This window comes from Marinobacter orientalis, from assembly GCF_004792665.1.
GTDB classification, from domain to species: domain Bacteria; phylum Pseudomonadota; class Gammaproteobacteria; order Pseudomonadales; family Oleiphilaceae; genus Marinobacter; species Marinobacter orientalis.
Window position 1 is genome coordinate 1,433,323 of sequence record NZ_SRZX01000001.1, and the last position, 57,671, is coordinate 1,490,993.

Consider the following 57,671-nt stretch of genomic DNA (forward strand, 5'->3'; position numbering starts at 1 on the left):
AGGTGTAATTTCCGGTGTCGGCTCCTGGATTACCCGGCCCTTGTAGTTCAGGAAGTGGAAGTTGAACTTGATGGTCCGCTCCACCTTGCCTGAATCCATATCCCGGTATTTCCAGTAAAACGGGTAGATGGCCGCGCTGTCGCCCCAGTTATAGCCGTACTTGTAGTTCCAGGCGAGTTTTTCGCCCGCTCTGGGGTCGTTGGCGTCCGGCTCTTGCGGGAATGGGCGACCGGCCTGCCAGCCATTGATTTCACCCACCTGGTCACCAAGCGCCACGTCGCCAAGTGCGACCCGAGTCGCCTCAACATAGTTGGGGTGAAGGTCGAACGTGGTGGTTTCGCCCACGGTAATGCTGGTCCAGCCCTTCTCGATAAAGCCATAAAATGCCGGGTCAATGATCTCCTTGAACTGTGCCACGTTGTTTTGATTGATCACCATGCCGGGCTCAAGGCCCTTGAAGCCGGGTGTTTCGGTCTTGTAAGGGTAGAACGAATTGGTGATCACCGCTTCGTTTGCCAGCGGCGCTGTAGAGACCAGGCCGGCGATGCAGCCTGCAATCAGGAGGCGTAAAACGGATTTTGTCTTTGTCGTAGTCATTTTGTTTCCTCGTTATCAGAAGCTGTAACGTGCGGTCAGCTGGATTTCGTCTTCTTTCTGGGCCATGCCGATCGGTCCTGACTGGAACCGGCCGAGAGGCTCATAGCCGGAAAGACCGGCAGATTCCCCCGATTGGTGTCCGGCAACGCCCGGCGTTTGTGTGAATGGATGCCAGGGATTGCAGGAGCGGCAGTCATCGAATTCGCGAGCACCATCACCTACCTTGAAATTGGCACCCAGAGTCAGTCTGAAGTTGTTGTTAACCAGCCAGTCTACGGATGGTGCTATGGCGGTGGCCTGGGCGCGGAAGTCGTGGGCAGTGATGATCTGCGGGCTGAGACGGCCATTCATGTAAAAACCCTTGATCAGGAGAGTAGCGGTCCAGTTATGCTCCCAGTCCGGAATACCGGCCTCGCCATAGGTTCTCTGCTCACGCTCGTGGTCAAGAATGTGTTGGCCAAAGAGCTGACCGGAGAAAAGGAAGGACTGAGTTTCATTGAGGAGCGGGATAGATATATTCTTGTCCGCCCCGATGACGTACCGAAGCACGTCAGATTCCGAGTAGAGCCTTTCCCGCAGAGTGTTGGCAAACTCCTCGCCGGAGGTATAAGCCGTTTCGACCCGGAATACGGTATCGATAGGTTGTGAGTAGTAGTCCACAGAGCCGCCCACCAGGTTGACGCGCGGGAAGTGGATATCGAAAGCAATCAGGCCTGGCCATACGTCTGTCTGGCCGGTAAAGGCATTTTCTGCCGGAATACCTCCACGCAATGATGGCAACTGGGAGCGATAGGTCAGGGCGTTCAGGGAGAAGCCCACGTCGCCATAAACCCCTTCCATCTTAAGGCCCAGCTGGGTGTTGGAAAGGCTCCAGTCCGGCATATGAGCCTTGCGGATACCAATCTGGCCGGGTCCGAAATCAGTGGCCAGGCCGCCATCCGGAGTTGCACCGGCGAAATTGGCCACAGTGCCGCCATTTTCCCAGAGGTTATTCATTCCGCGGAAAAAACACCCCGCGTCGAGAATGACGTTTGGCTGACCACACTGACCGATATCGTGGGGCCGGAACTGGTCAAAGTTCCAGACGACCTGAAAGTTCAGGTCATCAAAGATCAGGCCTTCAGAAACCCTGGTCGGGCCCATCCGGTAGTCCGTTTTAAGGATCCACATGGGAATCCGGATATCTTCCAGTTCGTCGTAGATATTGTTCCGGGAAAAATCGACCGGGTTGATAACGTCCAGTACCCGGAACAGGTCGGTCCTGCCCCAGATGACCTGTTGCTTGCCCAGGCGAGTACTGAGAATGTTGCCGCTGTCAAAGTTCAGATCGAAATCGACATAGAGCTCGCGGATGAAATCGGCACGATCATTGAACTCCTGGAACCGGAGTTCATTCATGTCCTTGTCCAGGTAATCATCGATGCAGCCCCGGCTATCGACGTCACATGGCTGAACAGGTACACCGAATGCGACACCATTAGCCTGGTCGTGCAGGCGTTCGCCCAGAACGATCATTCCTTCGTTCGGGTTTTGTGTTGTATCAAATCCGAAGGTATTTCCCGGCGGAAGAGGTATTGCACTGGCCGGGCTGCCGACACCATTGCCATGGGCAACGTAGCCACTGGCAATGTCCTGAAGCAGAATCGGGCCGCCGGCGTCACGGCCGTACTCATCTTCGTTGAGATCGTAAACTCCATCGTAAGTGCCGCGCAGCGTTGCGTTGACGCTTACATTATTGAACATGCCGACATTTCCGGCCTTTTTCTCAAGCTCCATTTGCAGGGTGTTCCGGAACTTGGAAAGCCCTACGCCTTCACGTCCGTAGGTCGCATTCTCGTAGAAGCCGTTTACCCGGGTATCGTCTTGGGCCACGGCAGAGATGGCTGGTAACAGCGTCAGGCTAGCACTACCCGCAAGGGTACAGCACCAGAACCTCAGGCCTCTTATTGTTGTTTGCATGGCAGATCCTCTTACAGGTTTATTGGAGTTGGGTACCGGGTTCAGGCCCGATACGGCTCTCCGGGCACGAACCCATCCTCCTGTTCCCGCGACGGGTCAGATGATGGAGATGGTTCTTGTCTGGGACGATCGGCATAGAGAATGCCGTCTTCGTCGGCGTAGACATCAGTGACAAAACGGGGCTTGAAAGCCAGCACCCACGAAGGGACCAGCAGCATGGCGGCCATGCCGTTAATCACGATCATCACGCACAGCAGCAGGGCTGCATCGGACTGGAAACGAAGATTAGAGAAAATGACCCACATGATGATGCCTGCCATCAACGTCAGTGCCGTGAAGCTGATAGCCATGCCGGTAGTGGAGATTGCCCTACGCACAGCTTCCCGCAGGTTCTGGCATTTCGCCATCTCTTCTCTTATCCGATCCATCATGTAGATGGAGTAATCAATACCCACACCGATCCCGACAGCGATCACGGGCACCGTATTGATATCAATGTTCAATCCTTTCAGCCCCATGTAGGCATAGGTGAGCACTGTGGCAAAAAGCATGGTCAGCAGCATCATCAGGCCGGCATGCCAAGAGGTGTAGAAGAGCATCACGAAGATGAAAATCAGCAGGAATACCAGTGGCAGAACAATCACGTTGGTTTCAAAAGCGGATTCATTCATCGCTGCGGCTACACCGAGGGTGCCTCCGGCCAGATGGATGGTCAGACCGTCAACGCTGTCGCCATTCTCCGCGATCCATTGCTTTGCCATATAAATGGCCCGACGGATAGTTTCGCCCTGACGATCCTTGTAATAGAACACCAGGTTGGCGATGCGATCGTCTGTATCGTTGAACTCGTCGAGGGCTCCCGGAATTGGGCTGGAGGCCATATAGGTAAACATGAGGCCGCCAACGTAACCGGCATCGTGCGGTATCTGATACCAGCGGGGGTCATTGTTATGCATCAGGCGGTTAACCTGTTTGACCAGATCCGGCAAGCCCTTGCTGCCGCCCACTTCCGGGTCCTGGAGCATATGAGATTGCAGATCTGACAGCGCTGCCAGAACTTCGGGCCGTTTCAGACCGCCTTTCTCATCGGTTTCCGCAACAATGTAGAGTTCCTCGGAGCCAGGGAAGCGGTCATTCACTACCCGGGACGAGATGTTATAGTCGTGGTCTGGATATAAGATCGGTGACCCCGGCTCCGAGTCGCCGATCTGCACGTTTGACGACGCCAGTAGACCTGCCATCATCGCCAGAGCTGCCAGGCTCAGGGCAACTTTGGCGGCGCCGGGCCGGGTAACAGTGCGGGAACAGCTGTTGCCAATGTGGCGCAGGAAAGTCTCGCGGATTTCGGGGTTTTTCGGTGTTGGCAGAATGGACAGTAGCAGTGGCACGCCGATCAGCACGGTGAATACCACTGTGATGGCCCAAAGCGAAGCGTAGATGCCCAGATGCGTATTCAGTGGAATGGAGCCGATGGCAATCAGTGACAGGCCAATGGCATCGGAAACCACACCGAGGGAGCCGGGTCGGAAGAGGCTGTCAAACGTAGCCTTGGCCGCTTCCGGCCCACTGCCGCGCTCCACGGTTTCCGCGTAGTAACGCTCAACAAGTTGCACGCCGTGGCTCATCGCCCTGGCCGCAATCAGGAAGGGGATAACCAGCCCCAGCGGGTCCAGGTTGTAACCGAGTAAACTGATGATGCCAAGTCCCCAGATGGTGGAGATAAGCACGCCCCCCAGGGGAATCAGAACACCGTAGGCCTTACGGAAGTGGAAAATCAGCAGGGCCAGCATGGTCACGACGGTGAAAATGAAAATCTGGAGAATCTGTTCCATGTAGGTGTAAGCCCAGCCCACGAGTACCGGCTGGCCAGTGGCATAGATGTTGACGCCGGCCTGCTCTTCTTCGGCACGCAGTTGCTGTAGCTGGGCAAAGGTTTTCTCGTAATCCAGCTGACCTTCAATGAGCTGCGCCTTGACCAGTGCCATTGTCATATCTGGCGACACCAGGGGACCATAAACCCTGGGGTTTGCTGACACATCGGATTTCATGGCCTGCAAGGCTTCGTCGGAGTACTCCCCGGATGTGGAATCGTAAAATGGCTCGGAATTGATGCTGCCGACTTCGGTAAGCCAGATCTTGCGGGAGTTGCGGTGGGTCACGCTGGACACCAGGTTATGGTTGACCCCCGGCAGGTTGTCCACCGCCTGGGTTATCCTGTCGATCTTGGCGAGGTTCTCATTGGTAAAGATGTCTCCTTCCTCGAACTCAACACCCACCACCAGAACATTGGCACCACCGAAGCTGTCCTTGATGCTGTTGTGCAGCTCGATGTAGGGGTGTTGCTGGGGCAGAAGATCGGCGAAATCGGTGTAGATTTTCAGTCCGGGAATACGCAGTGCGAAGGCCAGTGTGAGAATGGCAATAACGCTCAGCACCTTGCGCGGATTGTTGAAAATCCACAGCTCCAGCATATGCAGGAGATGGGTAAATCGATGCAAACCAGGCATGGCGGAGTTCCTCAGTCAGTGCTGGCCGAGCCGGCCACGGGAATTTCAGGATTCAGCAGGAGGCCACGACCACCGGCAGCGAGCAGCTCGTGGTTGGGAAGCAGAAGTCCGGTGCGCAGATACACGGGCTGGTCAGAAGTGGAAATCTTCTGCCAGGAGCCATCCTTGTGTTCCAGTACTGTGGCGTTATCCGCCAGGGCATAGAGCCCGGAAGAACCGGCCACAAACCCGAATATCGGGACCTTGGTTCCGGTAGGGGATTTCTCCCAGCTCTCGCCACCATCGGTGGTGTGATAGATAAATCCGTTAAGACCGCCAACCCAACCCTCATCCTCCGATTGGAAATAGCTGGTGTGGGCATAAAACTCATCCGGGAGATAGCCGGCATAATCCCAGTTTTCGCCACCGTCTTCGGTCCTGAGTACCAGGCCGTACTCACCGGTGATGAAGGCATTGTCGGAATCGATGAATTGCAGATTGTTGAGGATGGCGTCCTCGTTGAGTGAGGTTTCAGTCCAGGTCTCACCCCGGTCGGCACTGCCCTGGATGGTGGTAAAGCTGCCGGCGACCCACCAGCTACCATCGGGGGCGCAGGCGGCAGTCATCATCTGTTCCTGACTGGGCAGCGCATGGGCGGTCCAGTTCTCACCACTGGCATCGCCGTGCCAGAGTTCGTTGTCGAAGGTCAGAGCAATAAAGCTGTTGTCCGGGCAGACGTCCAAGGCAAGAAAGCTCTCGGACGTGGGGGTCTGTCGGAGCCAGGTTTCGCCATTGTCGGAACTCACCAGTACCACGCCGTTGTTGCCGGAAAGGACAATAACCTCATCGTTACGGGCCATCGCCTGGTAAAAGTCTGTTCGCTTGACAGCCTGTTGCGACTGTTCCCGGACAGCCTCCATATCCAGAGGCGCCTCGCAGCCTGTTAGCAGAAGTGCAGACAGTCCCGATAATGATATAGCCGTGCCGGCGGTGCGCCATTTGCGCAGGTGGGCATCTCGCATTTTATGTCACCGTCTTTGTTTTTGTGGATAAAGCGACTGAGGGTGAGATAGCAACGCTTATGCCATGCCCGGAATATTTTTATTAAGATATTGAAAAAAAAGATGAAAAAGGATTTAAAGAAATGTAGGGAGAGGAATTTGAGGGGGATCCGGCCGAATGATTTTTATCAAATGATCAAGTGGGAAAGGGTCTTGCTGATTTCGTGAAGCGGGAGGTGTGGAGGAACAGACATCCTTGTCAGTGCTTGGCTTGTCGGGTGTTAACTTTCCGCCAGAATTCCGGATTTTTTCAATCTGTAGGCGAGTGCGGGGCGGGTAAGTCCCAGTATACGGGCTGCCCCCGAAACATTCTGGTTAGCTTCCGCCATCGCGCGGCGCATCAATGTTTCTTCAACATCGTCCAGCCCGATGCCATTCTCCAGTATCTGGCTGGCCCAGTCGCTTGCAAGGGATTCAAGGCTTTCTGTTACGAGTTGGCCGTGGCTGTCGACAACACCCTGAGGATGGCTCAGTTCTGGCTCGGGTATGCCTGCAAAAAGTGATTCTCGGCTGATCGATTCGTTGTTATCGGTCAGGATCACCCCTCGCTCAATGACATTCTCCAGTTCCCGGATATTACCTGGCCAGTGGTAGTGCAGGCAGAGTTCAAGGGCCTTGTCGGACAGGCCCAGGGTGCGTTTGTTATATTCTGACTGGAATTTTTTCAGGAAGTGTTCGGCCAGCAGAGGCAGGTCTTCCAGCCTTTCCCGCAGCGGTGGGATTTTCACCGGAAACACGTTGAGCCGGTAAAACAGATCGGAACGGAAACGGCCTTCTTCCACTGCCTTTTCCAGGCTTTCGTTGGTGGCAGCAATCACCCTGACATCCACAGAACGAGTGCGGTTGTCGCCAACACGTTCCAGTTCTCCTTCCTGCAGCACGCGGAGTAGCGTGGCCTGGGCCCGCGGTGTCAGCTCAACGACCTCGTCAAGAAAAATGGTTCCGGTGTTTGCTCGTTCGAAGCGACCGGGTCGTGACTGGTTGGCGCCGGTATAGGCTCCCTTCTCGACACCGAACAGCTCGGCTTCGATGAGGTCTGGCGGTATGGCGGCGCAATTGACCGCCACGAAAGGTTGTTCAGCGCGATCGCTGCGGAGATGAACGCTACGCGCAATGACTTCCTTGCCCACACCGGTTTCACCTAGTAAAAGCACCGAGACCTTGCCCATGGCGGCCTTGTCAATCATCTTGCAGACCTTGTTGTAGGACGCGGACTGCCCGATGCCGTAGTACTGGCCCTGCTGTTTCTCGAGGCTGCTGCGCAACGAACTGACCTCGCTTTGAAGGTCATATAACTCCTCGATTATGGTATCGGCCTTGAAGTACTGGGTGAACTCGGCGGCGTCTTCCCATTCCTCGGCCGGTTTGCCCACAATCATGCACGTGTCATCACCGCAGCCGCGGCAACTGACCTCGCGGAAGATGATTTCCCTGCCCATGAACGAAGAGGTATAGGCGCAAGCGTACCCCAACAGGGACCAGCATGCGGGCTCATCCATCTGCCCCAGTTCCGTCTGACAGATATCGACTTCAAAGGAATCGATCCATTCCAGTTCACCATAAAAACCGCCGGTATCCTGGTCAATATCGATCTCGATGGGAACGACTTTGACCATCCCCTTGAGCGAGTGGAGCTGCGGGCCGGCAAGGAAAATGTCCAGTTCACTGCAATGGGGGCGAAGTTTTCGGGCCAGTTCGGCATCTTTCAGGCCAGACTGATAGCCCAGGCGCAAGAAAAAGCCCTTGGCACGCTCAATACCAATGGTGTTCACCATTTCTCGACGAAAAGCCGCCATGGCGCTGACCTGCATCAGCAGCATGCGCTGTTCGCCAAACCAGATTTTTCCTTCCGTGCTCTGAAACCGGATCTGCTCCGTAAGATCCTGAAAATCCACATACTGCAGCTGTGGTTTATAGGTAATAGTCATGCTCAGGAGCCCCGTTTTGTTGTTGTATGGGGTCGCATCCGGGTTGATGTTATCCAGTGCGAAGGCAGCGACTCGCTACGTCTTTATATATAACACCCTATCCCTGCCCAAGATCAATCAAATGATCAATTTGCGGACTAAAGTCCTTGGCAGCCGCTGAGCTGAGCATTTGCTCAGTTCAGGATTTCAGGTTGATCAAATGATAAAAATCACACCCTGACTTATCCCTGCTCCAACCCGGTCTTTTTTGCTCTCAATCCTTAATGAGGCTGTAAAAATCTATTTAAAACAATCATGTGAGCTTTGCTGTGCAAGGTTGTTTTACGGCTTGGCACAGCCGTTGCTCATGCTATGGCAACCGATAACAAACACAACGGTGTCAATCATGACTGACCAAGCGAAAAGCTTCGACGAATTGCCCCGGTACATCCGGGTGCGGAGTGGGCCGGAAGACAGGTTCGTGGAGTTCGACTTTGCCATCGGCCATCCCGAACTGTTTGTCGAGCTCGTGCTTCCCAAAGATGCCTTCGAGATCTTTTGCCGGCACAACAACGTGATCCACATGGACTCAGACATGATCCGTGAAATTGATGCCGACATGATCAAGTGGCGCTTTGGCGAAAAGGGCCGCCGCTAATTTTTATTCAACCGATTCTTCACTCACAACAACAAGACGGTAAGTTGATATGAGCATTGAGATCAAAACCAATTCAGCGGAACCCATCCGCCACACCTTCGGCCATATTGCTCGTCGCTTTGGTGACAAGCCGGCGTCCCGCTACCAGGAGGCCAGCTACGACCTTGAGGCCAAGACCAACTTTCACTACCGGCCGCTATGGGATTCGAAGCACACGCTGAATGACCCGACCCGCACGGCTGTCCAAATGGAAGACTGGTATGCGGTGACTGACCCCCGACAGTTCTATTACGGCGCCTATGTCGGTAACCGCGCCAAGATGCAGGAATCAGCGGACACCAGTTTCAGCTTCTGCGACAAGCGGAACCTGTTGACCCGATTGCCCGAATCCACCCAGAAGCAGTTGCTCAGGCTGCTGGTACCTCTGCGCCACGTAGAGCTCGGCGCCAACATGAACAACAGCAAGATCGCGGGCGATGTTAATGCCACCACAGTCTCGCAGATGCATATCTATCAGGCCATGGATCGCCTGGGCATGGGCCAGTATCTGTCCCGTATTGCCCTCATGCTTGATGGCAGTACCGGCACCGGTCTGGACGAATCCAAAGGTTACTGGATGGATGACGGGCTTTGGCAGCCCATGCGCAAACTGGTGGAAGACACCCTGGTAGTGGACGACTGGTTCGAATTGACGCTGGTTCAGAACATTCTGATCGATGGCCTGATGTACCCGCTGGTTTACGAAAAGATGGACCAATGGCTGGGGGAGAACGGCGCGGAAGATGTTTCCATGCTGACTGAATTCATGCGGGACTGGTACAAGGAATCTCTGCGCTGGACCAACGCCATGATGAAGGCGGTGGTCGGTGAAAGTGAAGCCAATGCGAAACTGATCCAGTCCTGGGTCGATCAGTGGGAGCCACAGGCATACAAGGCGCTCACACCGCTGGCCGAAACCACTGTCGGCACTGAAGCCCTTGATGAAATCCGGGCCCAGCTCACCACACGCCTCAACAAATTCGGACTGCAGCAGAGCCAGGGAGTAGCCGCATGAGTCAGCTCGTATTCATTGCCTTTCAGGACAACGACAACGCCCGTTACCTGGTGGAGGCCATTCAGGAAGACAACCCCAGAGCGGAAGTGCAACACCAGCCGGCGATGATCCGGATCCAGGCGGAAAAGCGTCTGGTGATCAATCGGGAAACGATGGAAGAGAAGCTTGGTCGCGAATGGGATGTTCAGGAAATGCTCGTTGACGTGATCAGTATCGGCGGCAACGTCGATGAAGACGACGACCACTTCATTCTTGAATGGAACTAATTGGGAGAAACACCATGGCTACAAAAAACAAAAAGCTTAATCTGAAAGACAGATACCAGTACCTGACGCGGGATATGGCCTGGGAACCAACCTACCAGGACAAGAAAGATATTTTTCCGGATGAAGACTTTGAAGGTATCAAGATTACTGACTGGTCCCAATGGGAAGACCCCTTCCGTCTCACCATGGATGCGTACTGGAAGTACCAGGCAGAAAAAGAGAAAAAGCTGTACGCCATCTTCGATGCCTTTGCCCAGAACAATGGCCACCAGAACATTTCAGACGCCCGTTATGTGAATGCGCTGAAGCTGTTCCTCAGTGGGGTATCGCCCCTCGAGCATGCGGCCTTCCAGGGTTACGCGAAAGTTGGCCGTCAGTTCAGCGGCGCGGGCGCCAGGGTTGCCTGCCAGATGCAGGCCATTGACGAACTGCGTCATTCCCAGACCCAGCAGCACGCCATGAGCCATTACAACAAGCACTTCAATGGCCTGCATGATGCCGCGCATATGCATGACCGGGTCTGGTTTCTGTCCGTGCCCAAGTCGTTTTTTGATGATGCCCGCTCCGCTGGCCCGTTCGAGTTCCTGACCGCCATCTCGTTCTCCTTCGAGTACGTGCTGACCAATCTGCTGTTTGTGCCCTTCATGTCCGGTGCCGCCTATAACGGCGACATGGCCACCGTCACCTTTGGCTTCTCGGCCCAGTCCGACGAAGCAAGGCATATGACCCTTGGTCTTGAAGTGATCAAGTTCATTCTCGAACAGCACGAAGACAACGTGCCCATTGTCCAGCGCTGGATAGATAAATGGTTCTGGCGCGGTTTCCGCCTGCTGAGCCTGGTGGGAATGATGATGGACTACATGCTGCCGAAAAAGGTGATGTCCTGGTCCGAGGCCTGGGAGATGTACTACGAGCAGAACGGTGGTGCTCTGTTCAAGGACCTTGAGCGCTATGGTATTCGCCCGCCCAAGTACCAGGACGTCGCCAACGATGCCAAGAACCATGTCAGTCACCAGGCCTGGAGCACCTTCTACCAGTACAGTCAGGCCACCAACTTCCACACCTGGATGCCAGAGAAGGAAGAGATGGACTGGTTGTCCCAGAAGTACCCGGACACCTTTGACAAGTACTACCGTCCGCGCTTCGAACACTGGGACAAAGAGCACGCCGAGGGCCGTCGTTTCTACAACAACACGCTCCCGCAATTGTGCCAGGTGTGTCAGATTCCGACCATTTTTACCGAGAAAGACGATCCGACCATGCTCAGCCACCGGCAGATTGTTCATGAGGGAGAACGTTTTCACTTCTGCTCCGACGGCTGCTGCGACATCTTCAAGCACGAGCCGGAGAAGTATGTCCAGGCCTGGTTGCCGGTGCATCAGATCTACCAGGGCAACTGTGAAGGTGAGGATGTGGAGACGGTGGTGTCGAAGTACTACCACATCAACATTGGTGAGGACAACTTCGAGTACATAGGGTCTCCGGATCACAAGCGCTGGCTGGCCATCAAGGGCGAGTCAGGTGGTAACAAGGCAGACAGTACCGACCAGGACGCTGCCTGATCCGGGGAGCGCCCGGCATCGGTCGGTGCCGGGCGCGTGATCCATAAAACAATAAGGTGATCATCATGAGTGTTAATGCCCGTTATGACTACAAGTTTGAATCCAGAGACAGAGTTGAAAACTTCCATGGCATGCAGGTGCTCTATATCTACTGGCCCCACCATTTGATGTTCTGCTCTCCGTTTGCCGTGATGGTGTCACCGGACATGACGTTTGGCGACTTCCTTGAGCAGATTTTAAAACCAGCGGTAGCGAGCCATCCCGACAGTGCCAAAGCGGATTTTATGGATGCCGAATGGAAGCTGAATGACGGTCCATTCACGCCGGATCTGTCCGCCACCATGATAGGTAGCGGGATTGATCATAAGAGCATGCTGACAGTCACCACCCCAGGCCTGGATGGCATCAGCGGTTCCGGATCCTGAGGTAACTATCATGAGCTACACCGTCACCATAGAGCCAATTGGCGAGCAGATAGAAGTGGAGGATGGCCAGACCATTCTTGCGGCGGCCCTTCGTCAGGGCGTCTGGCTTCCCTTTGCTTGCGGCCATGGCACCTGTGCCACCTGCAAAGTTCAGGTTGTTGAGGGCGATGTCGAAATCGGCGATGCCTCACCTTTTGCCCTGATGGATATCGAACGGGACGAAGGCAAGGTGCTGGCCTGCTGCGCCACCGTAGAAAGCGACGTCACCATCGAGGCAGATATTGATGTGGACGAGGACTTTGAGGGTTACCCGGTTGAAGACTATGCAGCGACGGTTACCGATATCGTCGAACTGTCCCCGACCATCAAGGGCGTGCATCTCAAACTAGACCGCCCGATGACCTTCCAGGCCGGCCAGTACATCAATGTCGAGCTGCCGGGCGTTGACGGCCCGAGAGCTTTCTCTCTGGCTAATCCACCCAGCAGGGCTGATGAAGTGGAACTTCATGTGCGGCTGGTCGAAGGCGGGGCCGCGACCAGCTACATCCACCAGGAGCTGAAGGTCGGTGAGAAGCTGCACCTGTCAGGTCCCTATGGCCAGTTTTTCGTGCGTAGCTCGCAGCCTGGCAACCTGATTTTCATCGCCGGTGGCTCGGGGCTATCAAGCCCGCAATCCATGATTCTCGACCTGCTGGAGCAGGGCGACGATCGCCAGATCACGCTCTTCCAGGGCGCCCGCAACCTGGCTGAGCTCTACAACCATGAGCTGTTTGAGGCCCTGGCCCGGGACAATGACAACTTTACCTACGTGCCGGCACTGAGCCAGGCGGAAGAAGACGGAGACTGGGCAGGGTTCCGGGGCTTTGTCCACGACGCGGCAAAGGAACACTTCGGTGGACGTTTTGCTGAGCACAAAGCCTATCTGTGCGGACCGCCACCGATGATCGATGCCGCCATCACGGCACTGATGCAGGGCCGGCTGTTCGAGCGCGACATTTTCATGGAGAAGTTCCTGACAGCTGCCGACGGCGCTGAAGAAACCCAGCGCTCGGCGCTGTTCAAGAAGATCTGACCCGGGGCGGCGCCATGAGTGATGCCTTCGAGATCACCGAACAGTGCAGCGGAAACCGCTTCCACTGTGAGCCGGGCCAGAGTGTTTTAAAGGCCATGGAACAGCAGGGCCTGAAGTGTGTTCCGGTGGGTTGCCGCGGCGGCGGCTGCGGATTCTGCAAGGTCACCGTGCTCAGCGGTGACTACGAGTGCGGAAAGATGAGCAGGGTGCATGTACCCCCGGAATCAAGGGCATGTGGCGAGGTATTGGCCTGCCGCATTTACCCCCTGAGCGACCTGACAATTGAATGCCGTCCCCGCGAAGTGGCAGAGACGGCCACGCAGCAAACAACAACAAAATCGATGAGGTAACGTCATGAAAAAAGGTGTAATGCGTCCCGGTCATGTCCAGATCCGTGTACTCGATATGGATGCGGCTGTTAAACACTACACAGATCTGTTGGGTCTGATCGAAACCGACCGTGATGATCAGGGTCGGGTGTACCTGAAGGCCTGGACAGAAGTGGACAAGTTCTCGGTGGTTCTGCGAGAAGCCGATGAGCCCGGTTGCGATTTCATGGCCTTCAAGGTGGTGGACGAGCCTTTCCTGCAGCAACTGGAGAAAGATCTGGTAGAGCACGGTGTCGACATCGAAAATATCCCCGAAGGTGAGCTGAAAGACTGTGGGCGCCGGGTCCGGTTCAAGGCTCCCTCGGGTCATACGTTCGAGCTTTATGCTGACAAACAGTACACCGGCAAGTGGGGCATCACCGAGGTGAATCCGGAAGCCTGGCCCCGCAATCTCGATGGGATGAAGGTTGTCCGCTTTGACCATTGCCTGATGTATGGCCCGGAACTGGCCGCTACCTATGATCTGTTCGTCAATGTTCTTGGCTTCTATCTGGCTGAACAGGTTCTGGATGGCGAAGGAACCCGGATTGCCCAGTTCCTCAGCCTCTCCACGAAGGCTCACGACATTGCTTTCATTCATCACGAAGAAATGGGCAAGTTTCACCATGCCTCCTTCTACCTGGAAACCTGGGAAGACGTGTTGAGGGCGGCGGATCTGATTTCCATGACCGATACCTCCATCGATATCGGGCCTACCCGTCATGGTCTGACCCACGGCAAGACCATTTACTTCTTTGACCCGTCCGGCAACCGCAACGAGGTCTTCTGTGGTGGTGACTACAACTACCCGGACCATAAGCCCGTTACCTGGCAGGCCGAGCAACTGGGCAAGGCCATCTTCTATCACGACCGGGTACTGAACGAACGGTTCCTGACGGTATTGACCTGACTTTTCAGCAGTTCAACAGGGCTATCTATAACAGGATTAGGCAGCAATGAAAGACATCAAGCACTACATCAACGGGCAGTATGTTGGCTCTGCAAGCGGCAAGCTGTTCGACAACGTCAACCCGGTAAACGGCAAGGTGATCAGCAAGGTTCACGAAGCCGGTCGGGAAGAGGTGGATGCCGCAGTCAGGGCAGCAAAGGCGGCCTTGCGCGGCACTTGGGGCAAGATGCCATTGGATGAGCGCACCAGCATCCTGCACAAGGTGGCCGATGGCATCAACGCCCGGTTTGACGAGTTCCTGGAAGCGGAATGCCTTGATACCGGCAAGCCAAAATCCATGGCAAGCCATATCGACATTCCGCGGGGCGCGGCCAACTTCAAGGTTTTTGCGGACATGATCAAGAACGTGCCCACAGAATCCTTTGAAATGCCGACTCCGGATGGCACCGGCGCGTTGAACTACGCGGTACGCCGGCCCAAAGGCGTGATTGGTGTGATCAGTCCCTGGAATCTGCCATTGCTGCTGATGACCTGGAAAGTGGGCCCGGCACTGGCCTGTGGCAACACGGTGGTGGTCAAGCCTTCAGAGGAAACTCCCACGACGACAGCGCTCCTGGGTGAGGTCATGCAAGACGCTGGCGTGCCTGACGGCGTGTTCAATGTGGTCCATGGCTTCGGTGGCGATTCCGCCGGTGCCTTTCTGACCGAGCACCCGCTGGTGGATGGTTTCACCTTTACTGGCGAAACCGGTACCGGTGAAGTGATCATGAAAGCCGCAGCCAGGGGGATACGGGATATTTCGCTGGAGCTGGGGGGCAAGAACGCCGGCCTGGTGTTCGCCGACTGCGACATGGACAAGGCCATCGAGGGCACCATGCGCTCGGCCTTCGCCAACTGTGGTCAGGTGTGCCTGGGCACCGAGCGGGTGTATGTCGAACGCTCCATATTTGACGAGTTTGTGGGCCGGCTGAAAGAGGCCGCGGAAGGTCTGAAAATCGGGCCGCCGGAAGACACTGAAGCCAATATGGGCCCGCTGGTCAGCCTTAAGCACCGCGAAAAAGTCCTTTCCTATTATCAGAAAGCCCTTGATGGCGGTGCCACCGTAGTTACCGGTGGTGGTGTTCCCGATATGCCGGAAGAACTGGCGGGTGGTGCCTGGATTCAGCCCACTATCTGGACCGGCTTGCCGGAGCATTCCGCGGTGATTACTGACGAAATCTTCGGCCCCTGTGTTCACCTTTGCCCGTTCGATACAGAAGAAGAGGCCATTGAACTGGCCAACAGCCTCCCTTACGGACTGGCCTCGGCCATCTGGAGCGAGAACATCACTCGTGCCCACCGTGTCGCGGGTCAGATCGAGGCGGGCATTATCTGGGTCAACAGCTGGTTCCTGCGGGATCTGCGTACCCCATTCGGTGGCAGCAAGCAGTCCGGTATTGGTCGCGAGGGCGGTGTGCACTCCCTGGAGTTCTACACCGAGATGAAAAACATCTGCGTGAAACTGTGAGCCGATCATGACTGCACCTGAAAACAGCCCTGAAATCGGGCGTGAGATCACGGCCGCCGGCTATCGCACCAACGTGCATGACCATGGTCGTGGTGGCGTCCCGGTGATGATGATACACGGCTCTGGCCCCGGAGTGACTGCCTGGGCCAACTGGCGTCTGGTGATTCCGGAGCTGGCGAAGAATCGCCGTGTGGTGGCGCCGGATATGCTTGGCTTCGGGTACACCAAACGCCCGGAGGACAATATCTACAACCGTGAACGCTGGGTTGCCCATGCCATTGGTGTTATGGATGCGCTGGAACTGCAACAGGTGGACCTTGTCGGCAACTCCTTCGGTGGCGGGCTGGCTCTGGCACTGGCTATCGAGTACCCGGAGCGGGTTCGACGTCTGGTCCTGATGGGCTCGGTTGGCGTCAGTTTTCCGATCACCAGGGGGCTCGACGAAGTCTGGGGTTATCGGCCCTCACTTGAAAATATGCGCCGCCTGATGGACGTGTTCGCCTTTAATAAGGGTCTGCTCACGGACGAACTGGCGGAGATGCGCTATCAGGCCAGCATCCGCCCCGGATTCCAGGAATCCTTTGCAGCCATGTTTCCGGCTCCGCGCCAGCGCTGGGTAGATGACCTGGCCAGCAGGGAAGAAGACATCCGTGCGCTGCCACACGAAACTTTGGTTATCCACGGGCGGGAAGACGAAGTTATCCCCCTGCAGACATCGTTAACCCTGGCGGACTGGATTAACCGGGCACAGCTTCACATGTATGGCCGTTGCGGTCACTGGACGCAGATTGAACATGCCAGCCGGTTCGCCCGGCTGGTGAACGATTTCCTGACCGAAGCCGATCAATCGGCTGCAGGAGCAGAATAATGGAACAGAAACGAATTCAGGCACTTGGTGATGAACTTTATCAGGCCATGCTGAGCCGCGAAGCCGTCGCTCCGCTGACCGGCCGTGGTGAAGACATCAGCATTGATGATGCCTACCACATTTCCCTGCGCATGCTGGAACGACGCCTGGCAGATGGTGCCTCCATCATCGGCAAGAAGATCGGCGTCACCAGCAAGGCCGTGCAGAACATGCTCAACGTTCACCAGCCTGATTTCGGTTACCTGACCGACGACATGGTGTTCAATAGCGGCGAAGTCATGCCCATCAGCGACCGACTGATTGCCCCCCGTGCCGAGGGCGAAATTGCCTTCATCCTCAAGAAAGATCTGACCGGGCCGGGCGTTACCAATGCCGATGTGCTGGCGGCCACCGAATGTGTCATGCCGTGCTTCGAAATAGTCGATTCCCGCATTCAGGACTGGAAGATCGCCATCCAGGACACGGTTGCCGACAACGCCTCCTGTGGCCTGTTTGTACTGGGTGACCAGGCGGTCTCTCCCCGCAAGGTGGACCTGGTGACTTGCGGCATGGTGGTGGAGAAGAACGGCAGTGTACTGAGTGCCGGCGCGGGCGCCGCTGCACTGGGTTCCCCGGTGAACTGCGTAACCTGGCTGGCAAACACCCTGGGCGAGTTCGGTATCACCCTCAAAGCCGGTGAAGTCATCCTGTCCGGTTCCCTGGTTCCGCTGGAGCCGGTCAAGGCCGGTGATTATATGCGTGTTGATATTGGTGGCATCGGCAGTGCCTCCGTTCGCTTCGCCTGATCCGGATTAAAAAGGACAACGTTATGAGCAAGAAAATCAAAGCCGCGATCATCGGCTCGGGCAACATCGGCACCGACCTGATGATCAAGATCCTGCGTAACGGCAAGACCATTGAAATGGGCGCCATGGTCGGTATCGACCCGGAGTCCGATGGCCTGGCCCGCGCCCGGCGCATGGGCGTGGCCACCACTCACGAAGGTGTGGACGGCCTGGTGAAGATGCCGGATTTTGCGGACATTGACATCGTGTTCGATGCCACCTCCGCCAAGGCGCACATGCACAACGAAGTGTTCCTGCGGGGCCATAAAGAGAGCATCAAGATCATCGACATGACCCCGGCGGCCATCGGCCCCTACTGCGTCCCGGTGGTGAACCTGGAGCAGAACCTCCACGAAGGCAACGTCAACATGGTCACCTGTGGTGGCCAGGCGACGATCCCGATGGTGGCTGCGGTGTCTCGTGTCGCCAAGGCGCACTACGCCGAAATCGTCGCCTCGATTTCGTCGAAGTCCGCCGGCCCCGGTACCCGCGCCAACATCGACGAGTTCACCGAAACCACCTCCAAGGCTATCGAAGTGGTGGGCGGCGCCCAGAAGGGCAAGGCCATCATCATCCTCAATCCGGCCGAACCACCCCTGCTGATGCGCGACACCGTCTACGTGCTCTCCGATGCCGCTGACCAGGCGGAAGTGGAAGCCTCGGTGGAAGAAATGGTCAAGGCCGTCAACAGCTACGTGCCCGGTTATCGCCTCAAGCAGAAAGTGCAGTTTGACGTGATTCCGGAAGACCAGCCCATGAACGTCCCGGGCCTGGGCCGCTTCAGCGGCCTGAAGACCTCCATCTTCCTGGAAGTGGAAGGCGCTGCCCATTACCTCCCGGCCTACGCCGGCAACCTGGACATCATGACCTCCGCGGCACTCGGCACCGCCGAGCGCATCGCCGAATCGCTGGTCAAGTGAGGAGACTGAATCATGACTTATAACCCCGGCAAGAAACTCTACATCTCCGACGTGACCCTGCGGGACGGCAGCCACGCCATTCGTCACCAGTATTCCATCAGGAATGTGCAGGACATCGCCCGTGCTCTGGACAAGGCGAAGGTGGATTCCATCGAAGTGGCCCACGGCGACGGCCTGCAGGGCTCCAGCTTCAACTACGGCTTCGGTGCCCACACCGATCTGGAGTGGATCGAAGCGGTGTCCGAAGTGATTGAACACGCCAAAATCGCCACGCTACTGCTGCCTGGCATCGGTACCGTCCACGACCTGGACAACGCCTACAGCGCCGGCGCACGCATTGTACGGGTGGCTACCCACTGCACCGAGGCGGATGTCTCGAAACAACACATCGAACACGCCCGAAAACTCGGCATGGACACCGTCGGCTTCCTGATGATGAGCCACATGCAGACCCCGCAGGGTCTGGCGGAACAGGCCAGGCTGATGGAAGACTACGGCGCTACCTGCCTCTATGTCGTCGACTCCGGCGGCGCCATGAACATGAACGACATCCGTGATCGCTTCCGCGCCCTGAAAGATGTTCTCAAGCCGGAAACCGAAACCGGCATCCACGCCCACCACAACCTGGCCCTGGGTGTGGCCAACTCCATTGTTGCCGTGGAAGAAGGCTGTGACCGTGTTGATGCATCCCTGGCCGGCATGGGTGCCGGTGCCGGCAACGCGCCGCTGGAAGTGTGTGTGGCCGCCTTCGACAAGATGGGCTGGGAGCACGGCACCGATGTTTACGCCCTGATGGACGCCGCTGACGACATCGTTCGCCCACTGCAGGACCGTCCTGTAAGAGTGGACCGCGAAACCCTGGCTCTGGGCTATGCCGGTGTCTACTCCAGCTTCCTGCGCCACTCCGAAGTGGCGGCGCAGAAGTACGGCCTGAAGACGGTGGACATTCTGGTGGAGCTGGGCAAACGCCGCATGGTGGGTGGCCAGGAAGACATGATTGTGGATGTGGCGCTGGATCTGCTGGCGGCACGGAAGGAGCAGAACGCATGAGCAGGACATTAAGCCGCGAGCAGATGCTGGCCCTGGCTGAACACGTGGAAAACGCCGAACTGCAGGCCCAGGACATCACCAAGGTTACCAACGACTACCCGGACATGACCTTCGAGGATGCCTACGACGTGCAGTGGGAAATCCGCCGCCGCAAGGAAGCGCGGGGTAACAAAATCGTCGGTATGAAAATGGGCCTCACATCCTGGGCCAAGATGGCACAGATGGGCGTGGAAACGCCGATTTACGGTTTCCTGGCTGATTATTTCAGCGTGCCGGACGGTGGCGTGGTCAACACCAAAGAGCTGATTCACCCCAAGATTGAAGCCGAAATTGCCTTCGTTACCAAGGCACCGCTGAAAGGTCCGGGCTGCCATATCGGCCAGGTGCTGGCGGCAACGGACTTCGTGATCCCGGCGGTGGAAATCATCGACTCCCGCTATGAGAACTTCAAGTTCGATCTGGTGAGTGTGGTTGCCGACAACGCCTCGTCTACCCGCTTTATCACCGGTGGTCAGATGGCGGATGTTGCGGATGTGGACCTGAAAACTCTGGGCGTCGTGGTCGAGAAGAATGGTGAAGTGGTCGACGTGGGTGCAGGCGCTGCCGTGCTGGGCCATCCGGCTTCGAGTGTTGCTATGCTGGCAAACCTGCTTGCCGAGCGGGGTGAACACATTCCGGCGGGAACCTTCATCATGACCGGTGGCATTACAGCCGCCATTGCCGTGGAACCCGGTGACAATATCACCGTGCGTTACCACGGATTGGGAACCGTTTCCGGACGATTCATCTGACGAGGAGGCGTTATGCCCATTGCCCAGCTCTACATCATTGAAGGAAGAACAGACGAGCAGAAGGAAACCCTTATCCAGGAAGTGAGCGAGGCTATGGCCCGCTCCCTGGATGCACCCCTGGAGCGTATCCGGGTGTTGATCACCGAGATGCCAGCGCAGCACTTCGGCATTGGTGGCCAGTCTGCCAAAAAACTCGGGCGTTAGACTCGTGACCAAACTGCCAGTGCTGTACCTGTCCTGTGAAACGGAAGCGTTGGCCGGCCCCAGTGGCCAGGCCAGTCTGCGCCGTCTGATACGGCAGGATCTTGTCGTAAACAGTGTGGCATTTATCACCTCAGAGAAAGGGGGCCTCCAGCCAGAAATCTTTCACCAATGCGGTGAGGGAGCTCTGGCGAGGCGCCTGCAATCAGACATGGGGGCACGCGGATTTGATGTTGCTGTCCGGGTCTCGCGGGAGACTCTTCTGGAAGTGCTCACAGAGAGCATGATGCAACTGGTACCCATGGAAGTGATTGAGTTGCGGCTCAACACAGGCATGACCAGCGAGCGCTATCGGGACATTGGCCATTGCCTGGAAGCACTGCGGGATCAGGGCGTATTGCTGATTTGCCTGGATCGGCTGGATGCCGACGGCACTAACGCCAGCTACCATCAGCCCCACGACAGCTACATTCGTAACCTGATCCGCCAGTGGGAAGACGAGCAGCGCTGGGTGTCGGCCATGTCGAAATCGGGTTTGCGGGGCAATCGATCGTCCTCCGCCAACGAAAAACCTGTTGTCGATCCGACATTATGTGTGCTCAATACCGCCTTCAGCCTGGGCGGAATGAAAGCGCCTCAGCGTCTGTTCGGGTTTTCAATGAATGAAAACAGTCAGTCCCTCGCGGGCTACAGCTGGATGCAATAAACTACGGAAAACAAGAAGGATTCCGTAAATGCTCAAACTGTTGATGATTGGCGCCGGTGGCATCGGTGGTTACTACGCTGCAAGACTGTTGGACGCCGGTCACGAAGTAGTACTGACTGCCCGGGGCTCACATCTGAGCGCTCTCAGGGAAAATGGTCTGATGGTTCACTACGAAGGGCGTGATCTGTTCCATCGGCCAGAGGCCTTCGATCATCAGCAAATCATTTCCCGGTTTCATCCGGACGACTTTGACGTTATCGCAATCGCCCTGAAAGCCACGGCAACGGCTTCTGTGGTGGCTGAGCTTGGTGACTGGCTGAGGCGCGGGCAGACTCCAGTGCTGTCACTACAGAATGGCGTTGATAATGAGCCGCTTCTGGAAGAGGCCATTGGTGCCGACCGGGTTATCGGCGGGCTTGCCGTGAGAATCGGTGGTCACATTGTCAGGCCGGGTGTCATCGAAGCGGAAGGCGTGGCCCAGATTGTGATGGGCGAGTGGCCTGCCGCCAGTCAGGGTGAAAGTCCTCATAAGCAACTGCTGGGAACGCTGGCAAGCGCATTCAACGACTCCGGCATTCCTGCCACGCTCTCAGACAATATTCGCTATGAGCTGTGGCGCAAACTGGTGATCAACAACGGAGTGAACCCCCTGTCTGCACTGACAGGCCTCGATACCCGCACCCTGACCCAGCACCCGGAGTTCGGAAAAATCGTGTACGGCATGATGGCCGAGACAGTCAAAGCGTCAAAAGCCGACAATGTGAAGCTTTTGCAGAAAGATCTCGACGAGATGTTCGAGCTGATCAGTTCATTCAATGCCATCAAGACATCGATGCTGGTGGACAAGGAGAAAGGGCGACCGCTGGAGCTGGACAGTATTGCCGGGGCAGTGCTGCGACGTTGCAGAAGTCTGGGTATCGAGGCACCCTATACCTCAACCGTTACCGCCTTACTGGCTTTTGAGGCGGAGAAGCCCGGCTGATCAGAGTGAATCCATGACCGACCTGCCATTCCGTTTCCGTTTCCGCGTCCGCTATGGCGAGTGCGATGCCCAGAGTGTTGTGTTCAACGCCCGCTATGCAGACTATGTGGATATTTCCGTCAACGAATACATCCGTACCCTGTTCGGGGACTACCAGAACCTGCTGGACCAGGACCTGGACATCCAGGTGGTCAGCCTGACAATGCACTATCGGGCGCCGGCGCGCTTTGATGATGTGCTGGAGGCCAGAATAAAGGCCGGACGGATTGGCACTACCTCCTTCACCTTGCATCTGGAATTCTATCGGTATGGTGATGGCCAGTTGGTGGCGGAAGCGGATATCACTTACGTGCTGATCCAGCCATCGCAAATGGCGAAGACGGCGTTACCGGCTCCCATACGGGAAAAACTGGAGGCAGGCGCACCCGGCGTGCTGGTCAGCCACGCCGGGGAATAGCGGCAGTCAGAAGAGCGTTCAGCCTTCCTGAAGAGCCTGTACCACTGCCTTGGCTGCGCCCTCGGATGAGGCCGGGTTCTGGCCAGTGATGAGGTTGCCGTCCACCACGATGTGTGGTGCCCAGTCGTCACCCTTGGAATAGGTGGCGGTGTTTTTCTTCAGCATGTCTTCCAGCAGGAAAGGCACGACACTGGTCAGGCCTGCAGCTTCCTCTTCGCTGTTACTGAAGCCGGTCACTTCGCGACCACCCACGATGTTCTGTCCCGGTTTGACTTTCACATTCATGAACACGGCCGGCGCGTGGCATACGGCAGCGATGACCTTGTCCTGCTCGTACGCGGTCTTGATCAGATCAATGGACTTGTCATTATTGACCAGATCCCATAGTGGGCCATGGCCGCCAGGATAGAACAGGGCGTCATAATCGTTCATATCCACGTCCGCCAGTTTTTTGGTGCTGGCGAGGGCTTCTTTCGCGTGGGCATCCTGTTCGAAGCGGCGGGTGGTTTCTGTCAGGGCGTCCTCGGTTTCACTGTTGGGATCAATCGGTGGCTGGCCGCCTTTCGGGGAAGCGATAGTGATGTCGGCACCGGCATCCTTGAACACATAATAGGGCGCGGTGAACTCTTCCAGCCAGAAACCGGTTTTATCACCGGTATCTCCCATGCGATCGTGCGAGGTGAGAACCATCAGTACTTTCATGCAATATATCCTTTTATATTCTGAATGGATTCGGTGTCACTGCCTGATACATTGTCTATTGCGGTGGATCTGTCGTAAATCAACCGCTGGCACCAACTGACTACGGCGATTACGGGTAATCAATGACACCAGATCAGAATGATTTATGGTTCCTGCCGCTCGGCGGCACCGGCGAGATCGGCATGAACCTCAACCTCTATGGCCATGACGGCCGCTGGCTGATGGTGGATTGCGGCGTGACTTTCCCCAGGCCTGGCCGGATTGCGGCCGATGGCACCGTCCACCATCACGGCGAACCGTCCGTGCAAATGGCGGACCCCGCCTTCATTGCCGATCGCCGTGACCGGTTGACCGGTCTGGTGATAACTCACGCCCACGAGGACCACGTTGGTGCGGTGCCCTATCTTTGGCCGCTGCTTCAGTGCCCCATTTACACCAGCCGCTTCACTGCCGAAATTCTGCGTCGTAAACTCGCAGAGTTTGAGCTGTTGCATCGGGTTCCCATCATCGAGGTGGAAACCGGCCAAAGCAGACAGATAGGCCCGTTCAGCGTTCAGTGGCTGGCAGTGACCCACTCCATTCCGGATCCGAACGCGCTGATGATTCGCACCAGTGTCGGCAACATCTTCCACAGTGGTGACTGGAAACTGGATAAACAGCCACTGGTTGGTCACGGCTATTCCCCGAAAACCTTCACCGATCTGGCGGAAGAAGGCGTGGACGCAATGGTATGCGATTCCACCAACGCGACGTTGTCTGGTCATTCGGTTTCCGAAGCCGCGCTTCGCGCCGGATTGCTGAAAGCCATTAAGACTGCAGAAGGGCGTGTTGTTGTGACCTGTTTCGGCAGCAACATTGCCCGCTTGCATACCCTCGCCGCGATCGCCAGGGAAACCGGGCGTTACATGGGCCTGCTCGGCCGCTCCCTGATCAACATGAGTGGCGCTGCCAAAGCAGCGGGACTGTGGGACACCGCAGACCAGCTGATCAATTCCTCTCATATCGGGTACCTGCCCCGGAGTGAAGTGCTGGCGGTGGCAACGGGAAGCCAGGGCGAACCCCGCACGGCGCTGAGTCGCCTGGCAACCGGCAACCACCCCGACTTCGAGCTGGAGGCCGGTGACACCGTTATCTTCAGCGCACGGGCTATTCCCGGAAATGAAGATGCTATCAAGGGGCTGATCGGCCGTCTCAAGGCTTTGGGCGTTATTGTCATCACCGCTGAGGATGCGGGCCTGCCGATTCATGCTTCCGGCCATCCCGCGCAGGAAGAGCTTGAGTTAATGTATCGCTGGGTGAAGCCTGCGATTGCAATCCCTGTCCATGGCGAGGCCGAACATATGGAAACCCATGGCAATATCGCCAGGGCAAGCGGCGTGCCTCGCGCCATGACTGGTCGCAATGGCGACCTGTTCATGATCCGGCCGGTGCCGGGGATTCGTCGCCAGATCATTGAGACTGGCCGGCTGGGTTGGGAGAAGCAGGAACTGGTCAGGGTTCTCTGAGAGCAGGTGGAAGATCAACAAATTCTGATAGTCGTTCGCAGCCTAACTGTATAAACTCGGCTCTGATTAACGCATATCGACAGGCATAAGGAGGCAGTAACCCCATGGCAATCTGGACCCGCACTATTCCCGACCTTGAACAAATGGCCGAAGCCAGCAGGAACACCGCTGTCGAGACCATGGGCATTGAATACGTGGAAGTCGGTGATGACTATGTGATCGGCCGCATTCCGGTGGACGAGCGTACCGTTCAGCCGTTTGGCATTCTCCACGGTGGGTCATCGGTAGTGCTGGCGGAAACCCTGGGCAGCATGGCCGCCAACTACTGCCTGCGCAAGGAGAGCCAGATTGCAGTAGGACTGGATATCAATGCCAACCACATTCGTTCGGTCACCAAAGGCTGGGTCTATGGTACGGCGCGCCCCGTTCATATTGGCGGTACCACCCAGGTATGGGAAATACGGCTGGAAAATGAGGAAGGCAAGCTGACCTGTATTTCAAGGCTCACCATGGCCGTGATCGACCGGGGCTGATACCGGTGGAGCCTTGCGGCTGAAAATGCCCTGTTCGATGAATTCCCTCATCACGATGCCGTAGCTTCCGTCCGGTACTTCCCGGGCAATCCTGTAGGGCTGCCCGGCGCTGTCAGGAACGACTTCTGCAAGGTCCACTTCGCGGAATGTCGCCAGTGGTTGCTTGTTTGCGGCGCGGACCAGCAGAACCCGGGGCTTGAGTTTGCTGGTGGTGTGAGTGGTCAGCACAATGCCCACCTCCGCATTGGTCATCTCCACGATGGAGCCGGGCGGGTATACGCCGATCATGCGGATAAACTCCACCGCCAGGCCCTCATCAAACTGGGCACCCTTGTTGCGATGGATAATATGCAGCGCCTCCATGGAAGCGCGGCCCTTGTCATACACCCGGGAGCTGGTGATGGCGTCGTAGGTGTCTGCCAGGCCAACGATTTTGGCGAACAGTGGAATCTGGTGCCCCGAAAGGCCTCGTGGATAGCCCTTGCCATCCATCCGTTCGTGATGTGAATAGGCGACATCGACCGCCGAGTGAGCGAGTCGGGGCAGGGCTGCCAGCACGTCGCGACCAAACGTGGTGTGGTTCTTCATCACCGCGAACTGCTCGGGGGTGAGTGCGCCGGGGTTGTTCAGAATCTCGTCGTCGATGCGCATTTTACCCACGTCGTGGAGCAGGCCGCACAGGGCGACATTGCGAATTTCTCCTTCCAGCAATCCCAGGTGTTTGCCAAACGCCGCTGACAGAATGGCAACGTTGATGCAGTGCTCGGCAGTGTACTCGTCCTTGTTCTTGATCTTGGAAAGCAGAAGCAGGGCGTTATCATTTCGCAGGACACTGTCCACACAGTCGTCCACCACCTGGCGGATTTTGTTCATCTCCAGTGTCCGCCCCAGTCGCAGGCTGGACATGATGTTCCTGGCGGTGGCCTTGGCATCGGTATAGCTCATCCGAGCCGCAGACATCTCGTGGCTGGCGTCTACCTTGTTGACGTAGGTGACCTTTCTTTTCGGAATTGGGCTTGAGGCCGGAGAGGTACCGGCAGAACGGGTTTTCCGCCTGTTTGCCGGGGAGGATCCAGAGGTTTCCTGCACAACATGCACCTTTCCTTCCACGGTAACCTTTTCACACTGTTGCTGAACGGCGAAAACATCTTCCTTGGTCTGAAGGATAAACCCCTGTAGCAGGAAGTCGGTTTCTTCCCAGGGCCGGTCCAGGCGAATGACATGCATCCCGATCTGCAGCTGGGATACCGGAATTTCAGTCTCTATGATGTCCTGACGAGCCATGGGCATAATTGATAATCTCGAAGCCAGAGACGGCATGCTGATCAGGTTGCACACTGATCAGATTTTTAACACCCCAGCCAAAGTATGAATGAATGCTGGTTCGGTGCATCACGGCATGTTTAAAACATTGTTAAATGCTACAACGAGACGCATGGTATCTATAGCTGAAGCCTAGCAGATGCCTGGCGGACATGCGGCATCCGGCATCCGTTTTCGTGCATCAGGGCATGGAGAGCAAGGTTATGAGCAACGCAAAAAACGGCATACCACTATGGTGGCTGGCCATGGCGGCCGCCCTGACGCCGTTGATCACCATCCACACCACGTTTGCCGTGTCGGTCCTGGAAGGTCACATTTCATGGTGCATTCCTTATTGGGACAGTTGCACCAGCATCAGCCGTACCGGCCGCTACGGCACCAGCTACTTTATTTTCAAGGGCACCATGTTGCCGGCGGCGCTTCTGGGCATCCTGTTCTGGTTCCTCAACGGCCGCTGGCTGCTGCAGCTGGGCGCCACCAGCCGTGGCCGGCCGTGGATTCCCTGGCTGGGTTTTGTGGCCTGTGTATCGTTGGCCGCCTACACCCTCGCGCTTGGCCACGAGGGCGAAGGCTATAACCTGACCCGCCGCATAGGCGTTGTGCTGTACTTCTCACTTACTTACCTTGCACAGTTGCTCATCAGTTCAGCTCTCAGGGAGCACCCGCGATGGCACCCTAGCGGCCAGCGCCTGTTATGGCTTTGTGAGCTGGCGCTGGCGGTGGGCATGCTCTCGGTTGTGCTGACGGTTGTGGTACCCGAGATCTACAGCCAGATAGATGATGCTTTCGAGTGGGTAATGGCGTTTCTCATCAACATGCATGCAATCTGGGTTGCCGTGCTATGGAAACAGAGCCACTTCCGCGCGCGCCTGTGGGCGGAATAGAGGGCTTACAGGGATGTCAGGCCGCGCACCAGTGCAGCTGCCCCAGCCACTGCTGCAATACCGAGAATGATCGGCTTCAGGCCGTCAAAGGGCATGCGATTGACCAGCTTTCCGGAAAGCCGGAAACCGATCAGTACGCCCGGGAAAGTGACCGCAAAAAGCTGCAGTTCCCGCTGCCCCAGATATCCGGATGCCGCCAGGGCGGCAATACTGAAAAAGCTGGCTACCAGGAAGAACGCGGACATGTTCGCCCGCACCAACGGACCCTTCTGATTCTGATAAATCAATGCAATCGGTGGCCCCCCAACGGCGGTAATTGTTCCCATATAGGTAGAGGCGGCACCGGCCAGTATGCTGTTGCGGGCATTCAGTGCGGGGCGCAAGCCAGCCACGCTGAGCAACACGCCAATCAGGATCAGAATACCGAACACCAGCTCGAATCCCTTGGGTGAAATCAGCAGCAGCGTTATTCCCGCCAGGATCGTACCGGCGACTCCCCCGCCAATGGCAAAGCGCACCTCCCGGATCTGCAGCGCACCACGGTTTCTTAACAGCATGAATACCGTCAGCATCATGGCGTTGAGCACCAGTGGAGCAGGCACCAGCGTAGGGCTTATGAGAAAAAGTAACGGTGCCGCCAGCGTGCCGATGCCATAACCCGCCACGCCCTGCAGACAGGAGCCAGCCAGCAGGGCAAGGTTGGCGAGGAGAATCTGCAATAGCGACAGGTCGGTCACAATCAGTCTTCTCGAAAGGATGGGTGAGTGTTGATATCACAGGGTCAGTCGAATGACGGCAGATCCGGCTGGACAACGTCCTTGCCCGCCTCCTGCCAGGCATCAAACCCGCCGGCAATAGACGTTACGTGCAGGTATCCCATTTCTTTCAGGGCCTTTGCGCCGAGCGCCGCCCTGCCGGACGTTTTGCAATAGCAGACAATATTGAGATCACGGTTTTCCAGTGCCGGGTCGCTGGTAAACCTGAACTCCAGCATGCCCCGCGAAATATTCACTGCCCCCGGAATGTGGCCGGCCCGGTATTCATCCGGATCCCGCACATCCACCAGCATATCGGCTTTTCTGATGGCATCATCCGCCTGGTCTACAGGAATTTCGTGAATTTCCTGTTTGGCTTGTACAACAAGATCGTGAGCCGTTTTCATGGTGAATCCCTCTTGCGTTGAAGTGATACGCCGAGCGTAAGGCATTTGTCGGGCAGGCGTCACCAGCCATGTGCTAAATTGACGCATCGGACAATGAGGAAGCTATGAAAACTGCCACACCCGAAGCCACTAAAGGCGTTCTGTACGGCCTCTGTGCCTATACCATCTGGGGCTGCTTCCCCTTGTATTTTGCCCTGTTCACAGGGGTACCCTCCTATGAAGTGCTGATTCATCGGGTTATCTGGTCCTGCGTTTTTCTGGCTATCGTGGTGACCGTTCTCAAGCGCTGGCGTCCGATCAAAGCAGCATTGGCACGCCCCAAAAAACTCGGTTTCGTATTGGGCTGTGCGGTATTCATTGCCGTGAACTGGGGTGTCTATATCTATGCCGTGGAAACACGCCACGTGCTCCAGGCCAGTCTGGGCTATTTCCTCACCCCCTTGGTGAATGTGGGTCTGGGCATGCTGGTGTTGCGGGAGACTATCTCCCGCTTACAGATTGTGGCGGTCGCGCTGGCAACCATCGCCATTCTGTACCAGTTTTTCCTGCTCGGCCTGGTGCCGTGGATTACTCTGGTGCTGGCCTTCAGCTTCGGAACCTACGGCCTGCTCCGTAAACAGGTGGAGCTGGATGGTCTTTCGGGCCTGTTCGTGGAAACCCTGCTCCTGCTGCCTGTCAGTCTGCTGGCTATTGCGTGGCTGGGCTCTGCCGGCCAGTCCCACTTCAGCGGTAGTACAACTATTATGTTACTGCTGGTCTCCAGCGGTATTGTCACCGCCATCCCGCTGCTGTTTTTTGCGGGTGCCGCCCGACGGTTACGACTGGCTACCGTAGGCTTCCTGATGTACATCAACCCCACGCTCCAGTTCTTTATCGCGCTGTTGGTATTTGATGAACCCATGAGTGGGGAAAAGCTGTTGAGCTTCGCAATGATCTGGGTCGCGCTGGGGTTATATTCCTGGTCGGCCTGGGCGGGGCGGGAGCGTTTCGCTTAGTCAACCAGTCAACAGGTCACCTCCTATACCTCGCAAGTCCCGCAAGCGTATTTCCGCTGATAGCGTTTGTCCGCCCAGTTCCTGTAGATGCGGGCTGCCACCGGATAAATGACCGGCCAGAGTAATGGCCTGAAAAAGAACCCGAGGCGCGTGTGTGACCAGGCGCGTACGTTGGCAGGCAGGCCGACCACCCACTCGCCGTCGCCGGTTAACAGGTGAAGTCGGCGCAACAGCGCTTCATGGTCTGGCAACATTCCCTTGCGGTTCTTCTGGGCATGGATGTCTGCAAAAATCAGGTTTCCCCGTTGAAGTTTTCTCAGGGTACTGATTTCCTTTGCGCACAAAGGGCACTGGCCATCATAGAACAGGGTGTCCATCAATACCTCCATGAGTCAGAATTTCATCTCGCACGCTGGCCTTTTCCGATTCCGGGCCCGCTGTCATGTTGTTCAGCCACGCTACCGGCGCAGGCGTTTTGATGTATATCTATGCCATTTTTACAAACTGGAACACACCTCTGTTCAGCATTGTGGATAATTGCGCTGTGTATTCAACATTTCATGGAGTAATACCCAATGCCATTACTGAGTCGGCTACGCATTCGTTCCCGTCTTTTGCTCGGTGTGCTGGTTCCGGTAGTGATTACGGCAGTAGCCCTTGCCTGGACCACAGTCGCGCAGACGAAAAGCAGCGGCGCAGCCGAGCTCGAACGCCTGGAAGACAGTTTGCTGGAGGCGCGCAAGGAAGGATTAAGAAACCTGGTTGATGCGGCGCGTTCTGTCGTTCTTGAAGCCAAGAATAACCCCGAGTTTTCGGATGCCGAGGCTCGTGAAGCCGCAAGGAATCGCCTGCGCTCGATCAGCTTTGAAGGCGGCAACTATGTGTTTGCCTATGCCCGTGATCTGGAAAACCTGGCTTACGCGCCCGATCCGTCCCGGGAGGGGCCAACCACCAATCCGGATGTACGAAAACTGATACGGTCACTGTTTGATGCTGCCGGGGGAGCAGGATTTTTCGGTTATGACTGGCCCAATCCTGAATCCGGCGAGATCGAGCCAAAAGTGTCCTACTCGACCATCATTCCGGACTGGGACTGGATGATTGGTGCCGGCGTTTATGTCACTGACATCGAGCAGGTAGTGGCTGCGGCACGGGCTGACATTGAGGAAGACATTTCGCAGGCCCTGGCCTTTATCGTTCTTGAGACCGTGGTGGTGGTCATAATGGCTCTGCTCATCGGTATCTTCGTCGGCCGTACCGTCACCAACCCGCTGAACAGGGTTATCGGCCTGATGAAAGACATCTCCGAAGGCGAGGGGGATCTCCGTAAGCGTCTGCCTGAGGAGGGTAGTGATGAACTGGCAGAACTGGGCCGCCGCTTCAATGCTTTCGTGATGAAGATCCAGAACACCATCCGGGAGGTGGGGGCAACAACGGATCAGGTTGCCTCTGCGGCTGAAGAGCTCAGCCGCGTCGCCACGGAAACCCGGGCATCGGTTCAGGAGCAGGGCTCGGAGACCGACCAGATTGCGTCGGCCATCAACGAAATGGCGGCCACCATCCAGCAGATCTCCGGTAATGCCAACGAGGTCGAGAGCGCTGCGTCCGATGCGGACAAACTGGCCCGGGATGGTGGCGAAACTATTGCCAATGCCCAGTCCTCGGTTAATGAGCTGTCGGAAGAAATTGAGGCAAGCTCCACCCGTATCAGCAATCTCGCCGAAAAAACCGACGAGATCACCCAGGTGCTGGACGTGATTCACGCGGTTACGGACCAGACCAACCTGCTGGCCCTGAACGCTGCAATCGAGGCCGCCCGCGCCGGCGAGCACGGGCGCGGCTTCTCGGTGGTGGCAGACGAAGTGCGCCAGCTAGCGAAGCGCAGTGCCGAATCCGCTGACCAGATTCGCGGCATGATTGATGGTTTCGTGACCGAGTCCCGCGCGGCGGTTGAGAGAATGAACGCTTCCCGTACCCGTTCCACCGAAACGGTCGAGCGAATCAACCATGCCACCGATGCCCTGCGCACCATTGAGAAATCGGTGGGCCGTATCCACGATCAGGTGACCCAGATAGCGACTGCCGCTGAGCAACAGAGCCAGGTGGCCGAGGAAGTCAACCAGAACGTGGTGCGTATTGTGGATGCGGCGCAGCGTAGTGATACCGGTGTTACCCAGACCAACGAAGCGAGTCACGAGCTGGCGCGGCTGGGTGAGAGCCTGCGTGACCTGGTAGCTCAGTTCAAGGTATAGACCGGATTCTGCTGGCCGGTTGATGATTGGCGTCAGCCCTCCAGCACGCTATGATGTGGACGATCTGATTCAACTCCAATAAAAATCTGAATGGGCTCACTTATGATAAATTGCAAATCCGTCCTGACCGCGCTGGCTCTGATGCTGTCAATCGTAAGCACATCGCTGCTGGCTCAAGAAACCTACACGATACGCCTGGCTGAAACCTGGGGGCCCAATTCTCCGATCCTGGGTGAAACGCCCCGCCACATGGCAGCCATGGCAGAGAAAATGTCCGGCGGCCGACTGAAATTCCGGATTGATTCTTCCAACAAGCACAAGGCTCCTTTCGGCATTTTCGATATGGTGAAAGCGGGCCAGTATGACATGGGGCATACAGCGTCCTACTACTACAAGGGCTCGATCCCCAACGCCATGTACTTCACTACCGTGCCGTTCGGAATGATCGCACCGGAGCAGTACGCCTGGTTCTATCATGGCGGCGGCATGGAATTGATGGAAAAAGTCTATCAGCCCCATGGGTTGTTATCCTTTCCGGGCGGTAATACCGGCAACCAGATGGGCGGCTGGTTCCGCGAGGAAATCAAGAGCGTGGAAGATCTCAAGGGTCTGAAAATGCGCACGCCGGGATTTGCCGGTGAGGTCATGTCGGAGGTGGGGGTAGCCGTAACCAATATCCCCCCGGGTGAACTGTACAGTGCACTGGAACGTGGCACCATCGATGCTCTGGAGTGGGTTGGTCCGGCACTGGATTTCCAGATGGGCTTCCATCAGATTGCGAAATACTACTACTCGGGCTGGCAGGAGCCGGGCGCAGAAGTGCAGTTCCTGGTTAATGAGAAAACATGGAACAAGCTTCCCGGTGAGCTGCAGGAGATTCTGCGAGTCGCCATGCGTTTGGCTGCCTACGACATGTACATCCAGAGCACCCATGAAAGTGGCGTGGCCTGGGACCGCATGAAGGAAGATTATCCGGAGGTGACCCACAAGACCTTCCCGCCGGAGGTGATCGAGGCACTGCGTGACGCGACAGACAAGCTGTTGGCGGAAGAGGCACAGAAAGACGAGCTGGCAAAGGAAATCATCACCTCCCAGGAGGAGTATATAAATCAGGTTCGCCAGTGGACCAACATCTCCGACAAGGCCTATCTGAACGCCGTTTCGGGTGAATGAAAGGGGGGGGGGCACTCCTTTCACTGAAGAACCTTGCCGCGGTTTTTGATGGTAAAAGTATACTGGACTCGCTGGATCCGGATATTCTCGCCGGCGAGTTCATCACGCTGCCGGGCCCGTCGGGGTTGCGGTAAAACCACACTGGTGTGCCTGATGGCGGCTTTGAACGGTCGGTCAGCGACTATAGCGTGGCTTAGATACAGTATCACCAGCCTGTCCGGAAAACCGTCACTCCTAAACGACCAATACCGGGCACTTGGCTCGGGATGCCACCCGGTGTGACACGCTGCCGAGAAATATGCCGTCTTTGTCGCTGTGGGTTCCACGGGTGCCAACGACAATCAGGTCTACGCCCTTCTCCTCGGCAAACTTGACGAGCACACTGGAGGGGCGTCCGGCCTTGACGAACCCGCGAACTTTCACCGCTCCCTTTTCCCCTGCCTTTTCTTTGGCGTGGTTGACAACATCCTTTGCGTATTCCGACAACGCCTTGTCAGGAATATTCACGCCTTCGGGACGCTCGATCGACAGGGATGCCTCAAACAGGCTGTGGTGTTTGTAGACGCAGATCAGATAGATCTCCGCCTCCGTAAGCTTCTGCAACTCGATGGCCTTGTCCATGGCCTTGAAGGAGGACTTGGAACCGTCAACGGCCACCAGGATTTTTTTGAACATGTTCTTCTCCCTGAAATTGGTCTCTGCAGCCCTCAGCGGAACGCCAGGTCACGCAGGAACAGCGCAATTTGCGGGAAGGCGATGAGCAGGCCCGCCGCGGCCACCAGCATGAAGACGAATGGCGGCGTACCACGGATTACCTCCCAGTAGGGGCGCTTGAATATGGCTATGGCGGTAAATATGTCACAACCGAAAGGTGGCGTTGCCGAACCTATGGCCACCTGAAGTGTGATCAGGACACCTACAAGCACCGGGTCCAGACCAGTGGACTCAATGGCCGGTGCAAAGATCGGCGTCAGCACCAGGATTACCACGATCGGATCAACAAACATACAGGCGATGAAGAACGCGATACAGATCGCGATCAGCACACCGACCGGGCCGGCTTCATTGACGCCAACGGATTCCAGTATGGCTTGCGGAATCTGTGCAAAGGAAATAATCCACGAAAAACCGTTTCCGACAGCAACCAGTATGAAAACCACAGCGGTAATCAGGCCGGTGGATTTGGCGATCCGGTAGATGTCCGACAATTTCAGTGAGCGGAAAACCGCGAATTCGAGCAGGAAGGCGTAGAGCACACACACGGCCGCAGCTTCCGTGGGACTGAAAATGCCACCATAGATGCCACCGACAATAATGACCGGGAAGAACAGGGGCCATAGCGCTTCACGGACCGCGACCCCCCGCTCTCTCCAGCCCGCCCGTTCCTCGGTAGGAACCTTCTTAACGTAAGCATAGATCAGGCAATAGATTGAAAACATGGCCAGAATCATCAGACCGGGGCCAATGCCGGCAATAAACAGTTCGGCAATGGAAGTTCCGGATATAACACCGTAAATAATGAAACCGATACTGGGGGGTATCAGGAAAGCAATGTCACTGGAATTGATAATCAGCGCCAGTGAAAACGAGTCGGAATAGCCCGCCTTGAGCAGTTTTGGCCGCAGAGGGGAGCCGACCGCTACAACAGTAGCCTGGGTGGAACCGGAAACCGCACCGAAGAGAGTACAGGAAGTGGCGGTACTGATTGCCAGCCCGCCTTTTATGTGGCCGATGAAGGCCATGACCATATGGATCAGGCGGTCAGCGGACTGGCCACGGGTCATGATATCGGCTGCCAGAATAAACATGGGCACGGCAATAAGCGATGCAGGGCGGATGCCTCCCATCATCTGCTGGATAAAGGTACCCATCTGGCCGAAACCATCAAACATCATTACAAAACCGACCACCGCACCGGCAATCAGCGGAACCATCATCGGGAAGCCCAGCAGCAGAAGCCCGATCATGATCACCATCATTAAAGTCGCCATGATTTTCTATCCTTTGTTATCGCAGCTGCAGGGTTCAGACTTCGGATTCACTGTCCGCGTAGCCGTCAACCACACCGGTGGAGAGGTAAACATCCTTGCTGGTGAAGTTCTTGATGGCGGTCAGGAAATACTGGATGCCGGTGATCGCAAAGCCCACTGGCGCCCAGATGTAAATCCACCAGATTTCAAAACCCAGCGCTGGCAGAATCCGCCCACGGCTGTAGAGGGTTTCGACGTATCCATAGGAGTGGTAACAGAGGAAAAACATCACCACCGAGGTAAACAGGGCGATGAAAATCATCAGTACTTTGCGGCCCTTCGGGGGGATCGCATCGTAAATTGCAGACATCCGGATATGGCGGCCATGGCGCGCCGCGTAGCCAATACCTGCAAAGGTAATCAGGATGATAAGAATCCGGTTGATCTCACCGGAGAAAAACAGGCCTTCTCCAAAGACAAAGCGCGCAATCACGTTGACACATGTGTTGACGGCCATAAGGATCACGCCAACCGCGAGCATGACGGCCTCTGCCTTGGCAATGACTTCGTCAATGGTTCCCAGAAACCCGGGCAGGCCGGACTCATAGGTGCCGGTATCATCTGAAAAATCCGGGGAGTTCTCGGACATCGGTTCTGCTCCAGAACATTTGGCTCCCGGCCGGTAGGAGAGATCCCCGGCGGGGCGGGGTTAATACAGCTTCCCGCCGGGCAGTGCCGGCGGGAATGGTTCCTTCAGTTTCAGTTGTTCTGAACTTCCTTGAGGTCTTCCTTGAACTGGTTCAGCAGCTCTTTACCGCTCTCGCCAGTCATCTCGATAAACTCTTCCTCAACCTGGGGCGCGCGCTCGCGGAAAGCCTGGATCTGCTCTTCGTTCAGGCGGGTAACCGTTACTTCGTCGCTGGCTTCCTGGATCTTGGCGAGGGCTTCGTCAGCCAGGCCGTCGATATGGTCGATGATTTCTTCGTAAGCGTAATCCGCTGCTTTACGAATCAGCTCCTGATCGCTTTCGGGCAGGCCGTCGAAGAAGTCCTTGTTGGCCATCATTGCGGTGGTAAACCAGCCGTGGCCGGTAAAGATCAGGTTCGGTGATACCTCGTACAGACCGCCGGATTCGATCCAGAAGATCGGATTTTCCTGACCCTGGATCATATTGGTCTGCAGGGCACCGTAGACTTCACCCCACGGTAGTGGGGTCGGAGTGGCGCCGAAGGCCTCGTAGGTTTCCGACAGCAGCGGGTTGGTCATAACCCGGATTTTCTTGTTGTTGAAGTCTTCAGGGCTGGTAGCCGGCTCGTCCAGGGTCACAACCATTTCGCCCTCAGGGTACATTTTCAACAGCTCAAGGCCCTCTTCGGCGTAAAGCTCCGGGAAGTCCTCGTTGATTGCCTCACTGGTGTTGAAAAACTCGACTACGGTGTCGAAATCGGTCGGCAGCAGATAGGGAATGAAGAAAATCTGTGCCTCCGGGATTGTGGAACCTGTGAAACCCGGTGACTGATTCACAAACTGGAGGATGCCGGACTGGGTCTGCCCCATGATGTCGTCGGATTCGCCAAGCTCACCAAACCGATAGACCTGAATGGTGTGGTCCGAGTTGTCTTCAATGTATTCCTTGAAGTCGTAAGCGAATACGTCCTGGACATCACCTTCGTATTCTTCATGGGCATAGCGCCAGTTGGCGGCGTTTACCGAATTTGCCGCTGTCATTGCGGCGAATGCAAACGCAGAAAATCCTGCCACTTTCTTGAACTTGCTCAAGCTACTCATCGTGTCATCTCCGTTATTTTTCACTGCAAATTATTGTTACATTAATCAAGACTGGCAAAACAATGCTGTTTTCGCAAGAAAATGAGTGAATAGATTTCGGGAGCGCCCCAACCTGGGGCAGAAGAGGATAAATGTTGGGAATAAAAGAACTAATTGGCGGGAGAGCGCCCCCAGCTGGTGCGGCGCGTGGCCGAAAAGCCCCGGAATGACGCCAACCCCGGGGCCCAGAATCCAGGTTACAAAGTTAGCCTCCGGGGACCCAGGTGCTGCACCAACCGTTGGCGTTTACCAGCACATCGCTGAATTCGGGGTGGCGGCACTTGCCCCAGCCGTCGGATTCTTCACCGGCCCAGAACGCGCAGCCGTCACATTGCCGGCCTTCCTGGTATTTCTCATGGTTGGAATCGGCAGCATTGTTGACATAATCCAGTGCGTGACCGTCTTCGGCCTTGGGCAATTCGGCCCGGGCCCGGGGTGAGTGGGTCGCGAACTTTGCCAGGGGAATAGCGGCGACACCCAGTGCGGCGGTGCGCAGAAATACGCGGCGGCTTTCGTTGACTTTACTCATGGTGGTTTCCTCTCTCATCTCATTTTATGTTACTTCCTTACTTCGTTATTTCGGTGTTTTACTTCCACCGTACAAAGTTGTTCGAGTCGAGCGCAAGACTGGATGACTTTGAGCTGACCTGATTCAATCCTGTACGGCTGGCCGGAATCTATCAAGAGTTGTGATAGGCTTTCGTTTCTCCCCCCCCGGACAATCACACAGAGCAGGTATGCCAGCAGCACCATCCATCCAGCCAGGCTTTCACGCCATCCACGCCAATCACCTGGAAGACCTGCGCCGGGCCGTAGTCTGGATCTGCCAGCAAAGCCCGCTGCCGCCCCTGGAGAGCGAGACTTTTCTGGTGCAAAGCAACGGCATTGCCCAGTGGCTGAAACTTGCCCTGGCGGAAGATCCGTCCAGCGCCGGTGATGGTGGCGATAGCGGTGGCATGGGTATCGCCGCCGGCATGGATTTCCTGTTTCCCGCCCGCTTTATCTGGCAGGCGTACCGGGCCGTGTTGACATCCGCCGGGGTGCCGGAGCAGTCGCCTTTCGACAAGTCGCGCCTGGTCTGGCGCCTTTTCCGTTTGCTGCCGGATCTGATTGCGGAGGACGGGGTATTTGCGCCTCTGCAGAGATTCATGGCCGGATCAGACACTGAAACCCGCCGTTATCAGCTGGCCGGCAAGATTGCCGATCTGTTCGACCAGTACCAGGTGTTCCGCGCTGACTGGCTGACGGACTGGGAGGCAGGCCATGACCGCCTGCAGATGGCGAGGGGCGAATACCGTGAGCTGGGTGAAGAATTACGCTGGCAGCCGGTACTGTGGCGCAAACTGGTGGAAGATGTCGGCGAGCTTGCCGGCACCAGCCGCTCACGCATCCACACCCGCTTCATGGACGAGGGACAGAAACTGACTGCGGGGGACCGGCCGGCGGATCTGCCCCGGCGTATTGTGGTATTTGGCGTGTCATCGCTGCCGAAGCAGGCGCTGGAGGCGCTGTCGATCCTCAGCCGGGTCAGCCAGGTTGTGCTCTGTGTCCACAATCCCAGTGAGTTCTACTGGGCCGACATTATCAGTGATCGTGACCTGCTCAATGCTGATCGCAAGCGGGGGCAGGCCCACCCGAAACTGGCAGCGCTGACCGACCCTGACGATCTGCACCAGCACGCCAATCCTCTGCTGGCCGCATGGGGCAAGCAGGGCCGGGACTACATCCGTCTGCTGGATGAATTTGATAATCCGGACAATTATCAGGGCCGCATTGCCACGCCGGACGGTCGCATCGATATCTTCACGCCCCACGGCGACCTGCGACAGCCGCTGCTTCTGCACCAGATCCAGGACGACATCCGCACACTCACGTCGCAACAGGAAATGCTGGGCCAGGGACGCAGCCTTGACCGGTTCCGGGACGATTCCGTGGTATTCCACAATGCCCACAGCCCCCAGCGCGAAGTGGAGATCCTCCACGACCAGTTACTGGCGGCGTTCAATAGCAATCCGCAGCTACGCCCCCGGGATGTGATTGTCATGGTGCCGGATGTGGATACCTACGCCCCCCATATCCAGGCGGTGTTTGGCCGCTATCCGTCGTCTTCCCGCCGCTATATTCCGTTCACCATTTCTGACCAGGGCCAGCGCCACCGTCAGCCGGTGCTGATTGCGCTGGACACCCTGATGGCGCTGCCGGAAAGCCGTTTTGGCGTCAGCGAAACCATCAGTCTGCTGGAAGTGCCGGCGGTGCGGAACCGGTTCGGTATTGCCGAAGGCGACCTGCCCCTGGTGCGCCAGTGGGTAGAGGGTGCCAATATTCGCTGGGGTCTGCACGCTGACCATCGCAGCAGCCTCGACCTGCCCGATGGCCTTGAGCGCAATACCTGGCAGGCCGGCCTGCGGCGGATGTTGCTCGGCTATGGCACCGGCCGTGACGAGCCCTGGCAGGGCATCGAGCCTTATGAAGAAATCGGTGGCCTGCAGGCCAGTGTGGCGGGCAACCTCTGTCGTTTTATCGACCGGCTGGAGGAGCTCTGGCACGAACTCCGGGCGAGCGCGACACCGGCGGGTTGGCTGGACCTGTTGCAATCAGTACTGGAGCGTTTCTTCGATGATCTGTCGGACGATGAACTGCTGCTGGTAAATCGCCTGCGCCGGCAGGCAGAGCAGTGGCTTCAGGACTGCGACAGTGCCGGTATGGAGCAGGTGGAGCTGCCCCTGAATATCGTTCGCGAAATCCTGCTGGAAGGGCTGGAGGAGGGTGGCCTTAACCAGCGCTTCCTTGCCGGCAAAGTCAATTTCGCCACCCTGATGCCGATGCGGGCCATCCCGTTCCGGCGCGTCTGCCTGCTGGGAATGAACGACGGCGATTACCCGCGTTCCCGTCCGCCGGTGGATTTCGACCTGATGGCCCTGGATTATCGTCCCGGGGACCGCTCCCGCCGGGAGGACGACCGCTACCTGTTCCTGGAGGCGCTGCTGTCGGCACGGGAACAGCTTTATATCAGCTGGGTGGGGCGCAGCATCCGTGATGACTCGGAACGGCCGCCATCGGTGCTGGTGAGCCAGCTGCGGGATCACCTGGATGCGGTCTGGCAGGTGCAGGATTCTGAGAAACGCGCCTCCGCTGCTGTTACCGTTGAACACCCGCTGCAGCCGTTCAGCCGTGAGTACTTTCCCGCTGAAAACCGGGGAGCCACGGAGGCAAGTGCCGCTGATGTGCACGACGTATTGTCGTCCCGGCGACTGTTCACCTACGACAGTGAGTGGCTCAGTGCCCACCAGTCCCGGGATGCCCGGTCCGGGCAGGCTGAACTGCCCTACCTGTCTCCGGCGGACCCGCTGACCCTGGCCGAACTGGGTGCCTTCCTCAAGCGGCCGGTGGAAGTCTTCTACCAGCGTCGTCTGCAGGTACGGTTTGCCGATGTGGAAAACCTGGATACCGACAACGAAGCCTTCGCCATGGACGGTTTGCAACACTGGCGCCTGGAGGATGAACTGATACGCCATGCAGTCATGAAAGCCGATACCGCTGAGGATCTGCAGCAACGTACCGAAGCCTCCCTGGCCAGCATGGCCCGCCGCGGCGAATTGGGCATGGGGCTAACCGAACACGCCCTGACCCGGCAACTGGAAAGCCGTCTGCCGGACCTGCACAGGCGTTACCGTGAGGCGCTGGCACTTTGGCCCGACGCCATTGAAGAAGTGATCGGCTTCGAAGTCCACCATCAGCGTGGTGAGGATTCCGTTGCCATCAGTGACCGTATTGGTAATCTGCGTGCCCGTCCGGATGGGGATGTATGCAGGGTAGTCATTGCCAGCAGCAATCTCCTGGAAGGGTCCGGAAGCTCCCGCCAGTTAAGATTCCCGGCCCTGCTGGACCACTGGCTGGCGCACCTTGCGGGCAACCTTCGTTTTGAGGCTTTCCACACTCTGGTTATTGCCAAGGAGGAACAACGGGTGGTCAATCTGTTGCCCATGGACAAAGCTGCTGCCGGTGAATGCCTGGCCAATGTGCTGGATTGCTGGATGCAGGGTCAGAGCCGGCCACTGCCGATAGAGTCCGGGGCTGCCTTTGCCTACCTGAGGGGGCTGTATCCCGCCAGGGGTGAGGGCAACGAAGATAAAGCGCTACAAAAAGCGGAAGAAGCCTACAACAAGGCCCTGGCCCGTGACCGCGGCTACCTGCACAGGGCTTACCCTGAGTTTGCGAAGTTGCTTGCCAGTGGGCAATTCCCGCCATTGGTGTCGGCACTGTACGAACCGCTCTGGCATGCAGAACAGGCGGGCCGGGTGAAGCCTGGCGGCGCTGAAAGGGAGAAAGCGTAATGACCGGCAGCGTTCGCAAACTCGACCCTTTGACGCTGCCACTGCGCGGCAGCCAGCTGATCGAGGCCAGCGCCGGTACCGGCAAGACCTTCACGCTCGCTCTGCTCTACGTACGCCTGGTGCTGGGGCATCGCACCGCGGAAGAGCCGCTCGGGGAGGGCATCATGCCACCCTATCTTCTGGTGGTGACCTTTACCGAAGCCGCCACCAAGGAACTCCGGGATCGTATCCGTGCCCGACTGACCGAAGCAGCCGCCCTCTTCGCGATAGACCCGGACACCGTTGATACCACTGCCACCACGAAAGATCCCCTGGTCAATCTGCGCAATGCCTGCCCAGAGGCGGACTGGCCGGCCTGTCGCCGCAAACTGCTGCTGGCGGCAGAATGGATGGACGAGGCCGCCGTTTCCACTATCCATGGCTGGTGTAACCGCATGCTCAGCGAGCATGCCTTCGACAGCGGCAGCCTGTTCCGCCAGACCCTGGAAACCAGCCAGACCGATTTGCTGGACAACGTGGTTCGGGATTACTGGCGAACCTTTGTGTACCCCCTGCCGCCGGAGCTGATGAACGAAGTGCTGGACACCTGGAAAACGCCGGAGAGCCTGCGCCAGTCCGTACGTAATCTGCTGCCCCATGTTAATGCCCTGCCAGTGCCGCAAAGAGATCCTGTGGCAGCCGCAGAAGCGGCGAAAAGCCGGCGGGAAGAAAGGCTTCAGGAATTGAAAGCCCCCTGGCCGGTCTGGTGTGATGAGCTGGATGAACTGCTGGCGGAAACCGGCAAGGGCAAACCCAGGCCGCTGCATGGTGCCACCAGAAATTCCATCCAGAAGGCCGTGGATCTGCTGCGTGAATGGGCCACCACGGATGCCGCCGAACCCCCTGACTTTCTCACCAGCAAGCGACCCAGGGGGTTCGATACCCTGGAAGCCGACGCCTTTGCGGAAAAATGGGCCGGCGATGACGAGCCGCCCCACCATCCGGCCATGGATGCCATCGCCGAACTCAAACCGGCCCTGAAAGCCATGCCGGTGGCAAAGCCGGACATCCTCAACCACGCAGCCTGCTGGATTGCGCGGCGCCTGGACAGTGAAAAACAGCGCCTCGCCAGCATGGGCTTTGACGATCTGCTCACCCGTCTGGATGAAGCTTTGGGCGGCCCTCAGGGGGAGCGACTGGCCGAGACCATTCGCCGCCAGTTCCCGGTAGCGATGATTGACGAGTTCCAGGATACCGACCCGGTCCAGTACCGGATCTTCGATCGCATCTACCGGGTGGCCAGCAATGACCAGGACACCAGCCTGCTGATGATTGGTGATCCCAAGCAGGCCATTTACGGATTCCGGGGCGCGGACATCCACACCTATCTGGACGCGCGCCACGCCGTCAGCAGCCGCACCTACACACTGGGCACCAACTTCCGTTCCGCCGTTGCCATGGTGGATGGTGTTAACCGTGTGTTTGCCCGGGCTGACCAGTCGCTGCCGGAAGGGGCATTCATGTTCCGTGCCGGCGACGACAACCCGTTGCCGTTCAATCCGGTGAACGCCAAAGGCACGGATCGGCAGTGGTGCGTGCAGGGCCAGCCACAGTCACCGCTTACTTTCTGGACCCTGGCGGATGAACGTCCTATCGCCAGGGAAGCCGGCCGGGAAACCATGGCAGACGTCTGCTCGGGGCAAATCGCCCGTCTGCTGAATCTGGGCCAGGCCGGTGAGGCCGGTTTCAGTGCCGGGGACCAGAGCCTTGAGCCGTTGCGACCGGGACATATAGCCATTCTGGTGAACAAGCGCGACGAAGCGGACGCCGTCAGGCAGGCGCTGGGTGCGCGGGGTATTCGCAGTGTGTACCTGTCGGACCGTAATTCCGTGTTGCAGTCGGCGCAGGCGCTGGAGTTGCTGCAGTGGTTGCAGGCCTGCGCCGAACCCGGGCAGCTGTCGCTGATCCGTGCCGCGCTGGCCACGCCCACCATGGGCCTGGCCTACCAGGATCTCGACCGGCTGCTCAGCGACGAAAATGCCCTGGACCGGGAGATCAACCGCTTCCAGGGCTACCGGGAACTCTGGCAGCAGCAGGGCGTGCTGCCCACGTTGAGGCGCCTGCTGATGGACTACGAAGTGCCGGCCAAGCTGCTGGCAGGGCCGGACGGGGAGCGCGGCCTGACGGATATCCTGCACATTGCCGAGCTGCTGCAGCAGGACAGCCAGCAACTGGACGGTGAGCATGCCCTGATTCATCACTACACCGAGATGTTGCGGGAATCCGACGACGAGGATGAACATCGCACCATGCGCCTGGAAAGCGACGCCGGCCTGGTCAAGGTGGTCACTGTGCACAAGTCCAAAGGCCTGGAATACCCGCTGGTGTTCCTGCCCTTTGCCACCGAGTTCCGCGAGGAAAAGTCAAACCAGGCCTTTATCAAGTACCACGATGACAACGGCAAGCTGCGGATCTCACTGGAACCGGACGACGACACCCTGGCCCGGGCAGACCGGGAACGGCTGGGCGAGGATATCCGCAAGTTCTATGTGGCGCTTACCCGCTCCCGTCACGCCACCTGGGTGGGCGCCGCGGGCATCAAGGGCTGGCGCCAGAGCGGCCTGGGCCACCTGGTGGGTCGTGACGCCGCCGAGAACGACACTGACCTGACACCCTTCCTGCAGGCCATGGCCGCCGGAGAGCCTGCTATCGAGGTAGCGCCGGTGCCTGAGCCCGGAGACGATGTCTACGTCGGTGAGGCAGAACCGGAGCTTGGCAAGGCTCTGGAGCCGGTGCGTGAAGCCCGTGAGAACTGGTGGATTGCCAGCTATTCCGCCATTACCTACGGCGCCCGCAGTGGTTTTGGTGACGACTTTGCACCTGCCAGTGAGGACGCGGAACAGGAGAATCTGCGCGAGGAGGACGAAACCGCGGGCACCGATATCGCGGCTGTCACTGATGCCGGGGCCACAGTGCCACAGCCGTTCAGCCAGCACAGTTTCCCCAGGGGAGCCGGCCCCGGTACCTTCCTGCACGATATCCTGGAATGGTGCGCTACCCGGGGATTTGGCAAGGTTGCCGAACAACCGGATGAGCTCTACGAACTGCTGGAACGCCGTTGCAACCTGCGCAACTGGAGCGACTGGGCCAACACCGTGAAAACCTGGGTGCACAGAGTGATTACCATGGAAATCCCGCTGCCGGACAGCGGTGGAACCTGCTCGCTTGCCAGTCTTGAAACCTTACGTCCGGAAATGGAATTCTGGTTTGAAAGTCGCGAGGTGAACACTCGCACCATGGACAAACTGGTTTGCCATTACACCCAGAATGGTGAAAACCGGCCCCAGGCCCACGAAACCACCTTTAACGGCATGCTCAAGGGGTTTATTGATCTGGTGTTCGAGCATGAGGGTCGTTATTACGTGCTGGACTACAAATCGAACTTTCTCGGTGAGGATGACCAGGCCTACATTCCCGGTGTCATGAAAGAAAAAATTCTCGAAAATCGATACGACCTGCAGTACGTCATCTACCTGCTGGCGCTGCATCGCCTGCTGAAGTCACGTCTGCCGGACTATGACTACGACACCCACGTTGGCGGCGCAGTCTACCTGTTTCTGCGGGGATGTGACGCACCGGGCGCCGGCGCTTTTACCGAACGGCCGGGGCGGACCCTGATTGAACAACTGGACCGGCTGTTCAGCGGCCAGGGGGAGAAAGCAGCATGAAGGGCGAGAGTGGATACATCCCGGACCTGTTCGATACCGTCGCGGCAGAGGCGGCAGTCCTGCCGGTAACTTCCACTGAGGCGCTGGCCCTGCTGGACGAGTGGGTGGAACGGGACTGGATCCGCGCCCTGGACCATGCGTTTGCAGCCTTCGTCTGCAATATTGTCCATGAGCAGGGCGAGCAGCCATCGGCCATGCTGGCGTTGCTGGCAGCCATGGTTTCCCATCAGGTCGGGCGAGGGCATGTATGCCTGGATGTAAGGCATCTTTGCCGCGATACCGAGCCCACGCTGGTGTTGCCGCCGGAAGGGGCGGGTTCACTCCCGGCAGACAGCCTGCGGCCGTCGGATCTGTTTGCGGATATCAGCCCGGATGAACTCATCGCCGGTCTTGACCAAAGCGGCGCGGTTGGTAACGGCGGTCAATCCACGCCTCTGGTGCTGGATGGTTCGCGACTGTATCTGCGCCGGTTCTGGCGCTACGAACAGGCCATTGCCGCCGGTATCCGGGCCCGTCTGGAAGATCACCCAGAGCTTGCGGATGCGGGCCTGCTGTCGCGGGCGCTGGATAGCCTGTTCGGGACCGGCCCGGAGCCGGATTATCAGAAAATAGCCTGCGCCCTGGCGGCAAGGAACCGTTTCAGCGTGATCACCGGCGGCCCGGGAACCGGCAAGACCACCACCGTGGTGAACCTGCTGGCGGCCCTGCAGTCGGTGGCCTGCGAATCCGCCGGTGGCGATGGAACCCGAGGGTATCTGCGCATCCGTCTGTCAGCCCCCACCGGTAAGGCCGCCGCAAGGCTGAGTGACTCCATCGGCAGTGCGGTTGACCGCCTGCCCCTGGAAAATCTGCCGGGCCGGCCCGACAGGTCCGCGATCCCTGTTCAGGTCACCACCCTGCACCGGTTACTGGGCAGCCGGCCGGGGTCGCGGAGCTTCCGCCACAATGAAGACAATCCGCTGCCACTGGATATCCTGGTGATCGACGAAGCCTCCATGGTCGATGTCGACATGATGGCATCGGTATTCTCGGCGTTGCCGGACAGGGCCCGGCTGATCATGCTGGGGGACAAGGACCAGCTGGCCTCGGTGGATGCCGGCGCGGTACTGGGAGAACTGTGCCAGCGCGCCGAGGCTGCCCACTATCTGCCGGCAACGGTCCAGTGGCTGGAATCGGTGACCGGATGCCGGTTGCCGGCGGAGCTGACTGATACCCGTGGTCTGCTTCTGGACCAGGCGGTTGCGATGCTGCGCAAGAGCTATCGCTTTGATGAGAACAGCGGGATCGGCGTGCTGGCCGCGGCCATTAATGCTGGCAGGCTAGACCGGGAACTGGTCAGCCGATGCCGGCAACAGGCCTTCGATGACGTGGCCTGGCTGGCACCGGATTGGGGTTCTGCCCCTTTCCGCGCCAGCGAGCCGGGCATTGCATTGCTCGCGGACCATGCCCTCACCGGCAGCCCGCAACGCTTCCACAACAGTGGTGCGGGCCGCCGGGTCAACAACGAGCCGGTTGCCCCGCCTGTGGGCTATGGCCATTACCTGCGTATTATCAGGGATGGCAAGCCCGGCGCCGGCGGAGAAACGGAAGCCCGTGAACAGTGGGATGCCTGGGCCAGGGCGGTGCTGGAGGCATTCAACCATTTCAAGGTTCTGTGCGCATTGCGCCAGGGACCTTTCGGGGTGGAAGGGCTTAACCGGGAAATCGCCGAGCGCCTGCGCCGGGCCGGCCTGATTGATCGTACCGAGGGCTGGTACGACGGCCGTCCGGTGCTGATCACCGGAAACGACTATAATCTGGGCCTGATGAACGGCGATATCGGCGTCACCCTGAGCGTGCCCCGGGATCGTGATGACGGGGACAAACCGGCAGACACCCTGCGGGTGGCCTTTCCGTCCAGTGACGGCAGCGGGGGTATCCGGTGGATCTCTCCCAGCCGGTTGCAGTCACTGGAAACCGTCTATGCCATGACCGTCCACAAGTCTCAGGGATCGGAATTTACCCATGCCTGCCTGGTGATTCCGGATCGGCTGACGCCGGTACTGACCCGTGAGCTGATCTACACCGGGGTTACCCGGGCCCGTCACTGGCTGAGCTTGGTGGTGAGCCGGGAGGGGGTACTGGAAGAAGCCGTGGGTCGCGGGGTGGTCAGGGCGTCCGGGCTGGCCAGGTTGCTGACCTGACTGATCATTGTGAACCTGCAACAGGGAGGAGTGGAATGAAAAACATAATGGCGGCTCCGGGGTATATGACAACCCTGTTCGTTGTGCTCTTGCTGGCCGGTTGCGCAGGCTCAACGACGATGGGCGACGGGGACGTTGTGGCGATGCCGCTGACCAACACCTACTGGCAACTGGTAAGCGTAGCCGGTCAACCGGTGCCGGAAAGCGACACTGAACAGAAGGCCCATATCCTGTTCCTGGATGACGGCCGGGTGAGCGGTTTCAGCGGCTGTAACCAGTATATGGGTGACTACCGGGTAAGAGACGAAAACCTGCTGTTTGACTCGATGAGCAGCACCCGCAGAGCGTGCCCCGACAGCCAGACGGAAGAATTGCTGTTTGCCGCACTGGCAAAGACCGTAGGCGTCAATCTGGAAGGAATCGAGCTACGCTTGCTGGGTGAAAGCGGAGAAGAACTGGCGGTGTTCGAGGCTTCGCGGATGAAATAGGGCCGCTGCCCGTCAGTTTCCGGCCAGGCAGTTGGTCATGAAAATACGGAACTCGCTTACCAGCCGCTCAAGGCTGTTTTCCAGCCGGTGTCCGTCCGGCAGGACCAGCAACGGTAGCTTCTGTTCCCGCGCCAGTTCGATCACCGGCATCGGCAGCACCACATCATCGTCCCAGCCGTGAATAATCTGGGTATGCCGGGCCCGGATCCGCGGGCTCGACTGGGGATAGGCGGACATCGCCAGCGCCGGCGCCAACAGGAAGCAGCCCAGTACCGGAGCTTCCGCGCTGGTGCGGGCACACACCCAGCCACCCATGCTGGAACCGGCCAGGATGGTGCTCTCCGGATGGGCTCCCGCTTCCGCAATGGCCTCTTTCATTTGCTGAAGGCGCTTAACGGGCTCTTTGGTGTTGCGGTGGTCCAGGGCAGTCGCAGTCACCCCGTAGAAGGTTTCCGCTTCCGCTTTCAGGGCCTGTACCTTGGTGCTGCCGGGACCGCTTTCCAGCCCGTGGGACAGGAACACGTGGATATCGGATGTCGCCATGATTGCCTCCGGTGAGATGGTTCAGTGTCGGGTTGCGGCAAGAATGTCCAGTGCGTGCCGGCGTTTTTCCGGGTCGTAAAGATCCACGGTGAACATCAGTTCGTCCACCTCAACCGTCTGCAGCAGTCGCTTCAACTGATCGCGGATGCTGTCCTCGCTGCCCAGTAACTGCAGCGACAGGAAATCTTTCACCCCGGCTCTTTCGCCAGCGTTCCACAAGTCATCCATGGATGTTACCGGTGGCCGCATCCACAGGGGCTGACCACGGAACAGGGACAGGATGCGCTGGTAGCTGGTGGTGGCCAGGAACTGAGCTTCCTCGTCGGTATCCGCCGGCACAGCAGGAACGGCGAGTATCACGTAAGGCCTGTCCAGTTGTGCGGAGGGCTGGAAATTGTCCCGGTACACCTGAATCGCCTCGCGATAGAGCCGTGGCGCAAAATGGCCGGCAAAGGCGTAGGGCAGGCCCCGCATGGCGGCGAGCTGGGCACTGTAGAGGCTGGAGCCCAGCAGCCAGATGGGCACGTTGGTGCCGGCACCGGGTATGGCTTTTACCTGTTGGCCCGGCTGAAGCGGGCCGAGCAGGGTCTGCAGTCTGGCCACGTCTTCGGGAAACTGCTCCGCCCCCAGGCCATCCCGCCGCAGCGCGCGACTGGTAATGGGATCGGTGCCCGGCGCCCGGCCCAGACCCAGGTCGATTCGGCCCGGGTAAAGGCTTTCCAGTGTGCCGAACTGCTCCGCAATCACCAGTGGTGGATGATTGGGCAGCATGATGCCGCCGGACCCAACCCGAAGAGTTTCGGTGGCACCGGCAATGTGTCCCACCAGAACCGCTGTGGCGGAACTGCTGATGCCTTCCATGTTGTGGTGCTCGGCCAGCCAGAAACGCCGGAAGCCGAGGCTCTCCGCATGTCTGGCATAGGCCACGCTGTTGGCCAGGGTCTGGCCCACGGAATCGCCCTCGCGTACCGAGGCCAGCTCCAGAAGGGAATAGGCGGGAAATTGAGCGGTGGAAGACTGCGACATTGAATGCTCCGGTTCTGAACTATCCGGCAGCATAACAAAAACCGGCGGGTATGCCGCTATAGGGATTGGCCTGGATTGCTGTTCGCAACCCACCAGCCCGGCAGCAACTGACGGATGTCGGGCTGCAGGAAGCGGTCGTCAATCAGCCAGATCACCCCCCGGTCTTCCGGCGTGCGGATGACCCGGCCAGCCGCCTGGGCTACCTTCTGCAGGCCGGGGATCAGGTAAGTGTAGGCCTGGCCGGTGCCAAAACGGCGTTCCAGTCGCTGGCGCAGGATTTCATGCCAGGCGTCGAACGGTGGCAGGCCCAGGGTGGCCACGAAAGCGCCGATCAGGCGATCACCCGGCAGGTCGATGCCTTCGCTGAACACCCCGCCGAGGACGGCAAAGGCAACACTGGAGTCACCTTCCCGGAAGTCCTCCAGAAAAGCAGTGCGCTCCTCGCCGGACATGCCCGGTCGCTGCGCCCGCAGCGGGATGTCCGGCGCCAGGCTGGCCAGGGTGTCCCGTACGCGATTGAGGTAGGCAAAGCTGCTGAAAAAGGCCAGATAGTTGCCGGGCCGCTCCCGGTATTGCTGCGCAATGAGTTCGGCAATGGGCCGCAGTGAGCGCTCCCGGTGAGCCTGGCGGGTGCTGATATGGGGAGTGAAATGCACCTCCAGCTGGTCGGCGGAAAACGGGCCGGGCAGCGACTGGAAACAGGTGTCTTCAGGCATGCCCAGCAAGTCGCGGTAGTAAAGACCCGGTGACAGGGTGGCCGAGAACAACAGGGCGCTGTGGGCCGTCTCGAAACGGGGGCTTAGAAAATCTGCCGGAATCAGGTTGCGGATGGCCAGTTGTGCCTTGCCGCGGCCGGGTCTGGTCAGTTCGCACAGGGAGTGGTCGCCAAACACTTCTGCCAGCCTGGTAAAGGCCAGGCTCTCGAACATCAGTTCCTGCAGCGCCAGATCCGGTGGGTTGTCCGCCAGGTAGTCAGTAATGGCAGACACCAGGCGGTTCAGGGCCCCGGTCAGTGAGCCCGGCAGATTATCAAGAATCACCGGCTCGCGGCTGATCTCGGGGGCATGGTCCCGGATGACTGATTGCCAGGCCCGGGAGACCCCCTCCAACCCGGATTTGAGTGCCCTGGGTGCCTGCCGCCGCAGCTTTAGCAGGCGGGCCTGACTCAGCTCCACCGAGTACATGCCGCGGGCCCTGTCCACCAGGTTGTGAGCCTCGTCAATCAGCAGGCTGGCTTTCCAGTCATTCTGCCGGACAAGGGCGTGGAGAAGGGCGGACTGGTCGAACATGCGGTTCACATCCGCTACCACCACGTCGCACCAGCGCGCCATTTCCTGGGCCAGGAAATAGGGGCAGATATCGTGGTGGCGGGCAATGCTGCCCAGCACCTGCTGTGTCAGGGCATCGGTATGACTGGCTGCCTCCGCCCGGGCCTCCGGAAGCCGGTCGAAGAAGCCCCTGGCCAGCGGACATGAATCCCCGTGGCAGGCCTTGTCCGGGTGTTCGCAGGCGTGGTCCTTGGCCACCAGTTCCAGGGTTCGTAGTGGCAGGGTGTCCGCTTGCTTCTCCCGTAACAGATGCACGGCATCCACTGCCAGATGGCGGGCGGTGTTGCGGCTGGTGAGATAGAACAGCCGGTCCTGGCTGGCCGCCGGCATGGCCATCAGCGCCGGGAACAGGGTACCCAGGGTCTTGCCCAGGCCGGTGGGGGCTTCCAGCAGCAGCTTCCGGTTGCGAAGACTGTTCCGGTACACGGTTTCGGCCAGGGCCCGTTGTCGCGGCCGAAACCCGGGAAAGGGAAATGTCAGTCGTGATAGCGCCTTGTCTCTTGCCTGGCGATGACCGGCTTCCTGTTCCGCCCAGTCACTGTAGAGTCCGCACAATTGCTCCAGCTCCTGCCAGAGTTCTTCAGCGCCGGCAGTTTCGACGATGGGGGTTTCCCTGTCCTTGCCCACATCGTAGTAGATCAGGGCCAGATCGAGCTTTTTCAGTTTCTCCTGACGACACAGCAGTGCGCCGTAGACCCGCAGTTGCGCTCGATGAAGATTGCGCTGGGCTTCCCGTACCCGGGACAGGTCACCCCGGTGGGTCTTGATCTCTTCCAGGCGGCCTGAAATCGGATCGTATCCGTCGGCCCGGCCGCTGACCACCAGCGTGCCGCATTGGCCGGCCAGGGCAACCTCGCTCTGATACTTCGGCCCGCGCCGGGCCTGCACGGCACCGTGGCCGGCAATGCCCTCTTCCGATGTCGGCGCCGGTGTGTAGCGTAAATCCAGGTCCCCCTTGCGGGCGGCGAACTCGCAGAGAGTCCGCACCGCAACCCTGAGCTCACTCATTCGACAGCCTCGTTCCAGCGCACGTAGCAGACGGATACGGGGATGCCGTGGCTGACACAGAACTCCAGCCAGCGGGTCTGGTGGTCCTGCAGGCGGTCACCGGGGCCTTTTACTTCGATCATCTCATAGCGCCGGTCCGGGTCGCTGTGGCCGGGTTGAAAGCGGATCAGGTCGGGGAAGCCGCTGCGATGCTCCCGCAGATTGTCCAGCAGGCGCCGGAACATCAGTTCCAGGTGTCGGGCGGGAATGCACTCCAGGGCCAGATTTAACAGGTCTTCCGACAGCACCGGCCAGATCACGAAGGGCGAGGCAATGCCCTGCTTTTCGTGCCAGGTGTTGCGGATCCCGGTTTTGTAATCGTCGGTGGTCAGAGCGCTGAGGCACTCGTCAAAGAGTGCTTGCCGGCGTTCCACGAAATCTTCCCGGTGCAGGTCTGCGGGGCCGGTATGGAATGGATGGAAAAACGCGCCGGGGATGGGGGCGAACAGGGCACGCCAGCAAAGCAGGCCGAACAGGCCGTTGATCAGGGTGTTTTCCACGTAGGCAACCGGGGCCTCCGGTTTCGACAGGTGTTCCATGGTCACCCATTCCACCGACCGGCCATCCGGATTGTCCAGTTTCAGGGTAAAGACTGTAAGTTCCGGGCGCGTGGATGGCTGGGGCGCGGTTTCCCCCAGTTTCCTGGCCAGCCGGGACAGAATGCGCTCAAGCCCCCGTTCTTCCCTGCCAAACCCGCATACATCGGCGGCGGCCCTGGCCAGATCCCAGGCTTCGCGGTGCTGCTGACGTCGTTCCAGCAGGCGCAGTTGCCTCAGGCGGGCCTCACGGTGGCTGCTCTGCCGGTAGGCGGCGAGAGCCAGCTCTGTGTTGCCGCCACGGTCCGCAAGCTTGGCCAGTTCGAACAGTAACCGGCCGCGCCGGCTTTCCAGCCAGGGATTGGTGTTGGTTGCGGGCACATCCTGCCAGACGGCTTCCGGTGATTCGCCCTGATCCAGGCGTTCACGGCAGTGGTGCATGACCAGGTAGCGGTCAACGTCGTCGCGCTCGTCGAAGGCCCGGGATTCAGAGGAAAGCGGCACCTGCTCGTATTGCTGGTGGCCCAGTTCTACCAGCACGAAATCGGACCAGCTCTGGCGCAGGTTGCCAAAGAACATCAGCCGCAGGCGATCAAACAGATGCATGTGGTTGAGGCGGATTACCCGGGCCGGGAAACCGGGCAGCCAATAGTCCACAGCAGCAGGATCCGGGTGTGTCGGAATCAGCGTGTCCCGCAACAGCCCCTTGGCGGCCCTTGGCGGTAATCCAGCGGCGGAGATCCTGTCCGCAAGGGCCGGGCGTAGTTCGGCAAGAGTAAACAGGCGGAACAGATCCGCCAGATGAAGGTCCGGCGTGTCGTCGATCCAGCCATTGCGGGCAAGCGCTTTTGCGGTATCTGCCACCGGTTGGCCCAGTTCCGGGTAGTTGAGCTTTTCCACCCTGAACAGTTCGCCGCTTCGCATCACCATGCGGGCAAGCAGGGCCCTCTCCGGCCGCTTCAGTGCAAGCAGGTTGTCAATGTAGCGGGTTTCGTCGGCAGTCAGCAGATCGCTGTGGTGCTGACGGACCCACCGCACTACCGTTTCAAAATTCTCGAGATAGTAGAGCGGGTTGTCCAGATCGGCGGTGCCGGGAACGGAGGAATGTCCGGGGAATGCGGGTGTCATAGAAACTGTTTTGCCGGCCAGATCGTAAGCATAGAATGACCACTGATGATGCCTTATGGAGAAGCCGATATGCGAGCCCTGATTGCGATGATTTTCATGTTGATCCCAGCGTCGGTGATGGCCACTGAGTGCCCGGCTTTTCTCGACCATGATCTGCGCAAGCTGCACTCTGCGGATTCCGTCAACCTGTGTGATGTGGCTGCCGGAAAACCCATGCTGGTGGTCAACACCGCCAGCCGCTGCGGTTACACCGGGCAGTTCGAGGGGCTGGAAGCACTGCACAGGGAGTACAGCGACAAGGGCCTGGTGGTGGTTGGCTTTGCCAGTGATGACTTCCGCCAGGAGGCGGCTACCGAGGAGGAGGCTGCAAACGTCTGCTTCATCAACTTTGGCGTTACCTTCACCATGATTGCGCCCACGACGGTAACCGGAGACGACGCCAACCCGGTATTCCGGGCCATCAACAGCCAGAGCAGCCAGCCCCGCTGGAATTTTCACAAGTATGTGGTGAATGCCCGCGGCGAGGTTGTGCAGGCGTTTCCCAGCCGTGTAGCGCCGCAGGATCCCGAGCTTCGCAGTGCAATCGACCGCGTCGTTGCCGAGCGCTGAGTTCGCCGGTTCAGAGATCCATCACAAAAGCCGGGTTCAGGGGCCTGAAGTTGCCGTTGCAGATGCTGGCGTTGACGAACAGGCAGTCATCCAGGTGTTGCTGGCCGTGGCCCTCGTGAATATGTCCGAACACGTGCATTTTCAGTTTTAACCGTTCCAGTTCCCTGGCAAGGTCGTCGCAGCCGACGGACTGCAGTTGGCTGTCGATGATCACCTGGTCGAGGATGCCCGCGGGTGGGCCGTGAGTGATCAGAATGTCGGTATCGGCCGGAATCTGCTGCCATCGTTCTGCAATGGTCGGGCCGCGCGTCAGGTTGAAAGCCCAGTCGAAGAACACCGGCGTCCAGGGGCTGCCCCAGAACTTCAGGCCCTCAATCTCGGTACCACTGTCGCGCAGGTAAACCGCGTTCCTGATCAGCGCTTCGGCTTCTGCCGGCTCGTCCTGCAGGCACCAGTCGTGGTTGCCGGCAATCAGGATCTTGTGGCGGTGCGGCTGTCCGGAGAACCAGTTGTCCAGGTCTTCCAGTTCCTCGAGAGTACCCGCTCCCAGGCAGTCACCGGCATGGATCAGGATGTCGCCATCCGGCACCCTGATCTGGCGGTGCATGCTGTGGGTATCCGATATGCAGACCAGTCTCATGAAGGCTCGCTGGGTTTTTTGTCGGCTTTGTTGAAAGCCCCGTGGCGTCCGGCGCCACCCGCAAACCGGCCGGCACCCTCAATCGCTTCTTCGAATACCACAGGATAGCCCCCGGCGCCCTCCGCAGCCAGCGCTTCAGGCAATTTCATGTCCCACTGGTGAATGGCGGAGTGGCGGTCAGCACGCAGACATTTCTGCGGAAAACCGGCAATGTCTGCGGCCAGGGCTTCTGCGGCGGACCGGGCCTCCCCATCTGGCACAATGCGGTTCGCCAGCCCCATGGCTCTGGCTTCACCGGCGTTGACCGGCCGCCCGGTCAGGATCATGTCCATGGCATTACCATGGCCGACAATCCGCGGCAGACGCACGGTGCCGCCATCAATCAGCGGCACGCCCCAGCGTCGGCAAAAGACTCCGAAAACGGCGGACTCTTCTGCCACCCTCAGGTCACACATCAGGGCCAGTTCCAGGCCGCCAGCCACCGCATAGCCTGATACCGCTGCAATTACGGGCTTGGATAATGCCATGCGGGATGGGCCCATGGGTCCGGGGGCGGTCCCTGTCGCTTCAATTTCGTTGCGCCGTTCAGGGTCACCAATGGCCTCCAGGTCTGCGCCCGCGCAAAAATTGCCGCCTTCACCCCAGAGCACGGCCACTTCCAGCTCAGCATTCGCCTCAAAGTCGGCAAATGCCTGACGCAGCGCTTCGGCGGTTTTGCGGTCAACGGCGTTACGTTTTCCGGGGCGATTAATAACAATGGTGGCAACAGCGCCATTGGTGTCGGTGTAAACGGATGGGCCGGCCACAGGTGTCTCCCGGGTTGACAGTCAGAGGGTCAGGTGAGGGTCAGGTAATGATGGCCTCCAGTATGCACTCTGCCGAATAGCGGCAACAAGGTCGGCAGATACACTGCTTAATGACGATGGGTATGGCGGTAGTCGGTAGGGGACTGGCCCATGACTTTTTTGAACAGCCGCGAAAAATAATAGTTGTCATCGTACCCCAGCATGCTGCTGATCTGGGTGAAGGAATGGTCCGTGGTATCCAGCAACTGGCAGGCCTGCTCCACTTTCAGGTGCAGAAAATGCTGGACGGGCGAGACACCGGTCAGTGCGCGGTAGCGGGTGGCAAAATGGGCCGGCGACAGGCCGGTCAGGTCCGCCAGCTGGCCAAGGGTAATGCGCTCGTCCAGGTGTTCCCGCATGAAGCTGTGGATAATGTCCAGGTCCGGCTGCTGGGCGTGGCCAGCCTCGCCAACATTCAGGGGTACCGCAGCCAGTAACTGCCGCAGGCGATTGGCCACATGCACCAGGCCCGGAGTGCGGAAGCCGGTCTGCCTGACCGACAGCAATCCGTTGAAGTCCACAAGCAGCCTCGGCTGCCGCCCGATGTGGAGGATACGGGTGTCATCGGTAAAACCCATGTGCTCGCGGAAGTTTGCCGCCAGCGGGCCGGCATAGTGCACCCAGTGGATTGTCCATGGGTTGTCCGGTGCCGCGGTATAGCGGTGAGCGGCTCCGGCGGGTATCAGCACCAGGTCGCCACCCCGTACCAGGCAGGGCTCGTCTTCAATGTTCAGGTAGGCCTCTCCCTCCGTGCAATGGATCAAAAGATCATCATTGTGATGTTCCCGGTGCATATGATGGCCCGCTGCGCGGCGGTAGTGGCCGAAGGCGAGGGGGTACAGATCGCGGGTCAGGGGGTGGCGTGAAAGGCTGCGTATTACCGGGTCCGGAATGACATAACGGATGCTGTCTGCCGGTACCGGCCACTGGGACGTCTTGGTCATAATCGTTGGCTGCATTTCTCATGTATCGAAAGATAATCCATCATGGTCGAAACTTAGTCAATCATTGGCAGGCAGATTGCTGTGCTAGGCTTGGTGACAACCTGAGGGCATCAACCCGACACCTACAACAATGACAGGGAACATCGCTATGAAAAACGTACCCCTTTATATCGCCGGTGAGTTCGTAGAGAGCCAGACCGACCAGTGGATTGACGTTACCGATCCTGCCACCAACGAAGTGATTGCCCGTGCCCCGTGCACCACGGATGCGGAAATGCGTCGCGCCATCGACAATGCCGGTGAAGTGTTCAAGGCCTGGAGAGAAACCCCGGTTTCCGAACGTGCCCGGGTGATGATGCGTTACCAGGCACTGCTGAAAGAACACCATGACGAAATTGCCGAGATTCTCTCCAGTGAAACCGGCAAGACCTTCGAGGATGCCAAAGGCGACATCTGGCGTGGCATCGAGGTTGTGGAGCATGCGGCTAACATCCCGTCACTGATGATGGGCGAGACCGTCGAGAACGTGGCCCGTGAAGTCGACACCTATTCCTACACCCAGCCCCTGGGTGTTTGTGCCGGTATCACCCCATTCAACTTCCCGGCCATGATCCCGCTGTGGATGTTTCCCATGGCTATCGCCTGCGGTAACACTTTTATCCTCAAGCCGTCCGAGCAGGACCCCCTGACCCCGATGAAACTGGCGGAGCTGTTTGAGCAGGCCGGCGCTCCCAAGGGTGTGCTGCAGGTGGTTCACGGTGGCAAGGAACAGGTGGACGTGCTGTTAACCGACCCGGCCATCAAGGCGGTGTCTTTCGTGGGTTCCGTGCCGGTAGGCCGCTATATCTACGAGACCGGTACCCGCAACATGAAGCGTGTACAGAGCTTCGCCGGTGCCAAGAACCACATGGTTGTGCTGCCGGATGCGAACAAGGACCAGGTGGTCAAGGCTCTCGTAGGCGCGTCTGTTGGCGCAGCCGGCCAGCGTTGCATGGCTATCTCCGTGGCAGTCTTCGTGGGCGAGGCCCAGGAGTGGATCCCGGAAGTGAGGGACGCCCTGGCCGCCGCCAAACCGGGCGCCTGGAACGACAAGTCTGCCAGCTACGGCCCGATCATCAGCCAGAAAGCGAAAGAGCGCGTGGAATCACTGATTACCCGCGGTGAGGAAGAGGGCGCCAACCTGTTGCTGGACGGCCGCAACTGCTCGGTGGAAGGCCTGCCGGATGGCAACTGGGTTGGTCCCACCCTATTCTCGGGCGTCAAGACTGACATGGATATCTACAAGGAAGAGATCTTCGGTCCGGTGCTGTCCTGCATGGAAGTGGATACCCTGGCGGATGCCATCGCCCTGGTGAA

52 protein-coding genes and 1 pseudogene (2 of these 53 only partly in view) are annotated in these 57,671 nt (G+C 58.3%); 31 read left to right on the plus strand and 22 right to left on the minus strand.

What is annotated here, in order from left to right; translation table 11 throughout:
* The 5 genes from DIT72_RS06625 to DIT72_RS06645 all read right to left on the minus strand — a co-directional run.
* Positions 1-597, minus strand: partial view of a DUF1329 domain-containing protein gene (locus DIT72_RS06625; RefSeq protein WP_168355026.1) — the beginning only. It extends 732 nt beyond the left edge of the window; the window shows 597 of its 1,329 coding nt (coding positions 1-597); its start codon is at positions 595-597; the stop codon falls past the left edge of the window.
* 15 nt (positions 598-612) lie between these two features.
* Positions 613-2,556, minus strand: a complete 1,944-nt coding sequence (locus DIT72_RS06630) for a DUF1302 domain-containing protein (protein WP_135954368.1) — start codon at positions 2,554-2,556, stop codon at positions 613-615.
* A gap of 41 nt (positions 2,557-2,597) precedes the next feature.
* On the minus strand, positions 2,598-5,063 hold the full coding sequence (locus DIT72_RS06635) for an efflux RND transporter permease subunit (protein ID WP_135954369.1): 2,466 nt from the start codon (positions 5,061-5,063) through the stop codon (positions 2,598-2,600).
* Between the two features lie 11 nt (positions 5,064-5,074).
* Positions 5,075-6,064, minus strand: a complete 990-nt coding sequence (locus tag DIT72_RS06640; protein WP_135954370.1) for a sialidase family protein — start codon at positions 6,062-6,064, stop codon at positions 5,075-5,077.
* A gap of 260 nt (positions 6,065-6,324) precedes the next feature.
* On the minus strand, positions 6,325-8,031 hold the full coding sequence (locus DIT72_RS06645) for a sigma-54-dependent Fis family transcriptional regulator (RefSeq protein WP_135954371.1): 1,707 nt from the start codon (positions 8,029-8,031) through the stop codon (positions 6,325-6,327).
* Positions 8,032-8,416: 385 nt separating this feature from the next.
* Between DIT72_RS06645 and DIT72_RS06650 the strand changes: the two genes are divergently transcribed.
* The 18 genes from DIT72_RS06650 to DIT72_RS06735 all read left to right on the plus strand — a co-directional run bounded on the left by DIT72_RS06650 (position 8,417) and on the right by DIT72_RS06735 (position 22,631).
* Complete coding sequence (locus DIT72_RS06650) at positions 8,417-8,668, plus strand: phenol hydroxylase subunit (protein ID WP_169449986.1); 252 nt, start codon at positions 8,417-8,419, stop codon at positions 8,666-8,668.
* A gap of 49 nt (positions 8,669-8,717) precedes the next feature.
* Positions 8,718-9,722, plus strand: a complete 1,005-nt coding sequence (locus tag DIT72_RS06655; protein WP_135954372.1) for an aromatic/alkene monooxygenase hydroxylase subunit beta — start codon at positions 8,718-8,720, stop codon at positions 9,720-9,722.
* Positions 9,719-9,988, plus strand: coding sequence for an MmoB/DmpM family protein (locus DIT72_RS06660; RefSeq protein WP_135954373.1), 270 nt, complete (start codon positions 9,719-9,721; stop codon positions 9,986-9,988). Before DIT72_RS06655 ends, DIT72_RS06660 begins: the two co-directional genes overlap by 4 nt.
* Before the next feature lie 14 nt (positions 9,989-10,002).
* Positions 10,003-11,550, plus strand: coding sequence for an aromatic/alkene/methane monooxygenase hydroxylase/oxygenase subunit alpha (locus DIT72_RS06665; RefSeq protein ID WP_135954374.1), 1,548 nt, complete (start codon positions 10,003-10,005; stop codon positions 11,548-11,550).
* A gap of 65 nt (positions 11,551-11,615) precedes the next feature.
* Complete coding sequence (locus tag DIT72_RS06670; protein WP_135954375.1) at positions 11,616-11,975, plus strand: phenol hydroxylase subunit P4; 360 nt, start codon at positions 11,616-11,618, stop codon at positions 11,973-11,975.
* Positions 11,976-11,985: 10 nt separating this feature from the next.
* A complete protein-coding gene (locus DIT72_RS06675) occupies positions 11,986-13,047 on the plus strand; it encodes an NADH:ubiquinone reductase (Na(+)-transporting) subunit F (RefSeq protein ID WP_135954376.1) in 1,062 nt (353 codons plus the stop codon).
* A gap of 14 nt (positions 13,048-13,061) precedes the next feature.
* The gene (locus tag DIT72_RS06680; protein WP_135954377.1) at positions 13,062-13,397 is read left to right on the plus strand and encodes a 2Fe-2S iron-sulfur cluster-binding protein; all 336 of its coding nucleotides are present in this window, start codon (positions 13,062-13,064) and stop codon (positions 13,395-13,397) included.
* Positions 13,398-13,401: 4 nt separating this feature from the next.
* On the plus strand, positions 13,402-14,325 hold the full coding sequence (locus tag DIT72_RS06685; protein WP_135954378.1) for a catechol 2,3-dioxygenase: 924 nt from the start codon (positions 13,402-13,404) through the stop codon (positions 14,323-14,325).
* A gap of 46 nt (positions 14,326-14,371) precedes the next feature.
* Positions 14,372-15,832: a 2-hydroxymuconic semialdehyde dehydrogenase gene (locus DIT72_RS06690; protein WP_135954379.1), complete on the plus strand. Its 1,461-nt coding sequence runs from the start codon at positions 14,372-14,374 to the stop codon at positions 15,830-15,832.
* Positions 15,833-15,839: 7 nt separating this feature from the next.
* Positions 15,840-16,700: an alpha/beta fold hydrolase gene (locus DIT72_RS06695; RefSeq protein ID WP_135954380.1), complete on the plus strand. Its 861-nt coding sequence runs from the start codon at positions 15,840-15,842 to the stop codon at positions 16,698-16,700.
* Complete coding sequence (gene dmpE, locus DIT72_RS06700) at positions 16,700-17,485, plus strand: 2-oxopent-4-enoate hydratase (RefSeq protein WP_135954381.1); 786 nt, start codon at positions 16,700-16,702, stop codon at positions 17,483-17,485. The genes DIT72_RS06695 and dmpE overlap by 1 nt, the downstream gene beginning before the upstream one ends.
* Positions 17,486-17,508: 23 nt before the next feature.
* Positions 17,509-18,444 carry an acetaldehyde dehydrogenase (acetylating) gene (locus DIT72_RS06705; RefSeq protein ID WP_135954382.1) on the plus strand — a complete coding sequence of 312 codons (936 nt, stop codon included), beginning with the start codon at positions 17,509-17,511 and terminating at the stop codon, positions 18,442-18,444.
* A 12-nt stretch (positions 18,445-18,456) separates the two neighbouring features.
* Entirely contained in the window at positions 18,457-19,494 is a 1,038-nt protein-coding gene (gene dmpG, locus DIT72_RS06710) for a 4-hydroxy-2-oxovalerate aldolase (RefSeq protein ID WP_135954383.1), read from the plus strand.
* The gene (gene dmpH / locus DIT72_RS06715; protein ID WP_135954384.1) at positions 19,491-20,285 is read left to right on the plus strand and encodes a 2-oxo-3-hexenedioate decarboxylase; all 795 of its coding nucleotides are present in this window, start codon (positions 19,491-19,493) and stop codon (positions 20,283-20,285) included. The genes dmpG and dmpH overlap by 4 nt, the downstream gene beginning before the upstream one ends.
* A 12-nt stretch (positions 20,286-20,297) precedes the next feature.
* Positions 20,298-20,489: a 2-hydroxymuconate tautomerase gene (locus DIT72_RS06720; protein WP_135954385.1), complete on the plus strand. Its 192-nt coding sequence runs from the start codon at positions 20,298-20,300 to the stop codon at positions 20,487-20,489.
* A 4-nt stretch (positions 20,490-20,493) separates the two neighbouring features.
* On the plus strand, positions 20,494-21,192 hold the full coding sequence (locus DIT72_RS06725; RefSeq protein WP_135954386.1) for a class III extradiol ring-cleavage dioxygenase family protein: 699 nt from the start codon (positions 20,494-20,496) through the stop codon (positions 21,190-21,192).
* A 28-nt stretch (positions 21,193-21,220) separates the two neighbouring features.
* Positions 21,221-22,174: a ketopantoate reductase family protein gene (locus DIT72_RS06730; protein WP_135954387.1), complete on the plus strand. Its 954-nt coding sequence runs from the start codon at positions 21,221-21,223 to the stop codon at positions 22,172-22,174.
* A gap of 13 nt (positions 22,175-22,187) precedes the next feature.
* Positions 22,188-22,631, plus strand: coding sequence for an acyl-CoA thioesterase (locus DIT72_RS06735; RefSeq protein WP_135954388.1), 444 nt, complete (start codon positions 22,188-22,190; stop codon positions 22,629-22,631).
* Positions 22,632-22,649: 18 nt separating this feature from the next.
* Here the strand turns inward: DIT72_RS06735 and DIT72_RS06740 are convergent, their stop codons facing one another.
* Positions 22,650-23,333, minus strand: a complete 684-nt coding sequence (locus tag DIT72_RS06740) for a type 1 glutamine amidotransferase domain-containing protein (protein ID WP_135954389.1) — start codon at positions 23,331-23,333, stop codon at positions 22,650-22,652.
* Positions 23,334-23,455: 122 nt separating this feature from the next.
* On the opposite strand from DIT72_RS06740, the gene DIT72_RS06745 reads away from it, so the two are divergent.
* The gene (locus DIT72_RS06745) at positions 23,456-24,838 is read left to right on the plus strand and encodes a ribonuclease J (RefSeq protein WP_135954390.1); all 1,383 of its coding nucleotides are present in this window, start codon (positions 23,456-23,458) and stop codon (positions 24,836-24,838) included.
* 104 nt (positions 24,839-24,942) lie between these two features.
* Entirely contained in the window at positions 24,943-25,371 is a 429-nt protein-coding gene (locus DIT72_RS06750) for a hotdog fold thioesterase (RefSeq protein ID WP_135954391.1), read from the plus strand.
* Here the strand turns inward: DIT72_RS06750 and DIT72_RS06755 are convergent.
* Positions 25,336-26,661, minus strand: coding sequence for an HD-GYP domain-containing protein (locus DIT72_RS06755; protein WP_135954392.1), 1,326 nt, complete (start codon positions 26,659-26,661; stop codon positions 25,336-25,338). The genes DIT72_RS06750 and DIT72_RS06755 overlap by 36 nt on opposite strands.
* Before the next feature lie 236 nt (positions 26,662-26,897).
* On the opposite strand from DIT72_RS06755, the gene DIT72_RS06760 reads away from it, so the two are divergent.
* Positions 26,898-27,578, plus strand: a complete 681-nt coding sequence (locus DIT72_RS06760; RefSeq protein ID WP_135954393.1) for a hypothetical protein — start codon at positions 26,898-26,900, stop codon at positions 27,576-27,578.
* 5 nt (positions 27,579-27,583) lie between these two features.
* On the opposite strand, the gene DIT72_RS06765 is transcribed toward DIT72_RS06760, so the two are convergent.
* On the minus strand, positions 27,584-28,315 hold the full coding sequence (locus DIT72_RS06765; protein WP_135954394.1) for a sulfite exporter TauE/SafE family protein: 732 nt from the start codon (positions 28,313-28,315) through the stop codon (positions 27,584-27,586).
* A gap of 44 nt (positions 28,316-28,359) precedes the next feature.
* On the minus strand, positions 28,360-28,740 hold the full coding sequence (locus DIT72_RS06770; RefSeq protein WP_135954395.1) for a rhodanese-like domain-containing protein: 381 nt from the start codon (positions 28,738-28,740) through the stop codon (positions 28,360-28,362).
* A 104-nt stretch (positions 28,741-28,844) separates the two neighbouring features.
* On the opposite strand from DIT72_RS06770, the gene rarD reads away from it, so the two are divergent.
* A complete protein-coding gene (gene rarD / locus DIT72_RS06775) occupies positions 28,845-29,735 on the plus strand; it encodes an EamA family transporter RarD (RefSeq protein ID WP_135954396.1) in 891 nt (296 codons plus the stop codon).
* Between the two features lie 23 nt (positions 29,736-29,758).
* Here the strand turns inward: rarD and DIT72_RS06780 are convergent, their stop codons facing one another.
* Positions 29,759-30,112: a thiol-disulfide oxidoreductase DCC family protein gene (locus DIT72_RS06780; RefSeq protein ID WP_228260744.1), complete on the minus strand. Its 354-nt coding sequence runs from the start codon at positions 30,110-30,112 to the stop codon at positions 29,759-29,761.
* Positions 30,113-30,310: 198 nt separating this feature from the next.
* Here DIT72_RS06780 and DIT72_RS06785 point away from each other — a divergent pair, with 198 nt between their 5' ends.
* The 3 genes and pseudogenes from DIT72_RS06785 to DIT72_RS18505 all read left to right on the plus strand — a co-directional run.
* The gene (locus tag DIT72_RS06785) at positions 30,311-31,987 is read left to right on the plus strand and encodes a methyl-accepting chemotaxis protein (protein WP_135954398.1); all 1,677 of its coding nucleotides are present in this window, start codon (positions 30,311-30,313) and stop codon (positions 31,985-31,987) included.
* Positions 31,988-32,128: 141 nt separating this feature from the next.
* Entirely contained in the window at positions 32,129-33,160 is a 1,032-nt protein-coding gene (locus tag DIT72_RS06790) for a TRAP transporter substrate-binding protein (RefSeq protein ID WP_228260745.1), read from the plus strand.
* Positions 33,157-33,319, plus strand: a pseudogene (locus DIT72_RS18505) (spermidine/putrescine ABC transporter ATP-binding protein); the annotation flags it as partial. The gene DIT72_RS06790 and the pseudogene DIT72_RS18505, both read left to right, overlap by 4 nt.
* Before the next feature lie 75 nt (positions 33,320-33,394).
* On the opposite strand, the gene DIT72_RS06800 reads toward DIT72_RS18505, so the two are convergent.
* From DIT72_RS06800 to DIT72_RS06820, 5 genes are all read right to left on the minus strand, one after another.
* Positions 33,395-33,835 carry a universal stress protein gene (locus tag DIT72_RS06800; protein ID WP_135954400.1) on the minus strand — a complete coding sequence of 147 codons (441 nt, stop codon included), beginning with the start codon at positions 33,833-33,835 and terminating at the stop codon, positions 33,395-33,397.
* Between the two features lie 32 nt (positions 33,836-33,867).
* Complete coding sequence (locus tag DIT72_RS06805) at positions 33,868-35,151, minus strand: TRAP transporter large permease (RefSeq protein WP_135954401.1); 1,284 nt, start codon at positions 35,149-35,151, stop codon at positions 33,868-33,870.
* 34 nt (positions 35,152-35,185) lie between these two features.
* On the minus strand, positions 35,186-35,779 hold the full coding sequence (locus DIT72_RS06810) for a TRAP transporter small permease (RefSeq protein WP_135954402.1): 594 nt from the start codon (positions 35,777-35,779) through the stop codon (positions 35,186-35,188).
* Between the two features lie 110 nt (positions 35,780-35,889).
* Positions 35,890-36,918 carry a TRAP transporter substrate-binding protein gene (locus DIT72_RS06815; protein WP_135954403.1) on the minus strand — a complete coding sequence of 343 codons (1,029 nt, stop codon included), beginning with the start codon at positions 36,916-36,918 and terminating at the stop codon, positions 35,890-35,892.
* 244 nt (positions 36,919-37,162) lie between these two features.
* Complete coding sequence (locus DIT72_RS06820; protein WP_135954404.1) at positions 37,163-37,486, minus strand: high-potential iron-sulfur protein; 324 nt, start codon at positions 37,484-37,486, stop codon at positions 37,163-37,165.
* A 208-nt stretch (positions 37,487-37,694) separates the two neighbouring features.
* Here DIT72_RS06820 and recC point away from each other — a divergent pair, with 208 nt between their 5' ends.
* Genes recC through DIT72_RS06840 form a run of 4 tightly spaced genes read left to right on the plus strand, consistent with a single transcriptional unit; the run spans position 37,695 to position 47,669 of the window.
* Positions 37,695-41,291: an exodeoxyribonuclease V subunit gamma gene (recC, locus tag DIT72_RS06825; protein WP_135954405.1), complete on the plus strand. Its 3,597-nt coding sequence runs from the start codon at positions 37,695-37,697 to the stop codon at positions 41,289-41,291.
* The gene (recB, locus tag DIT72_RS06830; protein WP_135954406.1) at positions 41,291-44,998 is read left to right on the plus strand and encodes an exodeoxyribonuclease V subunit beta; all 3,708 of its coding nucleotides are present in this window, start codon (positions 41,291-41,293) and stop codon (positions 44,996-44,998) included. The genes recC and recB overlap by 1 nt, the downstream gene beginning before the upstream one ends.
* Complete coding sequence (gene recD / locus DIT72_RS06835; RefSeq protein ID WP_135954407.1) at positions 44,995-47,181, plus strand: exodeoxyribonuclease V subunit alpha; 2,187 nt, start codon at positions 44,995-44,997, stop codon at positions 47,179-47,181. Before recB ends, recD begins: the two co-directional genes overlap by 4 nt.
* 35 nt (positions 47,182-47,216) lie before the next feature.
* Entirely contained in the window at positions 47,217-47,669 is a 453-nt protein-coding gene (locus DIT72_RS06840) for an META domain-containing protein (RefSeq protein WP_135954408.1), read from the plus strand.
* 12 nt (positions 47,670-47,681) lie between these two features.
* On the opposite strand, the gene DIT72_RS06845 is transcribed toward DIT72_RS06840, so the two are convergent.
* Genes DIT72_RS06845 through DIT72_RS06860 form a run of 4 tightly spaced genes read right to left on the minus strand, consistent with a single transcriptional unit; the run spans position 47,682 to position 53,277 of the window.
* Positions 47,682-48,212, minus strand: a complete 531-nt coding sequence (locus DIT72_RS06845) for a YqiA/YcfP family alpha/beta fold hydrolase (RefSeq protein ID WP_135954409.1) — start codon at positions 48,210-48,212, stop codon at positions 47,682-47,684.
* A 21-nt stretch (positions 48,213-48,233) separates the two neighbouring features.
* On the minus strand, positions 48,234-49,238 hold the full coding sequence (locus DIT72_RS06850; protein ID WP_135954410.1) for an LLM class flavin-dependent oxidoreductase: 1,005 nt from the start codon (positions 49,236-49,238) through the stop codon (positions 48,234-48,236).
* A 56-nt stretch (positions 49,239-49,294) separates the two neighbouring features.
* Positions 49,295-51,574, minus strand: coding sequence for an ATP-dependent DNA helicase (locus tag DIT72_RS06855; protein ID WP_135954411.1), 2,280 nt, complete (start codon positions 51,572-51,574; stop codon positions 49,295-49,297).
* Positions 51,571-53,277, minus strand: a complete 1,707-nt coding sequence (locus tag DIT72_RS06860) for a VRR-NUC domain-containing protein (protein WP_135954412.1) — start codon at positions 53,275-53,277, stop codon at positions 51,571-51,573. Before DIT72_RS06860 ends, DIT72_RS06855 begins: the two co-directional genes overlap by 4 nt.
* Before the next feature lie 69 nt (positions 53,278-53,346).
* Between DIT72_RS06860 and DIT72_RS06865 the strand changes: the two genes are divergently transcribed.
* Complete coding sequence (locus DIT72_RS06865; protein ID WP_168355027.1) at positions 53,347-53,886, plus strand: glutathione peroxidase; 540 nt, start codon at positions 53,347-53,349, stop codon at positions 53,884-53,886.
* Positions 53,887-53,896: 10 nt separating this feature from the next.
* Here the strand turns inward: DIT72_RS06865 and DIT72_RS06870 are convergent, their stop codons facing one another.
* The 3 genes from DIT72_RS06870 to DIT72_RS06880 form a co-directional block, all read right to left on the minus strand.
* Positions 53,897-54,526 carry a metallophosphatase domain-containing protein gene (locus tag DIT72_RS06870; protein WP_135954414.1) on the minus strand — a complete coding sequence of 210 codons (630 nt, stop codon included), beginning with the start codon at positions 54,524-54,526 and terminating at the stop codon, positions 53,897-53,899.
* Positions 54,523-55,332 (minus strand): crotonase/enoyl-CoA hydratase family protein, encoded by an 810-nt coding sequence (locus DIT72_RS06875; RefSeq protein ID WP_206081051.1) that lies wholly within the window; start codon positions 55,330-55,332, stop codon positions 54,523-54,525. Before DIT72_RS06875 ends, DIT72_RS06870 begins: the two co-directional genes overlap by 4 nt.
* Positions 55,333-55,439: 107 nt before the next feature.
* Complete coding sequence (locus DIT72_RS06880; RefSeq protein WP_135954416.1) at positions 55,440-56,315, minus strand: AraC family transcriptional regulator; 876 nt, start codon at positions 56,313-56,315, stop codon at positions 55,440-55,442.
* 148 nt (positions 56,316-56,463) lie between these two features.
* Here DIT72_RS06880 and DIT72_RS06885 point away from each other — a divergent pair, with 148 nt between their 5' ends.
* A protein-coding gene (locus DIT72_RS06885; protein ID WP_135954417.1) for a CoA-acylating methylmalonate-semialdehyde dehydrogenase crosses the window boundary here: on the plus strand, positions 56,464-57,671 show its 5' portion. The gene runs 283 nt beyond the window's last position; only the first 1,208 of its 1,491 coding nucleotides appear in the window; its start codon is at positions 56,464-56,466; the stop codon falls past the right edge of the window.

Coding starts and splice junctions, on each gene's coding strand:
- DIT72_RS06805 (WP_135954401.1), bottom strand. CDS start 35,151: ATGGCGACTTTAATGATGGTGATCATGATCGGGCTTCTGCTGCTGGGC.
- DIT72_RS06815 (WP_135954403.1), bottom strand. CDS start 36,918: ATGAGTAGCTTGAGCAAGTTCAAGAAAGTGGCAGGATTTTCTGCGTTT.
- DIT72_RS06865 (WP_168355027.1), top strand. CDS start 53,347: ATGCGAGCCCTGATTGCGATGATTTTCATGTTGATCCCAGCGTCGGTG.
- DIT72_RS06770 (WP_135954395.1), bottom strand. CDS start 28,740: ATGAAAACGGCTCACGATCTTGTTGTACAAGCCAAACAGGAAATTCAC.
- DIT72_RS06740 (WP_135954389.1), bottom strand. CDS start 23,333: ATGAAAGTACTGATGGTTCTCACCTCGCACGATCGCATGGGAGATACC.
- DIT72_RS06665 (WP_135954374.1), top strand. CDS start 10,003: ATGGCTACAAAAAACAAAAAGCTTAATCTGAAAGACAGATACCAGTAC.
- DIT72_RS06760 (WP_135954393.1), top strand. CDS start 26,898: ATGAGCAACGCAAAAAACGGCATACCACTATGGTGGCTGGCCATGGCG.
- DIT72_RS06645 (WP_135954371.1), bottom strand. CDS start 8,031: ATGACTATTACCTATAAACCACAGCTGCAGTATGTGGATTTTCAGGAT.
- DIT72_RS06840 (WP_135954408.1), top strand. CDS start 47,217: ATGAAAAACATAATGGCGGCTCCGGGGTATATGACAACCCTGTTCGTT.
- DIT72_RS06685 (WP_135954378.1), top strand. CDS start 13,402: ATGAAAAAAGGTGTAATGCGTCCCGGTCATGTCCAGATCCGTGTACTC.
- DIT72_RS06790 (WP_228260745.1), top strand. CDS start 32,129: ATGCTGTCAATCGTAAGCACATCGCTGCTGGCTCAAGAAACCTACACG.
- rarD (WP_135954396.1), top strand. CDS start 28,845: ATGAAAACTGCCACACCCGAAGCCACTAAAGGCGTTCTGTACGGCCTC.
- DIT72_RS06750 (WP_135954391.1), top strand. CDS start 24,943: ATGGCAATCTGGACCCGCACTATTCCCGACCTTGAACAAATGGCCGAA.
- DIT72_RS06630 (WP_135954368.1), bottom strand. CDS start 2,556: ATGCAAACAACAATAAGAGGCCTGAGGTTCTGGTGCTGTACCCTTGCG.
- DIT72_RS06730 (WP_135954387.1), top strand. CDS start 21,221: ATGCTCAAACTGTTGATGATTGGCGCCGGTGGCATCGGTGGTTACTAC.
- DIT72_RS06880 (WP_135954416.1), bottom strand. CDS start 56,315: ATGACCAAGACGTCCCAGTGGCCGGTACCGGCAGACAGCATCCGTTAT.
- DIT72_RS06720 (WP_135954385.1), top strand. CDS start 20,298: ATGCCCATTGCCCAGCTCTACATCATTGAAGGAAGAACAGACGAGCAG.
- DIT72_RS06785 (WP_135954398.1), top strand. CDS start 30,311: ATGCCATTACTGAGTCGGCTACGCATTCGTTCCCGTCTTTTGCTCGGT.
- DIT72_RS06845 (WP_135954409.1), bottom strand. CDS start 48,212: ATGGCGACATCCGATATCCACGTGTTCCTGTCCCACGGGCTGGAAAGC.
- DIT72_RS06810 (WP_135954402.1), bottom strand. CDS start 35,779: ATGTCCGAGAACTCCCCGGATTTTTCAGATGATACCGGCACCTATGAG.
- DIT72_RS06860 (WP_135954412.1), bottom strand. CDS start 53,277: ATGACACCCGCATTCCCCGGACATTCCTCCGTTCCCGGCACCGCCGAT.
- dmpH (WP_135954384.1), top strand. CDS start 19,491: ATGAGCAGGACATTAAGCCGCGAGCAGATGCTGGCCCTGGCTGAACAC.
- DIT72_RS06670 (WP_135954375.1), top strand. CDS start 11,616: ATGAGTGTTAATGCCCGTTATGACTACAAGTTTGAATCCAGAGACAGA.
- recC (WP_135954405.1), top strand. CDS start 37,695: ATGCCAGCAGCACCATCCATCCAGCCAGGCTTTCACGCCATCCACGCC.
- DIT72_RS06870 (WP_135954414.1), bottom strand. CDS start 54,526: ATGAGACTGGTCTGCATATCGGATACCCACAGCATGCACCGCCAGATC.
- DIT72_RS06780 (WP_228260744.1), bottom strand. CDS start 30,112: ATGGACACCCTGTTCTATGATGGCCAGTGCCCTTTGTGCGCAAAGGAA.
- DIT72_RS06705 (WP_135954382.1), top strand. CDS start 17,509: ATGAGCAAGAAAATCAAAGCCGCGATCATCGGCTCGGGCAACATCGGC.
- DIT72_RS06735 (WP_135954388.1), top strand. CDS start 22,188: ATGACCGACCTGCCATTCCGTTTCCGTTTCCGCGTCCGCTATGGCGAG.
- dmpE (WP_135954381.1), top strand. CDS start 16,700: ATGGAACAGAAACGAATTCAGGCACTTGGTGATGAACTTTATCAGGCC.
- DIT72_RS06690 (WP_135954379.1), top strand. CDS start 14,372: ATGAAAGACATCAAGCACTACATCAACGGGCAGTATGTTGGCTCTGCA.
- DIT72_RS06855 (WP_135954411.1), bottom strand. CDS start 51,574: ATGAGTGAGCTCAGGGTTGCGGTGCGGACTCTCTGCGAGTTCGCCGCC.
- DIT72_RS06650 (WP_169449986.1), top strand. CDS start 8,417: ATGACTGACCAAGCGAAAAGCTTCGACGAATTGCCCCGGTACATCCGG.
- recB (WP_135954406.1), top strand. CDS start 41,291: ATGACCGGCAGCGTTCGCAAACTCGACCCTTTGACGCTGCCACTGCGC.
- recD (WP_135954407.1), top strand. CDS start 44,995: ATGAAGGGCGAGAGTGGATACATCCCGGACCTGTTCGATACCGTCGCG.
- DIT72_RS06850 (WP_135954410.1), bottom strand. CDS start 49,238: ATGTCGCAGTCTTCCACCGCTCAATTTCCCGCCTATTCCCTTCTGGAG.
- DIT72_RS06635 (WP_135954369.1), bottom strand. CDS start 5,063: ATGCCTGGTTTGCATCGATTTACCCATCTCCTGCATATGCTGGAGCTG.
- DIT72_RS06755 (WP_135954392.1), bottom strand. CDS start 26,661: ATGCCCATGGCTCGTCAGGACATCATAGAGACTGAAATTCCGGTATCC.
- DIT72_RS06820 (WP_135954404.1), bottom strand. CDS start 37,486: ATGAGTAAAGTCAACGAAAGCCGCCGCGTATTTCTGCGCACCGCCGCA.
- DIT72_RS06640 (WP_135954370.1), bottom strand. CDS start 6,064: ATGCGAGATGCCCACCTGCGCAAATGGCGCACCGCCGGCACGGCTATA.
- DIT72_RS06800 (WP_135954400.1), bottom strand. CDS start 33,835: ATGTTCAAAAAAATCCTGGTGGCCGTTGACGGTTCCAAGTCCTCCTTC.
- dmpG (WP_135954383.1), top strand. CDS start 18,457: ATGACTTATAACCCCGGCAAGAAACTCTACATCTCCGACGTGACCCTG.
- DIT72_RS06655 (WP_135954372.1), top strand. CDS start 8,718: ATGAGCATTGAGATCAAAACCAATTCAGCGGAACCCATCCGCCACACC.
- DIT72_RS06745 (WP_135954390.1), top strand. CDS start 23,456: ATGACACCAGATCAGAATGATTTATGGTTCCTGCCGCTCGGCGGCACC.
- DIT72_RS06695 (WP_135954380.1), top strand. CDS start 15,840: ATGACTGCACCTGAAAACAGCCCTGAAATCGGGCGTGAGATCACGGCC.
- DIT72_RS06680 (WP_135954377.1), top strand. CDS start 13,062: ATGAGTGATGCCTTCGAGATCACCGAACAGTGCAGCGGAAACCGCTTC.
- DIT72_RS06660 (WP_135954373.1), top strand. CDS start 9,719: ATGAGTCAGCTCGTATTCATTGCCTTTCAGGACAACGACAACGCCCGT.
- DIT72_RS06675 (WP_135954376.1), top strand. CDS start 11,986: ATGAGCTACACCGTCACCATAGAGCCAATTGGCGAGCAGATAGAAGTG.